We start from the raw sequence: 57,671 nt of genomic DNA on the forward strand, positions 1-57,671 counted from the left end.
CCCCTATTCAACGCCTCCCGCCTGATGGAGAGTGAATCCTGATGGGCGGACGCAGTCCGCACGGTATTGACCACCAACGCCACGTCGCCGTTCTTGATGAAGTCGACGATATGCGGTCTTCCTTCCGTGACCTTGTGAACGGTCCGAACCTCCACTCCGTGACTGTGAAGATAGGCCGCGGTACCGCTCGTGGCCAGGATGGAGAATCCCAACCGGCGAAGATGTTTGGCAACATCGAGGGCCGCCGCGCGGTCCCCCTCCTTCACACTGAGGAACGCCATACCTCCACGTGGAAGCATCGCCCCGGCTCCCGCCTGCGACTTGGCGTAGGCCCATCCGAAATCCGCGTCGATCCCCATGACCTCACCGGTCGACTTCATCTCGGGCCCCAGCAATACGTCCACTCCCGGAAACTTGTTGAATGGGAACACCGATTCTTTCACCGACAAGTGAACCGGCGAGGGGGCCTGCATGAAACCGAGTTCCTTGAGACTCTTGCCCAGCATTGTCTTCATCGCGAGCTTGGCGAGAGGAACTCCGATGGCCTTACTGACGAAGGGAACCGTGCGCGACCCTCTGGGATTGACCTCCAGAACATAAATCCGATCTTCCTTCACGGCAAACTGGGCATTCATCAAACCGACCACCCCAAGTTCCAAGGCCAGCGCGGTCATTTGACGGCGGATCTCCTCGACGATCGATTCAGTAAGCGAATACGGCGGCAGCGAGCAGGCCGAGTCGCCGGAATGAACTCCGGCTTCTTCAATGTGCTCCATGATTCCGGCCACCACCACGTTGGCGCCATCGGAGATTGCGTCCGCATCGACCTCGATCGCGTCGGACAGATACTTGTCGATGAGGACTGGATGCTTGGGCGACGCCTTGACAGCGGAGGCCATGTAGTTCAGCAAACCCGGCTCGTCATAAACGATCTGCATCGATCGGCCGCCCAGCACATAGGACGGACGGACCATGACCGGATAACTGATTTCGGAAGCCACGCGAATCGCTTCGTCGACGGATCGGGCGATGCCGCTCTCGGCCTGGCGAAGGCCGAGCGTATTGAGCAGGTCCCGGAAGCGTTCACGATCCTCGGCCCGATCGATGGCGTCCGGACTCGTCCCCAGGATGCGTACGCCGGCTTTCGACAGGGGCAACGCCAATTTCAACGGCGTCTGTCCGCCGAACTGAAGCACGACGCCGAGTGGCTCCTCGCGAGCCACGATGTTGAGCACGTCCTCCTCGGTCAACGGCTCGAAATAGAGGCGGTCCGACGTGTCATAGTCCGTGCTGACGGTTTCCGGGTTGCAGTTCACCATGATGGTTTCGACGCCTTCATCCCGGAGCGCCATGGCCGCATGCACGCAACAATAGTCGAACTCGATCCCTTGACCGATTCGATTCGGTCCGCCGCCCAAGATAATGATTTTCTTGCGACTGGTGGGACGGGCTTCGCATTCCGTTCCGTACGTCGAATAGAGATACGGCGTCTGCGCTTCAAACTCCGCCGCACAGGTATCGACCCGCTTATAGGTGACGCCGCGATTCCATCCAATGCGTTGAGTTCGCACCGAGGGGACCGGGACACCGATCAATTGGCCGATTCGCTCATCGGAAAATCCCAACTCCTTGGCCCGGCGGAGCAAGCCGTCGTCGATCCCCTCGCCCACCGACCCCGCCTGGGAAACAAGCACGGATTCGAATCGGATGAGGTCGCGCAGCTGTTCAAGAAACCACGGATCGATCCTGGTAAGGGCGAAGAGTTCCTCGTTCGTCAACCCGAGGCGGATGGCATCCGCAACCTGCCACATCCGTTCGGGCACCGGCGTTCGAAGCTGCTGCTGAATACGCTCGACCGCTCCGCGCCGGTCGAATCCCTCCGGCGTTCCGCGATCCAACCCTAAGCGGGACGCCAGCCCGTTGAGGTCCAATTCCAAGGAGCGAATGGCCTTTTGCAACGATTCCTTAAAGGTTCTGCCGATCGCCATGACCTCTCCCACCGACTTCATTTGTGTGGTCAGAGTCGGATCGGCGCCTTTGAACTTCTGGAATGCGAACCGGGGAATCTTCACCACGACGTAGTCGATGGTCGGTTCGAAGGAAGCCTTGGTCACCCCGGTGATGTCGTTGGTGATCTCGTCCAGCGTGTACCCGACCGCGAGTTTGGCGGCGATTTTGGCGATCGGAAACCCCGTGGCCTTCGAGGCCAATGCAGAACTCCGGGAGACCCGGGGATTCATCTCGATCACCACCATGGCGCCGTTGTCAGGATTGATGCCGAACTGGATGTTGGAGCCGCCCGTATCGACGCCGATCTCACGGATGATCCGCACGGCGGCATTCCTCATGCGCTGGTATTCCTTGTCCGTCAGCGTCATGGTCGGAGCCACGGTGATGCTGTCTCCCGTATGGACACCCATGGGATCAAAATTCTCGATCGGACAGACGATGACGACGTTGTCCTTGAGATCCCGCATGACTTCCAGTTCGTACTCTTTCCATCCGATGAGAGACTGCTCGATGAGCACCTGCCCCACCGGGCTCATCGCCAGCGCCCACTCGATGAGTTTTTCGAACTCCTCCCGGTTGTAGACGGACGAATGATCGCGGGAAATCCGACGGAGTCCAAGACACGGACGGCTTCATCGCGATTGTGAGCGGTTCCGCTCTCCGGAACCTTTAATCCGATCCGTTGCATCGCCTGCTTGAACGCGTCCCGGTCTTCGGCCTTGTGAATCGCCTCGGCGGAGGCGCCGATGAGCTTGACCCCGAACTTTTCCAGGGTTCCGCGCTTAACCAGGCCCATCGTGATGTTCAACGCCGTCTGTCCTCCCATGGTCGGAAGGAGGGCATCGGGCCGTTCCCGTTCGATGACCTTCTCGACGACGTCCACGGTGATCGGCTCGACGTACGTCCTGTCGGCCAGTTCGGGATCGGTCATAATAGTGGCCGGATTGCTGTTGATGAGGACGACGCGAAACCCCTCCTCCTTCAATGCCTTGCACGCCTGCGTGCCGGAGTAATCAAATTCGCATGCTTGTCCTATCACGATCGGACCTGATCCGATCAGCAACACCGTGCGGATATCGGTACGTTTCGGCATATGAATGATCAACTGGTTTTCGGCATCGGGCCGATGGAAGGTTTATAGGGCGCGGGAGCCGGCGTCGTCTTTCCGGTGGCTCCGTGGTAATACTGCATGGTCTCGGGCATCCATGCTTCGATCTGGTTCATCCGGGTCACGTCCGACGGATGCGTCGAGAGAAATTCCGGAATGGCGTGCTGCGAGCGAAAACAGAGCTTATCGATCATCTGCCTGGGGCATCCGCTCATCCGTTCCCAGAACGGAACCGCCTCATGCGGATCGTATCCCGCCTGTGCCATCAGCCTCAGGCCGATGTAGTCGGCCTCGGATTCCTGCTTGCGGTTGAACGGCAGCGACACGTTGACGCCATAGGCGCCGAGCAACCCCTGAATGGCCGCGCCACTGGAATGACCGGAGGCCGCTGCGCCCAACGCACCAAGTTGTGCGATCTGATCGATGATGCTTCGGCTCATTCGTTCGACCCCGTGGCGCTGCAGCGCATGGGCGATTTCGTGTCCCATCACGGTCGCCATGCCGGCATCGTTCTTGGTGTGTTTCAAGATGCCCGTAAACACGGCGACTTTGCCTCCGGGAAGACAAAAGGCGTTCACCATCTTGTCGTCGTCAATGAGGGCGAACTCCCATTGATACTCGGGCTTGTTCGTCACTTCGGCGATTTTCTTTCCTACTCGCTGCACGAGATCGTTCTTCTCGGGGTCGTCGCTCAATCGCGCCTGACGCAAGACCTCGCGATACGCACTCATCCCAAACTCCAGTTCCTTTTCCTCGGAAAAGAAGATCAGCTGATCACGCGCAGTGCCCGGCGCGCGATAACAACCGCTCAGGCTGCCCATCAGGCCGCTCCATGCGCCCATTCCGAGCGCGGCATAGAGTCCCATCGCTCCGCGCACGCCCAGAGCCAACATGGTGCGACGACCGACCGGCGCGGCAAGCGCGCGCTCGACCAAAGTCCCTAGCTGCTCCTCTCCCTGTGCCTGCAGCATTCCCATTGGTTCGTCACGGCATCCACAGATACATGAATTGGGGCGTCCCTCCCCGCACCATGGAGAGCAGATCGATATTGGCCAGGCTGGCAAAGCCCGACCCCGTCCCCTGCAGAGCATGGGAATAGATATTGTTCTGATATTCTCCGGGACGCCGGTAGGTGACAACCCGCGCTTCCTTCAAACCGGCTTTTTTCTTGGCCTGTTCGATGGCTTCTTCCAGATAGCCGATATCGTCGACCAAGCCCGCTGCTTTGGCCTGCTCTCCCGAGTAGATTCGTCCGTCGGCCAGTTTCTTGATCTGCTCCGCTGAAAGGTTCGGCCGACCTTCCTGCACCACCGTCAGAAACCGCTGATAGAATGAATCGATGACACTCTGAAAGATGGCTTTCTCCTCCGGGGTCATCATGCGAAACGGCGATCCCATATCTTTCCTGGGACCGGAGGTAATGGCGTTCGCTTCCACTCCGACCTTCTCCAACAAGCCCCGGGCGTTGACCGTCAGCATGATCACTCCGATGCTGCCGGTCACGGTCGAAGGGTGAACCAGCACGGAATCCCCTGCCATGGCCAGATAGTATCCGCCGGACGCCGCGACATCCATCATGGAGATGACGACCGGAACCCTCTTGGCCGCTTTGAACGTCTTGAGCTCATGGTACAGGATGTCCGAGGCCGTCACTGTTCCTCCCGGGCTGTTGACGCGCACGACCACCGCCTTCACCTTGTCGTCCTTGGCCGCCCTGGAAAGCTCCTCTTTAAACGTCGCCAGCATATTGGGCTGAGGAATGATACCGTCTCGGTCCTGAGAGGCGATGACCCCGGATAGATCGAGCAGCAGCACTTTTCCGTCGCCTGTGCCGCTGAGAACCGTCTCCTGCACCGGACCGGGAGGCTGAATGAGATTCACGGTAATGCAGCCTGACAGGGACAGCATCGCCCCCGCGATACAGAAGCGCACGGCACCTTTCACGGTACGTTGATAGAGCTTATGAGCCATATGATTTCTCCATGACGCCCACGAAATCCTCAAACAAATAGGCCGAATCATGCGGCCCGGGAGAGGCTTCCGGATGGTATTGTACCGAAAAGACCGGCTGCTCCACACAGGCAAGGCCTTCGACCGATTGATCGTTCAAACTCACATGGGTTACCGCCACCCTGCCGAATACGGTCTCGACGACCGGCGGCGGTTCTGACACCGCGGTCTGTCTTGCGGAGACCTGAACGGCAAAATTGTGGTTTTGGGACGAGATCTCGACCTTTCTCGTGCGCAGATCCATCACCGGATGATTTGCGCCATGATGGCCGAACTTCAGTTTATAGGTCTTGAGTCCCATGGCGAGGCCGAGAATCTGATGACCCAGACAGATGCCGAAAATCGGACGACGCCCGATCAAACTCCTCACCGCCTCGATGGCATAGGGCACGCCTTCGGGATCGCCCGGACCATTCGACAAAAAGATTCCGTCCGGCTTGAGCGCCTCGACGTCCTCAGCCGTCGTCGAGGCCGGAACGACCGTGACGTCGCATCCGACGTCGACCAGACGGCGCAGAATATTCTGCTTCACCCCGAAATCATAGGCGACGACTTTCCATCGCCGGCTCGACCTCGCCCGCCGGTCGTCGAGCGACGGCGCCCACTCTCCGGATCCGTGAGCCCATTGATACGCTCGCGCGCAGGTCACCGCCGCAGCCAGATCGACGCCCACAATTCCGGGAGCGTGTTTGGCTTTTTCGACCGCACCCGCTTCGCTGGCTGCACCGTGAGTAATCACGCCGGGCTGGGAACCGTGCTGCCGGAGGTGTCTCGTCAACGCGCGGGTATCCAGTCCCTCGATGGCCACGACCTTGGCCGCCTGGAGATACTCGTGGAGTTGCTGACGGCTGCGCCAATTGCTGCTGAGGACGCTCCCCTCCTTGATGACGAACCCTTCCGCCCAAATCCGGCGTGACTCGACGTCGTCGGGCGTCAGACCGTAATTCCCGATGTGCGGAGACGTCATCGTGATGATCTGCCCCTTGTACGAAGGATCGGTCAGTACCTCCTGATACCCGGTCATCGCGGTGTTGAACACCACTTCACCGGCGGTGTCCCCTTCATACCCCAGCGCCTGTCCTTCGAACACCGCTCCGTCCGCCAAAGCCAGCAGCGCCCTGCTCATACTTGTGACTCCCGTCTGGAGACCAGCCGCGTGACTTTCATAGCCAGAAGCGCGATGCCCAGCCCCATGTTTATCATGTAGAGAGAGCGGACCGGCATATGCAACCGAAAAAACGCCTCGAAGGCAGCCTTCCGAGCCTGTTCGTCCTTCACGGCAAACGCCTCCGCTTGAAGCGCCGCAGCCTGCGGGTGCAGCACCAGGACGATCACGCACAGCAGGATGCCCATCAGCGTCAGCAGCACGACCTCGAGCCGGCTCACGCTCACCGCCGGATGACCGCTCCACTGGCGGCAGACCGCGATGGCCACCAACAAGGCCATGGCCACGACCACCAATCGGTTGTACCCTTCAAATGCCCTGGTAAGCAAAAATCCTCCCGAGTCTTGGCCGCCCAGCGTATTGAAGACCGCCGGGATCACCGCGCCGATCAAGACGATCAATCCGCCGACCCACGTGGCCAGTGCAAGCAGCTCCAACGTCAGTCCGCACAGCAACCCCCGATACACCCACCGATTCACCGTATCGACCGGCTGATGAAGGCCCCGACAAGACACCGGCTCCGATTCCTGTTCATTCGATGCGTGACTCCACTATATGAGGCCGGTGCATGGTTGCCGCCGAGCGTGGCATCGCCTGTATGACGGCTCACCGCGCATCGCATCATCCACCGGCCGCTATGACTCCGTGTCGAATGCGATCTTCCCTCCGACAATCGTCGTACAGACGCGCCCCTTCACTTTCCATCCGGCAAACGGCGTATTTCGGCTTTTCGAGCGAAACTTGATCGGATCCACTTCCCACTGGGCTTGAGAATCGACAATCGTCACATCGGCATCGGCCCCGACCGCCAGCGTCCCTTTTTTGAGACCGAACGCAGCCGCCGGGGCGGTGCTCAGCTTGGCCACCGCGTCCTCGAGCGTCAGGACGCCCTCTTCGACAAGCGCCAAGGTCAGAGACAGAGCCGTCTCCAATCCCACGATGCCGAACGGCGCTTCCGTGAACCCTTGCTGCTTCTCCTGTGTGGCATGCGGAGCGTGATCGGTGGCAATAACGTCGATGGTACCGTCGCGCAATCCCTGCTTGATCGCCTGGACATCTTTCCAGGTTCGAAGGGGAGGATTCATCTTCGCACAGGTGTCATACCCGCGGACAGATTCCTCGGTGATCGTGAAGTGATGCGGACAGGCTTCCGCCGTCACGCGAATTCCACGCGCTTTGGCCTCACGGACCATGCGGACGGATCCTTCCGTGCTGATATGAGCCAGATGCAGCCGCGCGCCGGTCAACTCGGCCAACGCAACGTTCCTGGCCACCATAACGTCTTCTGCCGCCGAGGGAATGCCGGGGAGTCCCAGTTCGGTGGAAATGAGCCCCTCGTTCATGCAGCCGCCCTCGGCCAGGTGGAGATCTTCGCAATGGTCCACGACCGGTATGTCGAACGCCAAGGCATACTCCATGGCTCGCCGCATGACCAGACTGTTCATCACAGGTTTCCCGTCGTCGGAGATCGCCACACAGCCCGCGCGCCGCAGATCGCCGATTTCCGCCAACTCTTTGCCTTCCGAGCCCTTGGTAATGGCTCCGATCGGCAGCACGTTGGCTAACCCGGCCGCCCTCGCCCGCTCGAGCATAAACTCGGTAATGGCTTGATTATCATTGACTGGATTCGTATTGGGCATACAGCACACCGTGGTGAAACCACCGGCCACGGCAGCGGCCGCACCGCTCTGGATGGTTTCCTTGTACTCAAAGCCCGGCTCTCGAAAATGCACATGGAGGTCCACGAACCCTGGGACCACCAGCCGCCCCTTGGCTGAAATCTTCTTGGCATGGAGCGGAGCGTCAAGCGCCGATCCCAGCGCGGCAATACGTCCCTGGTTGATCAAGACATCGCCTACGCCGTTGTATCGTCCGGGGTCGATGATGTGTCCGCCGGTGATGAATATCGTCACGTCAATCTCCTCAGTGTTCCTATCTCGTCTCTCGTCGATTCTCACGCTTCGCCTTCCGTGAGTCAGGCGTCATTCGGTCAGTTCGCCCCCGACAGGAGGTAGAGGATGCCCATCCGAACCGCCACGCCATTGGCCACTTGATCAAGAATGACCGATGAAAGACTGTCGGCGACTTCCGGCGCAATTTCCACGCCGCGATTGATGGGACCGGGGTGCATGACGATTGCTCCCGGATCGGCCAACTTGACCCGTTCACCCGTCAAACCAAAGAGCCGTGCATATTCGCGAATCGTGGGGAACAGCGCCCGCCCCTGCCGTTCCAGCTGCAGTCTCAACATCATGATCACCTGCACACCGGCGAGTCCTTCGTCCAAATTACGGTACACCCGCGCCCCCAGCCGCTCCACTCCCCAGGGCATCATGGTCGGCGGACCGATGAGCCGCACCTCCGCCCCCAACTTCGACAGCGCGTAGATGTTGGAGCGAGCCACGCGGCTGTGGGCGACGTCGCCGACGATCGCGACCTTGAGGCCCTCGAACGACAATCCGCGCTGGCGGATGGTGTAGAGGTCGAGCAGCGCTTGAGTCGGATGTTCGTGCCATCCGTCGCCTGCGTTGATCACGGATGACTTCACCCCTCGCGCCAGCGCTTCGGCCGCGCCGGCCGACGGGTGGCGTAAGACGATGATGTCCGCCTGCATCGCCTCGATGTTACGGGCGGTATCGAGCAACGTTTCACCCTTGACCACGCTGCTCGACGAAGGAGAAAAATTGATCACGTCGGCGCTGAGGCGTTTCGCGGCCAATTCGAACGACGTCCTCGTTCTCGTGCTGGGTTCAAAAAACAGATTGACGACGGTTCGGCCCCGCAACGCAGGGACCTTTTTGATCTCCCGCCCGGTCACTTCCTTGAAGGAATCCGCGGTATCGAGGATGAGGGTGATTTCCTCGACTGACAAGGGCGCCAGACTGAGCAAGTCCTTGCGTTTAAGGCTCATACGTCCCTCCTGCACGGGAATGCGTCACGGCCCCATGTCCTCTCTTGACCAGAATCGCCCACGGCACGGATCTCACGATCGCGAGATGACCACTCGATCCTCTTCACCAGCCTCCTCCAACAGCACTTGAATCTGTTCTTCCCGTGAGGTCGGAATGTTCTTGCCGACGTAGGTCGCCTTGATCGGCAATTGACGATGGCCCCGATCGATCAGGACGGCGAGTTGGATTTCGGCCGGGCGGCCCAAGTCCATCAGTCCATCCATGGCAGCCCGAATCGTCCTTCCCGTGAACAGCACGTCGTCAATCAGCACGATGATCTTGTCCGAGATATCGAACGGAACCGAGGTCTTGCGTAAAACCGGCTGCTCCTTCCTCAAAGCTAAATCATCCCGGTAGAGGGTGATGTCCAACTCTCCCATGGGCACCGTCACTCCCTCAATGTCATGAATGCGCCGTACCAGCCGATGGCCGAGATGGACCCCGCCGGTCCTGATCCCGACCAAAGCCAACTGAGCCACGCCCTTGTTCCGTTCCAGGATCTCGTGGGCGATCCGCGTGACGGCCCGGCTGATATCGCCGGCATCCATCACCGGCTTTTCTTGCGTAGGATCATTCTTCACGTGAGACATCGTCCGCGTCCGGGCATAAAAAAACCTCCCCGCCAGAACGTGGCGAGAAGGCCTCGAAGTTTCGACCGGCACGAGCCGGGGCTTGGTTCATGTCCTGCTCCTTGCTCACCTCGCAGGATGAGCATTAAAGGTTTCGGCATCTTACCGAGCTTCGCGGAAGACTGTCAAGACAAGACCGGGGTTAAGGGACGCGCGTGAGGCTCATTCGCACACAAGTCCTTTCAACGTATTGACAAGGCCGCGGCTTCATACCTTGATGACCTGATACAAGGTTAAACCCGCTTTCAGCGTCGCTTTGGGTAACACGTTCCGATGCATACGAAACGTCGGTAAAGTGTCCACCGGTTCTTGCCAGGCAAGTCTGAATCCCCACGAGCGCCAGAATGCTCCGAGGCCTGCAGGGCCCGTCACAAATGCGCCTCCTCCGCTGCGTAATGCACCGCCGAGTTCGCCGACGGCCGATGCGAGAAGGACCGGATCCGCACCGACGGCATACGGAATCCAGAAATAGGCCAGATCATGAAGATCTGGGGATGGACGATCCGTCCCGCCTTTCCCATCCAGCCGCAATTTGATCCCGGCGAGCCAATCCCACCGCTTGAGACCGGCGCAGATCGTCCACAATTGCTGTGCCTGTTTCTGCGCCAGCGCCGGAACGCTGACCCACGCCGTGTAATTCCGCGGACGATCGAACGGCACACACGTGGCGATGACTGCATCGCCGTTGGCGATGAGGACGCGCCGGGCTTCGGTGAGCATCTTCCCGATTTCGCGATCTTGCTGGGCGGAATCCTGGATATAATCCGCGACAAACGGCTGCGCCGCAGTCTCTCCGATCTCTGCACCGTCCTCAGGGTAGAACAGCACGGCGCCATAGGCGTCAGGGGGATCGATCGGCGGCAGCGCCGGAACGAACAGCGATCGCCAATCGACCGGACTCACCGTCGTCTCGGCTACAGGTTGATCCCGATGACCTTCCGGTAACGCAACGCGCAACCGCGACTCACGATGCCTGTCCCGCAAGATCACACTTCCTTCGGCGACAAAGGCCACGCGATCGCACGGATTCACCTTATTGATCACGGGGGTCACATAAGGCAAGCCCGCTGAATCGTCGGCCAGCGTGGCCTTTTGAAGCGAATCCCCTTTGTAGGTCAGACAACAACCGTGCGCCGCATCAAAGTACCGCAGCGGCGGCGACGGGGCCGGGAGCCAACGCACTTCATGAGCGCGCACCTGGTCCATGAACACGGTGTGGACATCGCGATGTCCCTCCACGTGTGGAGTGAAATAGGAACAGAACAGCCGAAAGGCCGCTTCCGATGGATAGGTGGGTAAGCCTCGATACCGAAGCGGAGTGGGAGCCGAACGAGTCTGACACTGATCATCATACAGCCCGCGGATCAACTCGAACGCGGCCGATCCGGTGCCGGGCAGCAGCGACTTAAAGAGTTCGACCACCGGCAGAAAGTCGATGTTCGCCCAATTCATGGCACCCATGCAGGACATGAATCGACTGTCGGAGAAATCTCCGTTCTTGAGGAGGTACAATGCGTCCTTCCGATGGCGGATCCTGGCGATTCCGACTTTGTCTATGGACACATCCTCGTCTCGATAGAACCAGCGGACTTCCTCTATCGGCACCTGCATGGCCTGTGCGGCCATGCCCCGCAGATCATCGGAGGTGAGACGCTGCCACCCCGGTCTCGTCGCAAGGTTCAGCATCGTCTCATTCACCAGTCCGGCCGGCTTGATGCCGACCCATGCGCCCCAATCCAGCCGGATCCTGGCTCGCAAGAGGATAGGCTTTCCTTGGATATCCTCGCCCCATTCGCATTCGTGGAGGGGATGCCCGGCGGGGTCCGTCGCAAGAATGCGCCGGCCGTCAGAACGATAAAACACGAGGTGACCGGTGAGTTGGCGGACTACCCGCCCGCCTGCCTGTTCAACACCTTCAAGGAACGCCAGATTACCGGGGAACCGAATATGACCGGGAGTCTTAACCGCAACAAGGGCAGGATCAGCCATCTCACTAACTTATGAAAGGAATCACTGTGGCCGCCGTATTCAGCATTCGGTCATTCGCGGATTTGGCCGCTGCCCAGGACGACAAACTTCGAACAGGTGAGTTCCTGCAGTCCCATAGGCCCGCGCGCGTGGATCCGCGAGGTACTGATTCCGATCTCCGCCCCAAGACCGAACTGATATCCGTCGTTCAATCTCGTTGATGCATTGACCAATACGGCGCTCGCGTCGACTTCCCGAAGAAATCGCATGGCCTTTTGATAATTGCCGGTCACAATGGCCTCGGTATGGTGAGATCCGTAGCGGGCGATGTGCTCCAACGCTTCGTCGATATTCTTCACGACTTTGACGGCCAGGGTCAGATCCAGAAATTCCTTTCCGTAGTCGTCATCGGCCGCCGGCTTGGCCAACGAGGAGAGTTGACAGGTCTTCGGACATCCTCGTACTTCCACCTTCGCCGCGGACAGCTTCTCGACAAATCCGGCCAACCATGTACGGGCGATTCCGTGATGGACCAGCAGCGTCTCCATCGCATTGCAGGTGGACGGCCGTTGCACTTTGGCGTTGAGCGCGATCCGGTCTGCCATCGCGGCATCCGCATCGTCATCCACGTAGATGTGACACACTCCTGCGTCATGTTTGAGCACCGGAATGGTGGAATGCTCCGCCACCGTTCGCATGAGAGACTCGCCCCCGCGCGGAATGATGAGATCGACATACCGGTCCTGCTTTAGGAAGATAGGAACCGCCTCACGATCCGCTCGCGTGATGAAACCGATCGCGCCAGAGGGGATACCGGATTTTTCAGCCGCTTCAGACAGCGCGGCCGCGATCGCTCTGTTGGAGTGAATCGCTTCACTGCCTCCGCGAAGAACGCAGGCATTGCCCGATTTCAAACACAGCGCTGCGGAATCTGCGGTGACGTTCGGACGGGATTCGTAAATGATGCCGATGACGCCGATGGGAACCCGCACTCGTCCGACCTGCATCCCGTTGGGTCGAATCCACATCTTGGGGGTTTCACCCAGCGGGTCGGCCAACTTCGCCACCTCCCTGATACCGTCGGCCATTTCGGAAATCCGTGAAGGCGACAACCGAAGCCGATCCGCCATGGCCTTTCGCTCGGGTGCTGCGCCGAACGCGTCGAGGTCCTGCTCATTCGCGGCCAATATCGGTTCTGACCGCTCTTCCAACGCGTCGGCCATGGCCGACAATGCCCGATTCTTTACAGACGTCGACAGCGTGGCGAGTTGCCCTGAAGCTTGCCGTGCCCGTTTGACCAGAGTCTCTATGTATTCTTCAGCGGATTGTTCCGGAACCTCGGAATACTCGACGGGTTCCTTCGGTTCGGCGGGCAGCGTACTGTCTCGGGTCTTGTCAGCCATTACCATCCTGCTTTCTTCAACATATTACCTTTGTACGCCGAACAGAATACCGTGGGGCTTTCCAAGGGGTCAAGGCGCTTGATCAACGTTCCCCAGTGGGGTTCCCGCCACCTCGCAACATCCACGGCTCCTCTTCTAGAAGGAAGAGGCGGGCGGCACCATGATGTTGCCAGATGGACCCGATGAATCCGAAGGCTGCGAGTTCGCTTGATTGGATTGATTCGATCCGGTCGGAAACTGGTTCATCGCGTTTGGAGGAGGCACGTTGACGGGCACAGTAGATGGAAACGCACCGGCCATGGAGGGATTGGGGAACTGAAAAATCCAGTCACGATAGCTCTTCTTGCCGTCGAAGTGGCGAACGGGCAATGGGAACTCATGCTTCCGAATCGGCTCCGCAACGCTTCTGCTCCGAACCCCCATAATGCCGCCGTAAGGGCCCTTGAGATATTCCCACTCTCCATGGGTCATGGGATCTCGATAGGCCTTGCGGAGAAACGGCTTGGGTAATCGCGTTAACTCGACCAAGGACTGGGGATACACTTCCCCCTGGGTGACGCGGCCGGCCTTCATCGTAGCGGAATACAGCGCCAGAGCATTTTGGATTTCAATGCCCTTGGTCAGCAAATCCGCTTCCTGTTCACGTTGAATCATGCCTTTCCATTGCTTGGCCGCAGTGGTGGTCGCAATGCCGATCAGGACGATCGCAAACATGAGAAACAGATAGGTGATGCCGCGCTCATCGCCGAACAACCTTCCCACGCGATGGCTCCTAGGGCTCAGAGGCGGATTCTTCGGACAGCGGAACCGCATATTCGAGATGAGAATTTCGATCCTGCAACATGACGCTATCCGGCGTGATCAATTTCACGATCACGTGATTTTCAAGGATCTCTCCTTTGCCGGCGACATACACATCGTCATTCTTCGTCAACACGGCCAGGTCACGGGCCTTCTCACGATCTCCTCCTTCCTTCCGCACAAAGCCCAAATAATGAAATTGTGCCAACTCCGTCAGAATCACTTGTTGCTGTTGGGCGGTGTCCGGGACGGCGTCAGATGAAGGCCCTGCCGCCTCAGCCATGCCCGGCAAGGAGAAAATATTCCGGGGCATGACAAACGAGAGATTTCGCTGATCCCGCGAGGATGTCAACAGATCAAGTTGGACATGCAAGCCGCTGCCGTGATCGTTCCGTCCTTGCTGAGCAGAATGTCGGCCCGAGACGTTGGTGAGGGGCATACGAGGCGGCTCTTCCGTCGTTGACCATAACCACATGCCGATTCCTCCCCATACCGCCAGAAGAACCGCCAATAGACCCGCTTTCTTATGCCCGCCACTCATCGACATGCCAGGTTTCTTACTGTGATGATCCGATCAATGCTTCACTTACCTTAAGATACGTGGCGATCTTAATGTTAAACGTCAACATTTGATCCTGGTGTTCTGGTGCCTGCATCAAATCGACGTCCTCGATATAAACCAATTCCTCGGCGGTCTCGAGATCGTACAGAAACCGCCGAAGATCCTCATACTTGCCGGTCATTGTCCCTTGCAGAATGCCGCGGGTGATGTGGGAGACAGGCGTGGGCTCTGTCTTGTAGGAAAGAGCCGGAAGAGCCACGTGATTTCGCTTGGCCTCATCCGTGATGCCCAGCGCCAGCGGAGCGAAATCCCGTTCATCGGGAAGAGCCGTCCATACCTCCGCCAAGTCCTTTCTCGCCTGCCGTGCCTCCAGGTGGAACTGATGCGCTTTGCGGCCCTGCAACCATTCCCGTTCGAATCGAGCTAATTGCATGTCGGCCGATTCGACTCCAAAAGACATGCTCAGCCAGAGGAGTCCAAACAGTAATATGGTAAGCCCCACCCACGGCGCCAACGGCCCATACGGACTCTTGAGAACCTCGATCAGTCGATTCATGCGCCGGAGGCCTTCTCGCGGTTGTACTTTAATGAAAGATCGAACTCGACCAGCCCGTCCCCACCCACATGGTGCTGCCCAAGGACGGGATCCCGAAAGACAGGGTGGTCCTGGAGTTTCATCGTCAAGGCCGTAATGTCTTCAACCGTGATGGCCGCGCCTGTCAGATGGACCACCCTTCCCACAGAATCGAGCCGAACGCTCTTGATCGAGACGCGTTGAGGAATCGCCTCCTCGAGGCCGGATAGAAATTGGGTCCATGAAAAGTTTCGCTTGGCGAGCAATTCGTTGGCCAAACTCACCTCGGCCGGCAAAATGTTCAGACTGTGAGCCGACAGATCGATCCCTTCCTTCCGAGCGCCAGCCACAAGTTGGCGGTCCTGATCCCGGATTTGATCAAGACGCGTCTGCATCTCGCGCAGTTCTGCAAGTCGATTCATCGTGAGCGCGAGAGTCCATGCGATCCACAGACAGGCCAGAATACAGAGTGTGGCAAGTCCTGCCCGCACCGGTTTGACGTACCATCGGTAGCGGCTGGCAAGGTCGAGATGAAAATATTGCGTGCTGCTCGACCCAGGCAGAAATATCCTGCCTAATGCCACGACAGATGAATGCTTCAGCATACTCATCGTTTAGATCATCCCGGCCACTACTGGAAGGGCTTCCAGGGATGCCGTGCCGCCGCCGGTCTTCCATCCTAGCGAGTCGATATGATTCCAGGTCACACTTTCCACGGTCACGCCGAGTTCCCGGTTCAGTGCCGCCCCCCAATGCTGGCAGGAATCGGTTGCCATGAGGATGATTTCCTTTGCTTGCACCTGGGGGTGCTGCTCCTGACAAGCGAGAAACGACGCCGAGATTTCCCTCAATACTCTGTCCTCGACGTTGCCACCCGCCTGGGCCGAATGCACCGGATCTTCGGGAAGAAGCTTTGTCCGGACGAACACCGGCCGCCGGTCATGAAAGATGAAACACGTCAGCGCGCCATCGAGCACCGTAACCCATGCCAGATCATGGTGCAGCCTACGACGACCGCCCGCGGCTCGCAGCCAGAGGTTAAAGGAGCTGAAACTCGTCACACCCACTTCCCGCGGGACCAGGCCGGCCGCCTCGCATACCGCTTCGTATTGATGGAGGATGCTGTCTTGAATGACGACAACCAGGACGACGTGAGAATTGTCATCCGCCCCGGATGCTGGAAATACCTGCCAGACCAACTTGGTGCCGACAAGCGGAAGGCGCTGCTCCTGTCCGAGTCTCCACCGGATGAGGGCTTCGAGTTCCTCGCTCCTCGACGGCAAGTGATCCAGAGAGAGAACAATCGTTCGCACAGCCAAATCCGGCAACACCAGAGTGATTGCTTTGGGCAGCTCCGACATTCCGATTTTCTCCGTCAACCGGCTCCGGCTGCCGGAGCTCACCAGGGAACGAAGCCGTTCCTCCAGCACGGCATGATTGATCACATTGGGATCAATCGGCGACAGCTTGATCGAATCTGCCGGCAGGGGCGACGAATGGCATCGATAGCGATGCCTACCACGCCACGTGCGAATGTGCTCCCCCCACACCAATCCACGGCTCCCGACCTTCAGACAAAACCTCGGTTTACCGCCGAATCCGAGCACCTAGCTTTCCTCGTTGAACGTGACGCGATTGATCTCGCGTAAGGTGGAGGAGCCGTCTATTACCTTTCGCACGGCGGATTGCCGCAAGGTGATCATGCCCGACGTCACCGCTCGATAACGAATTTCGGACAGCGGCCGCTCAGCCAAAATCATTTCCTTGATCTCATCGGTCAAGTCCAAGAATTCGGTGATGCATTTTCTCCCACGGTAACCGGTCCCCAGGCATTCTTGACATCCCTTTCCCTGATAGAAGGGAAGGTCTTTGTATTCTTCATAGTCCAGTCCTGATTCCTGAGCGAGGGCTTGATCGAGCTTGACCGCCATCCGACAGGCCGAACACACGATTCGAATGAGCCGCTGCGCCAACACGCAGTTGAGCGCGGCCAAGAAGTTGTACGAATCGATCCCCATGGACGCAAAACGTCCGATCACGTCGAAGACGTTATTGGCATGGACGGTGGTCAGGACAAGATGCCCGGTTAACGCCGATTGGATGGCAATTTGAGCGGTTTCAGCATCGCGAATTTCGCCGACCATGATCTTGTCAGGATCATGACGCAGGATCGAGCGTAATCCCCTGGCAAAAGTGAGGCCTTTTTTCTCATTGACCGGGATTTGCACAACCCCCGGCAGCTGGTACTCGACGGGATCTTCGATCGTGATGAGCTTGTCCTCTTTCACGTTCATTTCAGTGATGGCCGCATACAAGGTGGTCGTCTTTCCGCTACCGGTCGGACCGGTCACCAGCACCATGCCGTACGGCCTCGTAATAGCGCGCCGGAATCGTTTGAGGTCTTCTTCGTTGAACCCCAATCGGTCCAGCCGCAGCGCAGACACGCCGGTCGTAATCGCCTCCCGATCCAGAATCCGGATAACCACCGATTCTCCGAAGACGCTGGGAAGGATCGAGACCCGAAAATCCACCGTCTTGCGCTCCAGCCTCATCCGAAAGCTGCCGTCCTGCGGCACGCGGCGCTCCGCGATATCGAGATCCGACATGACTTTGAGCCGCGAAACCAACGGCGCGTGCAATCGAATGTCGAGAGGTTCCATGGCCGGCACGAGAATCCCGTCGACACGAAATTTGACCTTCGTCGCGCGATCCGCGGCTTCGATATGGATGTCGCTCGCGCGCCGTTGCATCGCACTCAACATGATGGAGTCGAGAAGTTTGACGGCCGGGCTTTGGTCTTCCCCGCCCTGGTCGATCGTGAGGATTTCATCTCCCCGTTCGTCCTCCTTTACGAGAACGGACCGGTACTCCGCCTCCAGCTCGCGGAGCGCTTGGCTTGAACCTTCGCTGCGGTCCAACGCCAGGAGAATGGCATTGCGCGGGCTGACCACGAGATCCAATTCGCGGCCGAGCAGCAATTCCAGTTCATCGAGTGCAAGCAGGTTGTAGGGATCAGGGATGGCGACGACGAGCCGGCTCCCCTGTTCGGCGATGGGAACGAACGGATGGCGCTGCATCAGCTTGACCGACAGGGAACCATAGAACGACTGGTCCACACGGAAGTCCGTCAAGGGATCGAACGGAAGCCCGAACTGGAGCGCCAGCGCCCGTGCAAGCTGCTCCTCGGACAAGAGCCCCTCGCTCACCAGAGTTTGTCCGAGACCGGCCGACACCCCATGCAGCCGGTCGAGCGTCTGCTCGACTGTCTGCCTGGGCAGCAGCCCTTCGTTCACAAGCACGTCTGCCAACGTCGGTCTCCCGCCGCTCTTGGTCACCAATCCCTGTACACGACTCATTCGAATCCCCTCACGGTGAAGGAGGCTCCCCTTACACCGTTCCCGCCATCTGGAAGACCGGCAGATACATGACGATCACAATTCCGCCGACCAGCACTCCCATGACCAGTAGGAGGACCGGTTCGATCCAGGTGGTCAACTGGGTCAACCGAAGATCGAGATCTCCCTCATAGAATTCCGCGACATCATGAAGCATCGCCTCAAGCGCGCCAGTTTCTTCTCCGACCGAAAGCATCTCGATCGCCAGTTTCGGAAAGACACCGGGTCGGCCCAACGCGGCAGCCAAGGTGGTGCCTTCGCGAATGTCATCGACAGCTTCACCGATTCCCCCGGCAATGTATCGGTTGGAGACCGCCCCTTTGGTAATCTGTAACGCATCGACCAGGGGAGTCCCCCCGGCGAGGATCGTTCCCAACGTCCGCGCCAATTGGATCGTATGATGTTTCACGAAAATCTGCCCTAGAAGAGGCGCCCGCAGCAGCATTCGATCCGCCGCTAGGTGACCAGGCGGCGTCGCATAATAGGCCCGTCCGGCCAATAGCACGGCCGCGAGCGATACCGCCGTCGGGATCAGATACGCGTGTGCCGCCGTGACGAGATCGATCAATGCCTGCGTCGCGACCGGCAAGGTCTTGGCCGATTCACTATAGACGGAGATGAATGTGGGCATGACATACGCCAATAAGAATCCGACGACCCCGACGCCGACGAGAATCAGAAACCCAGGATAGGCAAGAGCTTTTGCCACCTTCTGGCGAAGTCCGAGCATCAACTTCAAATAGGTGATGAAACGCTGCAATACGTCCCCCACGTTTCCCGATTGCTCGCCAGCCTTGAAGGTGGCGATATAGAGCTCGGAGAAATATGCGGGATGTTTGGCAAGCGCCTCGGAAACGGAAGCGCCGCCGCGAATATCCTGCCTCACCATCCGGAGTACCTGTTGAAACCCCGAATGGCGCGCCCGTTCGATCAAGAGATCCCACACGCGGAGCACAGGCAATCCGGCCTTCACTAATGCCAGCAACTCCTGATTGAAGATGAGGAACTCTCCGAGAGGCAGTCCACGGAACGGCGAAAGACTGAGAGTGGAACCGCCGACCGCTCCGCCACGGCGTTGAAGTTTGAAAACGAGATACCCCTGTCCTTCAAGTTTGGCGCGGACGAGTTGCTCCTCCTCGCCTTCGACTTGACCGTCCAAGGTCGATCCATCCGGGCGAGCGATTCTGTACGAAAAGACCGGCATGGCTCGATTCACAGACCAGGTTGAGGTCTATCCGTCTTAGGGAATCGACTCCGGAACTCCTGGGACAGATGCTCGTCCCCTCCGACCTTCCGGAAGCCGGAGCGCCTGACCGATTTCGATGGCGTTGCCCGAAAGCTGATTGATCTCGCGCAGCTGGTGCAATGAGACATGATGCCTCTTGGCCAGACTCCACAATGTGTCTCCGTATTTCACGAAGACGGTGCGAGGTGCAGGCTCGCCATAAGAAAAATCCCTATCGCTTGCCATGTCGTCATAGTCCACCGACGTACCCATCAATGCCGCAGGCGTGGCGACCATGGCTGTCTTTTGCGCCTTACGACCGGATCCTTCTCGAAAGGCCGGCAGGACATCCTGAATCCCGTCTTTGGACATGCCGGACTTGGACAGATGTTTTTGCAGCCGCTTTAACTGGCTGTGCAATTGAAGGCTGCTGCGAGAGAGTCGCTCCCGTTCTGCCCGGGCTGTCATCAGTTCTTCGCGCTGGAGTTCGATCACTTGTTTGGCTTCGGCGACGCGACGTTCCGCCTCCCGGACCCGGCCTTCGAGCTGAGCACGAGCCACCTGCGCATCCGCCAGTTCCTGCCGCCGCACGTCCAACTCGGCCCTTAACTCCGTGATCGTGCGTTGCGTATCTCTGACCTGGGTCTTGAGCGTGTCGATGCTCAACTGGAGGTCGACTACCTCTGGTTCTGCCATCGGTTCCAGTTCTCCGCAGGCAGCGTTCGACAAAGCCACAAGAAACAGAACGACACCCGCGCCGAGCCGAACCAGGCGCTCGCATGCACAGATCTTACGGCCGATGAGCTTCATCCCCGTTACCATCGATTGTACGGAACTCCGTTCGTCCCGACGAAGTCGGACCCTGAAAAGACGTCGATGACGCCTTCTTCGACACCCCCGGTGATCTCCTGCCACGTGGTTTCGGAATTGGTGAACGGATCCTTGGGAACGGTCCGCAGGTAACCGGTACCGACCAATATCTGCAGGGAAGCTGGAAATTTTCCCTGATCCGCACGATGTTGATCGAGGACGTCACGCAATGTGAAAAGATCCTGTCGCAGCGCGGCTTCTCGGGCCTTGATTAAAGAGGCTTGGTATGTTGGTATCGCCATCGTCGCCAATATCCCGACGATTGAAACGACGATCAACAACTCGATCAACGTAAAACCGTTCGGCATCCGCACCGTACGGTTACCAATCGCGATATTTGGTTCCATCAAGCGCGACGTCATCGCTTTTCGTCATTACATCGTAGATGTCTTCACCGCACCAACTCGACGCGTCAGGCGCATCCTTGTAGCAACGGAATCGCCAGTCCGCCTTTCCGGTCAACGGATCGATGGGAAGACTCCTCAAGTAACGCCGGATCGTCGAGCCTCGGACCGTCGCTTCCTCACCGGTGAGAGTCACTCCGAGCAACACGTTCAGGGATTTTGGATAGCCATAGAGGCTGCTGACCTCCTTACAGGTCAGCTTGTTCTTAAGACACACGGGGCCGACCAGCACATCGCCATCCCGATTCCATTCCAGCTTGAACGTATCGATGGCCGCCCGGACGATCCGCAGGTGCTGTCGCAACTCTACTTCGTGCGCTCGTTTGGTCGACAGGCGGCTCAACGGAAGCGCCACGGACGCGAGGATCATCACGATCGTCAGCGTCACCATCAATTCCAGAAGCGTGACGCCGGACTGTTTCACCGCACCCTCACGATCCCCCTTCCGTCGAAGGACGGTGGAGAGGATCCTCCCGGCGTATCCTTGAGCGATACGCTCACGGGGGATACGCCCGGGGCCTTCGCCACAAACGTCGCGGTCACGGTTCGTCCGCCGCCGGACGCCCGCGGCGCGTTCGAGGCAATCGTAAATTCGACCGGGGCGTCCTCCTCCAAACCGGTTCCCGATTCAGACGGGGTCCGGTCGGCCGGCACCACATCGCCGTAGGCCAGCGACTTGAGCTGCAAGACTTTCGAATCGAACCGGAGTTGGAACAGTCCGTCGGCGGAAGTGCGTAGCCGCTCATCGTTGAATGACAGCTTGAATTCCTTGCCCACCGATACGACGGAACTCTCGGGTTTGATCGAGACGATTTGCCCGACCGTGGCCATGCGGGCCAGGGAAGCAACCGCGGTCTTGCCTTGCCCATTTGTTTTCGCAATACCGCCGGCCGGCACGCCCATCACCCCTGAATTCAAGAGCTTGGCACCGGAAATGGTCTTCCCCTGCGGCGTGAACAACGGGTTCGTCGCATAGGTGGAGTCGGTTCCCGACCAAAAGGTTTGTTTACTCGGAACGGGCGGCGTCATTGACTGCACGATATGCGGCGTCAGCGTCAGAATCACTTCCGTGGTCACCCGCTGCGTCTTGAATGAACTGATGAGGTTGCCGATAAACGGGAGATCTCCCAGCCAGGGAACCGTGACCTTCGTGCGGCGATCCTCCTCCTGAAGCAAGCCGCCCAGGACAATGGTTTCCCCATCCTTGACGCTCAGCATCGTTTCGGCCGACCGATTGCCGAATTTAAACTGCGTGATCGGAGGATTAGCCTGCAATACCACCTGCTCTCCCAATCGAACCACTTCGATCTTCATCTTCAAGGAGAGTTCATTGGCGAGATGGATCATCGGTTCGACCGTCAGCTTGACGCCGGTATCCCGGAACTCGATGGAGGTCACCGTAGAGGTCGTTGGAACTGCTCCGGTCGATGCCTGACCTGGCAATACATTGGTGGTAGAAAGAAGGATCGGCTGCTTGTCGCCAATGTTGATTTCCGCTTTCTTATTATTGACGACGCGAACTTTCGGCGAGGCCAACGTTTTTGCGTCCGTCACCTGTTTGAAAAAATCCAATTGTACATTGGTAGGCAGCTTGAAAAGATAGTTTCCCTTCCCGAGGCTCGTCAATTGCTGCAGCGTAAATTGTTGCGCCAAATCGCCGGCGATGACCCCGGCAAATCCCGGCGGGACAATGGCCGCCGCAGCATTTTTAGGATACGTCAGGCCATACGTCTGATCGGTAGTCCGATCGACCTCCAGTACTTCGACTTCGAATAGCACCTCGGAATCCAGGCGGTCATTGGCCACGATGATCTTTTCGGCCATTTCGATCTTTTCCGGCTGATCCCGTATGACGATGGTGTTCAACTGCTCGTTGGCATGCATGCGCTTGGAATCCAGCATGCTCTTCAACAAGACCACCATATCCTTGGCCTTCGCGGTCGACAGATAAAACGTTCGCACCATGAGGTCTTGATACTGTTCTTGCTTCTGCTTGGTATTCGGGCTAATGATCATGACTCCGGGCGATACCACGCGAGAGAACAGACTATTGCTGTTCAGAATCAGGTTCATTGCATCGTCAAACGGCGTGTCCTGAATCGCAATGGTCACGGGATCGTTGCGGACGTCTTTGTCGAAAATCAGATTCATTCCACCTGCCTTACCGATCCCTTCCAATACTTCCTTTAGCCCGGCGTTACGAAACCGAAGCGTAATTGGTTGCTTGCGGCGATCCTCCCGGGTCATCGCCTGCTGCTCCTCCGTGAGTTTGGCGATGCTCTCCAGCGGATCGGGATACGAAGGGTCCAGCTCGGCAGCCTTGGAGTAGCTTTCCATCGCCTCGTCCATTCGCCCGAGCTGCGCGAGACGATCGGCCTCTTTGTATTGCTGCCGTGACTCCTTGAGTCGATTGGCTTCTGAGAACCCCGACTGATGTTCGACATTCGTCGGTTCGATCGTCAGCGCCCGTTTGAACTGTTCAGCCGCCAAGTCGAACCGATGCTCCTTGAGGTACGCACGTCCTTTATCTCCATATTGCGCGGCCGAGCGATTCCTGGCCATCGCATACTTTTCCAGAAGACTCTGATTGAACGGATCATCCTTGAGGGCTTGACGATATGCCAGACTGGCTTCTTCCCACTGTCCCGCGGCAAGCTGCTGGTCGCCACGCTTGAGATCCGATGACGTGAAATAGGCGCAGCCAGCCAATGATATGATTGCCCCAGAGGCGACAACCCTCATGGATGGACATGCACGGAAAATGGTCATGACAATGGAATCTTTCATAGCGTGAGAGAGAACGACCGTCGCGTGGACAATCTTCGTGAATAATTGGAAAGGGGCGATGCCAATCGAAGTCTAGCTCACCTCCACGCTATTGTGGAGGAAAAGAGACTTTCCGACAGCCTCGACTGCGGCTGGCAATGATTTGTCAGGGAATGCGGAGGCAGGCGGCAATACGATGCGGCGAGAACTTTTTCACAAACGCCAATACTTGATGGATGCAGGAAGTTTCGCACGATCAAGCACGCACTTCACATCGATCACCACTCCATCACGCTGACTTCCGAGCGGCGACAGCAGCTTCTGCGTATCCATATCTGCATAGGCTCGATGGGCGACGGCGAGAACGATGCCGTCCACGTCCTTGAGTTGTTCCCACTTGCTCAAATGAATACCGTACTCCTCCACTGCTTCTTCAGATTCAGCGATAGGATCATGGACCAGAACCTGCACACCATACTCTTTAAGCTCATGAATGATATCGGGAACCTTGCTGTTCCTGAGGTCGGGCACGTTTTCCTTGAACGTCAGACCCAAAACAGCCACTTTCAGATCGTTGACGGGGCGATTAAGCTGACTCAACCGCTTCATTGTTTGCTCGGCGACAAACTTGCCCATTCCATTGTTGATACGTCGCCCGGATAGGATTACCTGAGGATGATAGCCGACGGATTCGGCTTTGCTGGTTAGGTAGTACGGATCCACACCAATACAATGGCCGCCTACCAACCCGGGTGAAAACTTGAGAAAGTTCCATTTTGTTCCAGCCGCTTCCAAGACCGATTTCGTGTCGATACCGAGCCGATGAAAAATGAGAGCCAATTCGTTCATGAGAGCAATGTTCAGATCCCGCTGCGTATTCTCAATCACTTTGGCTGCCTCGGCCACCTTGATGCTCGATGCCCGATGGATTCCGGCTTTCACGACCAAGCCATACGTATTGGCGACTATCTCCAACGATTCCGCATCCTGGGCCGAAACTACTTTGACGATCTTCTCCAGCGTATGTTCCTTATCGCCGGGATTGATCCGTTCGGGCGAATAACCGAGCTTGAAATCCACACCGCATTTCATTCCGGAAGTCTTTTCCAAGATAGGCTGGCAGACTTCCTCTGTGGCTCCGGGGTAGACGGTTGATTCGAAGACCACGATCGAGCCCGCCGAGAGATTCGCACCGATCAACTCCGATGACTTGCATAGCGCTGTGAGATCGGGCTGCAATGCCTCATTAATGGGTGTTGGGACCGCGACAATAATGAAATCGGCCGCCTTCAAATCCGCAGGTTCTGACGTAAACTGGATGCGTGCACTTTTGAGGTCCGTCTCAGAGACCTCGCCGGTGCGATCGAACCCTTTGCGCAGCTCATTGATCTTTACTTTATTGATGTCAAAACCGACAACGTCGCCGCGCTTGCCAAACGCCACGGCGATTGGAAGTCCGACGTAGCCGAGCCCGACAACGGCCACTTTCCTCGCATGCACTGTCTGACTACCCATGTGTTCCTCCTTACAGGATTTTCACAGAATGGCAGAACCTCAGGTTTACGTCAATGAACTCAAGGGAATCCCACCTCGTCGGTGCGCAAGTTTGACTGGCAAGACATACAGCGGTGTTCAATTTCTACGCTTTTGTACACGAGCAACCTCGAACTCTTTGTGCAGCTTGATAGCATTTGTGCCCAAGGCTTGAATCACTGCCTGTCGAGCAAAAAATTCACAAGTGATTGATTCCCGTTACAGCCACCCAAACAAGCCTCAAACCGTCACCGCAAGAACTGGAAAGGCACTGCTCTTGCTTTGACCTTCGTCCCCTGGTTGCCCGACAGGTGGAGGACTCCAAGGACGTACGTGTCGGCACAACCTCACTGCGGATCGCCCTCACTCCAGTGAGACACAGATTTATACGGAGGCCTCACCATGTCCCATCCGCTGGCATCCTCCTCGGCAGCTCCAGCCAAGACGAGTCCATTCACGGTAACCTTGGCGACGCTCATGAAGATTTCCCTATGGGGAATTTCTCTAACCCTGACTGTGCCGACCGCTGCCCTTGCTCAGAGCCCACTACTGACCGCAACCCAGGTTCAAGAGTCTAAAAATACGGCTAGCAAGGCGACAGGACGAACCCATCGATTGATCAGAAAACCGATTGCGACTGTCTCACCGACCAAGAAGCCGGCTGCTCTCATACCTGCTCAGCAAACATCTCAAAGTTCGGCTTCCGGCCCCCAATCGGTTTCCATTTCATCCCAAGCCGATACCACTTCCGGACTCTCTACAAAAGTTCTCACGTTAACTCCCAAAATTAACTCTTCTGCACCGGCCATTTCTTCATCTATCATCACATCCGGTCCTTTGCCGATTGCCGCAGCAACATCCCAATCGAACAAGACGACAGTCGCTCCAAAGAATAATTCCACTCCATTGGCTGCCCCGATTACAGGGCTATCCAGCTCAGAGAACAAACGCGGCCGCAGTCTTCAACAGATCGTGGCAAACTCACCCAACCTTGCTCAGCTTGTCTCACCCCCTGTTATAACAGCTGCCGCACCTCCGTCCTCTCCCCCAGTTACCCCACCGTCAACCCCGGCGCCGGTGCCCCCGGCCATCGGTGTGAGCCCCCTGAGCCTGGCGTTTACCGCGCAACAGGGCAGCAGCAATCCCGCGAGCCAAACCGTCACGATCAGCAATACCGGCGGTGGGACGCTCACCTGGTCGGCTAGTGACAGCACCGCCTGGTTGGCGCTCAGCCCCGCCTCGGGCAGCGGCAATGGCGCCCTGACCCTGACCGCCAGCACCGGCAGCCTCACCACGGGGAGCTACAGCGGCAGCGTCACCGTCAGTGCCACCGGCGCTACCCCCGTCACCATTCCCGTGAGCTTCACCGTCACCCCGGCGCCGGTGCCCCCAGCCATCGGTGTGAGCCCCCTGAGTCTGGCGTTTACCGCGCAACAGGGCAGCAGCAATCCCGCGAGCCAAACCGTCACGATCAGCAATACCGGCGGTGGGACGCTCACCTGGTCGGCCAGTGACAGCGCCGCCTGGTTGGCGCTCAGCCCCGCCTCGGGCAGCGGCAATGGCGCCCTGACCCTGACCGCCAGCACCGGCAGCCTCACCACGGGGAGCTACAGCGGCAGCGTCACCGTCAGTGCCACCGGCGCTACCCCCGTCACCATTCCCGTGAGCTTCACCGTCACCCCGGCGCCGGTGCCCCCAGCCATCGGTGTGAGCCCCCTGAGTCTGGCGTTTACCGCGCAACAGGGCAGCAGCAATCCCGCGAGCCAAACCGTCACGATCAGCAACAAGGGTGGAGGTTCACTAAGCTGGAGCGTCAGTCATGACGCCACGTGGTTATCGCACACTCCGAACACAGGCACTGAAACTGGCACGGTGACCATAGGCGTAAATACCGGAACCCTGACAGCTGGCACCTATAGTGGCCAGGTTACACTCTGGCCCACAGGCGGTTCGTCTGTCACTGTCCCCATATCGTTCACCGTCACAGCCCCGCCTTCCCAACCTACGATCAGTTTCAGTCCTTCAAATTTAGGATTTAGTGGAACGGTCGGAAGTTCAAATCCAGCGTCCAAGACTATCGTAGTAACGAACAGCGGAACCGGCACGCTGACATGGACTGCTACAGATAATGCCAACTGGCTAACAGTGTCACAATCTGGGAGTTCGTTAATAGCCGCTGTGAATACATCAGGCCTTGCAGCCGGAGACTACAGCGGGATGATCACGATCACTGCATCCGGCGCGACCAATACACCACGCACTGTGCCGGTCACACTTACGCTCACAGCCCCACCATCAACGACCGGGTCGGCCACCCTGAGTTGGCAGCCCAATACTGAATCGGATCTGGCCGGATACAAGATCTATCGGGCGACTTCCTCGGGTGGATATGGCTCACCGATCGCGACACTTCAAGGAAATACTACGCAATACGTATCAAGTGGCCTGCAACAAGGAACGACCTATTTCTTTGTTGTGACCGCGTACGACAGAGATGGCAACGAAAGTGCTTTTTCAGCCGAAGTTAGCAAAAGCATCTATTAGTTTACATGTACTTAACATGTGATAGCGGCAACCGAACGTATCGCAGAATAACTCGCACGGCCTGTCAACCGTAAGAATTCAGTTGATTGGTCCACTGCGCTATGAGAAAAGAAGCGCCGCATGAATGTTTCTGGATATCGGTACATATAACTCAAAACTCGAACAGATAAAAATTATGTGGAATCATGTACAGAGATACAGATTACACAGATCCCATCAACACCCAATAAATCGCACACTATTTCTGCAACTATTTGTTTTGTAGTATTAATCTCCACTGCCAGCTGGCATAATTCGACGGGAAATACTGGGCATCACTCTTGCTGAAGTCCGGCTCCTGGTCAGCGGAATCAAATTTTGTGGTGTCCGGAATACGTTGCGCGCATGAACTCGAGAGTTCAGATGAAATGCACTAGAGATCTGGCGCTGTGACTGTAAATAAGGGGTAGGCTATGCGTATGGGGGGCAGGAGACTCGGGTTTGTATTCAATGTGGGTTTCTTGGCGGGATGGTTGCTGTTCTGTGCTGGTCAGGCCCAAGCAGCGGTCTTTTTTGACGACAGTTTTGAGGGAGCAACTCCAGAAGCCTCAGGCTGGGGTTATGCTCAAGGCTGGTGCTACTACAATGCCCCAAGAGCCAATCCCTGTCCGGAGATCGACCTTTCCACCGATGTCGCCTATGCCGGATCGAAATCGCTCAAAGGAACATACAAAGCCGAATGGAGCGATCCAAATCCACAAACGCACGACCAGGCGATTTCCCGGAAATTCACGCCTACAACCGACCTCTATGTCCGCTATTACTATCGAACCAGTAAGTTCACCTATACGGCTGCGTCTGGAACCAAACATCTTTATTATAAGAACTCACCCAATACGTCACCCACCTTTGTATCCATAAATTGGTTCGGTTCACGAGAATTAGGGTTTGCAGCACAAGTCATCGCCGAGATATGTCCGACTAGTGGAAGCGGACCCTATAGTTCCTGCAATTATTATCCTAACGTCGCGAGCGTTCCATTAAATGACAATGTATGGTACTGCATTGAAGAACATATCAAGATGAACACACCAGGCGTGGATGACGGTGCCCTCGAGATATGGGTGAATGGGGTGAGGACCCTGGGATATTACAGCGAGCGTTTTCGCGGATCCCAAGTGAGCGGCCCAAGCGGTAATTCTTCCAACACCTATATTGATATTCTCCAGATCTACAAACAAAATGGGGACGGGCTGATGTATTACGATCAATTTGCCGTGGGAAATACGCGAATTGGGTGCACCGCCGGATCCAGTCCCCAAGACAGCACACCACCTGCTAGCCCTACAGGTCTTATCCTGAGATAATCGACAGCCTTTCAAGCCACATCTGTTATCCCCATGCTAAAGCTACAGGCCTAACGTTCTTCATGCTGACGTTGGATCCATTTCGAGACAACTCTTAACCAGGGCAGACCGCTTTGACGGTCTGAATGACCTAACGTTGGGTGACGAACTCATTCAGGGCAGGTGCCCGAGTTAGCTATGTGGACGGTTGTAATTATGATCCAGCCGCCACGCTTCGATGATGGCCTGCTGTAAGCTCCCCGTCACCTGAGACACGCCGAGAGGAGAACTTTCTGGCAGAATAGCCACCTTAGCCAGGAGGTTCCCATGCGGCAGTCGAAGTTCACCGACACCCAAATCGTCTCCATTCTGAAAGAGGCCGATGCCGGTCGCCCGGTCAATGAGATCTGGCGGCAGTACGGCATCAGTTCCGCCACCTACTACAAGTGGAAAGCCAAGTACGGCGGGCTCGAGGCCTCCGACGTGAAGCGGTTGAAGGAATTGGAGCACGAGAACAACCGGCTGAAGCGGATGTATGCCGATCTCTCCCTTGAGCATGCGGCACTGAAGGATGTCATCGCAAAAAAGCTCTAAGGCCTGCTGAACGACGGGAGCTGGTCACCCATCTCGTGACGGTGACGGGCTTACCAATTCAGCGGGCCTGTCGCGCGATGGGCTTGGGCCGGGCCACGTACTATCGGCCGGTTGTGGACTGGGCCCGGCGGGATGCGCCCGTCATCGCGGCCCTCACGACCCTCGTCGCGGCCAAGAGTCGCTGGGGCTTCTGGAAGTGTTATGCCCGGCTGCGACTCGATGGGCAACCCTGGAATCACAAACGGCTCTGGCGCGTGTATTGCCAGCTCCGGCTGAACCTGCCGCGGCGGACCAAGAAGCGGCTCCCGATGCGGCTGCGCCAACCGCTCGTCGTCCTCCCACAGCCCAATGCCGTGTGGGCGGTGGATTTCATGAGCGACACGCTCTACGGCGGCCGCCGGTTTCGCACCGTGAACGTGTTGGATGAAGGGGTGCGGGAAGCCTTGGCGATCGAGATTGATACGTCGCTCCCGGCCGAACGTGTGATCCGGGTGTTGGAGCAAGTCGTCGCCTGGCGCGGACGGCCGCAGGCCCTGCGGCTCGACAATGGCCCCGAACTGATTGCCGACCGCTTTCTGACGTGGTGCGCGGAGCGAGGGATCGAGTTGCGCTATATCCCGCCCGGGAAACCGGATCAGAATGCGTTCATCGAACGGTTCAATCGCACCTAGCGGACGGAAGTCCTGAATGCCTATGTGTTCGAATCGCTGGAGCAGGTGCGCGAGATCAGTGCCAAGTGGTTACAGAGTTACAACGAGGAGCGGCCCCACGACGCGTTGGCGGGCCTGCCGCCGGCCATCTATCGGGCTCAACTTGAACGCGGAAGTTCTCCCTTGACCGTGTCTCGTTGACCGGGGAGCTTACAGTCTCATCCTGGGCTTCGCTCTTCCGATACCATGCCGCCCGACTGAATTCTGCTAACAGACAGGCCCGCAGGCCACTGACCTGAAACGTGTCGTGAATCCATGCGGCCAGCTCTCGACGGCGTGCACGCCTGAGACTTTTTTTGCAGGGCCGCCGACACCATATGCTTGTCCAGCGAGAGAGCCACCACGAGCCGTTTTAACCGGCTGTTCTCTTCTTCTACTGGCGAAGTCGGCGCAACTCACTCACCCCCCAGGTGAGCATGCTTCTTCTTCCACGCATAGAAGGTTTGTTCCGTGACGCCCAACTGCCGGCAGACATCCCCAATGGGGGGTGCCGGATTCGGCTTGCCGGATGGTATAGACGATATGCTCCTCGGAGAATCTCGACCGCTTCATCGATCCACTCCTTTCGTAGAGGACCGCCGAAGTCGTCATTCTACTCTCGTTTCAAGCTGCCATCGTTTTCGCCGGGGGGAGTCGTCACTCCTTTGACGACCAGAGGAGTTTACAGGGCGAGATAGTAGAATGGTGCTCGGTTATTGAGTGAGAGCGACAGTTCAGCTATGGTCTATCGGCACAGCATGCAATTGGACTATATTCGACAGTGTGATCTAGTGGAGAATGCCCTCATCGTCATAGCGTGCCGAGTGGACTACCCGTCACGCCCCATAGCTGACTCTGGGACTTAGTCCCGAGTGAATTTAGCAGCCTACATCAGGGCAACCAGACAGCTGAGGAAGCACTTGCTCAGGTTTTGCGTTGCTCGGAGTAGAACCATCGTCAGGCAATCAACATTCTTCAACCGCGCGAATGAGAATCTAATGAGTCGCGTGAGACGTTCAAATGACTAAGGGAGGAAGAAACATGGGTTCTGGATCAAGTGGATTGTTTACAGAAAATAACTTAAGGGAAACAATTCTGGCCGGCATTCGTCCTAAGGGCAAGAACGACTCCTTTTGGGATTCCCAGGCTCTGAGAGTCCACTTCAGTGATAAAGATTTATGGCGGATGTCTCTTTCAGCGCAATTGATTCCAAAGGCCCGTTCCGCAAGCGATCACTTAGTCGATATTGGAGGAACCGTATTCTGGATCCCTTTGTACTTGGACTTGGGCTATCGACATATCACAATACTAGGACGTGAGGGTCACGGTTTCTTCCCTGAATATGATTTGATTAGAAAGGAAAAATTCAAATTAGAAATGGCTGTAGCAGATGCAGATCTTGATCCATACCCTATCAAGTCGGGAAGTGTGCAATGTGTCATCTGCTTTGAATTATTGGAGCATTTCGCTGGTGATCCGATGCATTTCTTTGAAGAAGCCAACAGAATCCTTGAAACCAATGGGATCTTTTGCCTATCTACTCCCAATGTTCTCTGGCATCAGAACCTTGTGAACCTCTTTCTTGGAGGCCATCCTTTTGGGTGGTCATTGTTTACGAACTCTTACGCCGACCGCCACAATCGAGAATACACTGCGTTGGAGCTTCCCGTGTTGCTCGAAGCAGGTGGCTTCGCTACAGAATCTTTAAGGACTGTGACTTACGAGCCGAGAAATTGGCGCCGTGAAGTCTTGGGTTATCTCCTCAGCTTTCCGGGAGCATTGGCGCGGCGAGTAAGCTTTGCTCTTCGTGGAGAAACAAGCATAGCACGTGCACACAAAATTGGAGGAGTCAAAGACCGCTATCCTGAGTGGTTATACATCCTATACGGACAACCTGGAGTCACCTTCAAGATAAAGAAATAGTGAGGTGGGCTGCATCATTTTCTAGCGCATGTCGCAGATGGTTGAGTTACTGATTTTTCTCCCTAATTTTCAAGAACGGACGTTCTATCAGCCAATACGAGGCGGATGCCAATCCCATGCCCACCAGCAAGGCGACAACCAATTGAAGCACCGGTTGAAACTGAGTCATCCTATTGGCTACTCCAAAACCAATAAGATGCCAGAGATAGAGTGAATAGGAGACTTTTCCCACATATCGTGATACCGGGTGATCAAGCCAGGTCCACATCCAATGGCCATGCTGAAGCACTATCTGCATGACAAACAGCGTGAGCAGGAATGTATCCACAGTGAACCCGATAGAATAATGATAGCTGTCTGAGCCGTAGAGGCGGGACATCAGAAGTATTGCCAACGTTCCCACCGGCATCAATGGCCATTTGGAAAGCGCTTGTACCCGAACGGCCGCTTCCGGAAACTCTGTCAAGGCGGCAAGTACACAGCCCAAGGCGAGACTGTCGAATCTTGTATCCAATGCATTATAGAGATACGCTGGGACGATGCCGATCGTTCCGATCAGAGCACATCGCCAAAGCACGACAACGAAGATACCGGCGGTGAGTCCTGCAATCACCCATCTGCCACCTCGCCTCACCAACACAATCAGTGCCAGCGGCCATAGGATGTAAAACTGTTCCTGAAGAGAGAGCGCCCAGGCGTGAGCAATAACCGTATTTGGATGGCCGTTGAATGCATTATAGTAATTAACGACGTGTCCTATGCCTGAAGCAAGCAAACCCGGTGTCCAGCAATATCCCCTGGCGCATTCTTCAATGAATGCGAAAGCAAGGTACACATAATAGGCAGGGAATATCCTCAAGAGCCGTCTATGGTGAAACCTGCCAAGATCGACCGCACCGGACTGGCGAAATTCCCTCAATAACTGCCGGGTAATGAGAAATCCGCTCAAGACAAAGAACAGCTCCACGCCAAGGTCCCCCGGAACCTGACCGAAGCCGAAGTGATAGACGATCACCGTGAGGATGGCGACGGCCCGTAGGCCATCCAACCCGGGAAGGTAAGAGGAATTAAAGATACTGGAAGAATCGTCGGCTTGCTTTTGCGAGGTGGAATGAATAGTCACCGGCAGTCAAGTCGGAAGAACTAGGCAGGCACTGTGTTAGACTGCCTCCCATGCATGTACAGACGATGCCACAGGACAAATGTCAGGAGAGTCCACAATTGCGTTTCGTGATTGCGAAGCCCTCGATCATGCTCATTCAACATTACTTCGATCGTTGATGAGTTGAAAAGACCTAGCTCCCTGAGTTCCGAACCCGTCAAATGTGATCTGAGCAGATCGCGCAGGGGGCCCCGCAACCAGTGGTCGAGTGGAATTGAAAACCCTTGCTTTCTCCGATTCAAAATCGATCTCGGCAGCACCTGCTCCAGGGACCGAATAAGAATGTGCTTCTTTTCCCACCCTTTGAGTTTGAGATTTGAGGGGATGGTAGCGACAAACTCGACGAGTTTATGATCGAGAAACGGCACGCGCACCTCGAGCGAATGCCACATGCTAAGACGGTCAGCCTTCCGAAGTTCATCGTCGGGAAGATAGGTCTCCATATCCGTCAAGAGAAGCCATTCCAGCGGATCGTGGTAACCGTCAGCGCTCCGAAGATGCAGGTCCAACGGAGGGCGATTGGTCGCCCGGAGTGCATTCAGGAAATCCTCGGAGAACAAGCTATTTTTCCCTGTTGCCGTGAACGCAGAAAGATACTGCTGGTATCGAAGCGGCAGAGGTAGTTGCGCTCCCTCCACAAATGTCTTCATCCGGTCTATCCAGATTCCCCATGAATCCAACCGAGGTGCCGATCGAACCAGAGATCGAATCCCGGCCGTCACGAAGGAAGGCAGTCGTCCGTAGGATTCTGCCGCAACGGCTCCTCGATACCGCTCATATCCGGCAAACAGCTCATCTCCCCCGATGCCCGAGAGCGCCACGGTGACCCACTGACGCGCAGCCTGACAAATCAGGTAGTTTGGGATCATCGATGAGTCCGCGAAGGGCTCGTCGAAGGCTTCGATCATAGACGGAAGAATGGTTTCGACCTGCTGTTGAGGATTCTCATACACACACTCGGAGTGATCGGTCCCGAACATCGTGGCAATCGTTCTTGCATAAGGACGCTCATCGGTACCAGGCTGTCCGTCTCCGAACCCCACCGTAAATGTTTTGACGTTTCCCGGACAGATCTTGGACATCAGCGCGACGACCGCGCTGGAATCAACGCCTCCGCTCAAAAACGACCCTAATGGGACTTCACTCACCAAATGGAGGCGTACGGCCTCCTCGAGATGATGCAACAGACCCTCTCGATAATAGTCAACGGACTTGGCCTGATCGTGAGAAAATTTGAAATGCCAGTACCGCTTCGTCGTGAACTCGCCATCCCTCCAGACACCGACATGGCCTGGAGGTAATTCGACGATGTCCTGATAGATGGTGTGTGCCCCTGGCACGTACTTGAACGTGAAGAAATCCGACGCGGATCGAACGTCCATGCGTCTTTCATATCGATCGACCGCCAATAGGCATTTTAGCTCGGAGCCGAAGTACAGACTCTCTCGATCCTGCCAATAATAGAGCGGCTTGATGCCGAACCGGTCACGTGCCAACACGAGTTTTCTCTGCCGCATGTCCCATATTGCAATTGCAAACATTCCTCGCAAATGCACGACATAATCTTCACCGAAATCTTCGTAGAGATGGACGATGCACTCCGTGTCAGACTGCGTCCTGAGCGTATGACCTCGTTTCAACAACTCAGCACGAAGTTCTTTGTAATTGTAAATTTCTCCGTTGAATACGACGGCAACGGTCTGGTCCTCGTTAAAGACCGGCTGCTTGCCGTGATTCACGTCAATGATGGCCAGCCGTCGCATACCGAGACCAACCTGCCGATCAAAGAAGAAACCGTCGTCGTCGGGCCCTCGCCGACGAATCAATGAACACATCCGCCTGACCAGTTGCTGATCAACTTGTCCCAATTCAGTGGAAACGGCCCCCACAATTCCACACATGGATCTTCTCTTTCTGAATGAGGTACTAAGAGGAGACTTTACCTCTCGACATCCGCCCCCAGTGGCGCCGGCCATATCCCATCATGCCAAGCAACTCAATGGTCATCCGCCATGGCAGAAAGATTGGTACCAATGCCAATCCGGCCAGTGCTTTCCCAGGAGCTTCTGTCGACAGCACTCCCAGCACGAAGTATCCTGCGATTGTGATAAATGCGCCTATTGACCAGTACCATACAAATGTCCACAAAGGATCCGACGCGACCAACCAGCTGCCAACAAGACACAAGAGTGCGAGAGATGCTTGACTTGAATAATTTGGGGCAAGAAGCGTAACGGCTTCGTCTACGAGCGAGTATGATCTGTTTCTCACCCCTGTCGAAATGAGAGCCCACAACTTTTCTCCCATGATAGCATACCGTCCACTCGCCCACCTCAACCGTTGACGCGAAGCCTGTTTGAGCCCTTGAGATTCCCGCGCAAACGCTCTTGCCGCAGGATTAAAGTAAATCGAATCTCCAGCCAGCAAGAGTTGAACTGAAAATTCCCAATCTTCCCCGACTGAAAAAGCAGTCCAACCATGCCTGTTTAGGACTTCCGCGCTGATACACATCCCCGTTCCGGTCAGCATGCCTGGAATCCCCAACACGGTCTTTCCTGTGTAGTAGCGCCCGTTTCTCAAAGTGCTGGTCACAGCGATGATCCTGGTGAATGGGGTGGACCAAGGGTTGGACAGGTAGTTGTAGCCTTGCTGAACCTCATGCCCAGACTCCAGTTTTTCGTCAAATGCGGAGAGAAGGTTCCGATCCACCACTGTGTCCGCATCCACAATCACCACCGCGTCAAATGGTATGTTTGCATTTCTGGCTTGTTGGATCCCCCAAGCCAGGGCTGCCCCCTTCCCCGACTGGCCGTCGGACCTTTCAAAACACTGCGCTCCCATTTTTCTAGCGATGGTGGCGGTATCATCAGTACAGCGATCCGCGACGACTACAACGTGATAGTGAGTCGATGAGTAGTTGAGTCGCCCTATGCTCTCCAACGAACTTCCAATCCCCACCTCCTCATCGTGAGCCGGGATGAGAATCACAAAGTGACTCTTCGCAGTTCGAGCGGAAGCGGCTGGGGAACGGAAAAAGAAAGAGGCCACAGCAAGAAACCATTGATACAAGAGAAGGGCGCTAAGAGGAATAAGGATGAGGATCAGTAAGATAGCCAGTACGGTATTCATAGAGGGCACAAGACTATGAGCCTTCGTGGGCATCCTTCTGGCCAGTAGCACCATTTACTTGCTTCGCTAAAAGAGCAACCGTCGCAGTGTCGTATTGCAATACGCTAAAGACCTTGGCCAGATTGATCGCCGGCTTCCCCGGACGAAGAAGCTTCTGCGCCAGGGTGGCGCACCACGAAAGCGGAAGTAGCACGATCCTCGGAAGCCAGAGCACCGTGAGGTCTGGGTTCATCCTTCGAAGCTGTTCGAGGAGCTCCCGTTTTGTGGGGAGAACCGGATCGAGAAGATTCAAGTGGCTGGGCGAATCTTGCCAATGATCAGTCATCCATGCCAGAAATCGACCGGCAAATTCTACATCGACCACGCCAAGCCTATCGCTCGATGACCCCACGGCCACAAAGACATTTCCCAATCGTTTGCCAAGTCGGCCTGGTGGGTCAAACTGACTATAGTCAACCAGCGCACCTGGTCTGACAATCTTGACCGACACTCCTAATTCCTGCCCCAGAGCCATTGCAAGCCGCTCCGATTCCAACTTTCCCCACACGTATGGACCAGAGCCTCTGCTGTTCGGTTCCAAGGGATGCGAGTCGCCTATGGGGTCCCCTTTGCCCTGCGCTAGGACAGCCAGACTGCTCACCTGGATAAATTGCTTAACACCGGCTCCCGCTGAGCCTTTGAGCATGTTCGCCGTCGCATCAAGGGAGTTCCGTTGGTGCTCCTCCCACCCTCCGGCGGTTTCGGCAGCCGCATGGATGACGGTGTCGATTCCTTTGAAGAGCTGCGCATCGGCCCCGTGTGAAACGTCCGAGACGACATACTCGACTCCACCAATACGTTCCCACGGCGACGGTTCACGGCGCGCGACGATGCGGATGGGTCGCCCACGCACCAACAGCGCCTGCGCCACGGACCTGCCCAAAAATCCTGTCCCGCCTGTCAACAGCACACCGTGACTCTCGACGGATCTCGGCGCTGCGGCCGCCAGTGCACGCATTTCAGCTCGTTTGAGGTCCTCCGCAACTCTTTCACAAATGCGGACCGTTTCCAGCAAGATCTCCGGAGATAGCGGGGACGGCGCGTTTGAGCGGACAGCCTGATAGAACGCCGAAAAGAGTTCGGCAAGTCCTGGGTAGCTCCGTTGCTGCTTGAAGAAGCGGCGTGCCATCGAGGCAGTCGTTCCTGCCAAGAGTTGCCATGCCTGCCGGTAGGGAGCCAGCAGCTTATCGATGCCCGAAGAACCTGGACCGATCGCCCGCTGAGTCGTACTTCTGACATAATCGGAAAAAATCGATCCGTTCTTTCCTACAACTCGCAAGTAGCTTTCGACAGGACGGCCCTCAAGCGTCACAACCAACGTTCCGGTCACACTCCCTCGTCGTATGAGCGCGTGAACGGTTCCAGCCTGATTTACCTCCAGTGAGACGAGTGCCGTCTGTCCCCTCACGGCACGTTCCAATACGTGCAGCATCATGTAGACGGGATGCGGCAGGATATCGAGCAGTTGATGGTCGGCCCGCAGCACTTTTCGCCCTCCGGGAGCATGTCGGACGGTTCGAAACGAGAAATAACTCTCTATGTGAGCCACCTCGCCGATCGAAGGTAGATATTGTTCGAGGACCGTAGTAGGACCCTCATAGAGAAGCTGGTGACCGGCACAGACGAGCAGTTTCTTGGCCTGTGCCTCTTCGAGTATCCGTTGTGCATCCTCCGTCCGTTCTGTAAATGGCTTCTCGACGTAAATATGGGATCCAGCAGTCAACGCCATTCGCGCCAAGGATGCGTGAGATGCCGGAGGCGTACAAATGTGAACCACATCGAACCGCTCAGCCGCCAGCATTCCTTCAGGTGTTCCATAACCTTTCACATCGGATACAATTCCCCTCATAGCCGACTGAGCAGAGTCCGAAGGATCCGCAACCGCAACCAGCTTGGCGCCGGGACACCTCAGGATCGCTCGAGCATGGTGCTGAGCATGCCGACCTGCACCGATGAGCGCCACTCGCAATTCATTTCCCTGTCGACCTGATGGATTATGCTCAATCACAGATCGCCTCATGCCTTGATCAATTCATCGTAGAGTGACGTAACCTGCCGCGCCATCCCTTGCGCTGAAAAGTTCTGTTCGACACGCCTCCTCGCCGACAAACTCAGACGACTGGCTAAATCGGAGGATTCGATCAGCTGCAGACACCTGTCGGCAAACCCCTGTACATCTTTTGGCTCGACCAAATACCCCTCAACTCCGTCTCGAATGACTTCCGGGATCCCCCCCACCCGACTCGCCACAATGGCCCGCCCTGCTGCCATGGCCTCGAGCAAAGCCATGGGAATGCCTTCACTCAGTGACGGAAGAGCGAAAATATCCAGCGCAAACATCAATTCCTGAGTATCTTCTCGATGCCCAAGAAAAACAATGTTTTCAACTATTCCCAAGTCCCGCGCCTGCTGTTCGAGTGCCTCTCTCAAGCTTCCGTCCCCTACAATAGCAATTTGCACCCGACATTGCCGACTCACGAGAATCCTTGCAGCGCGTAAAAGATACTCGAGTCCCTTGACCGGAGTCAGCCTGCCGACTGCACCAATAAGACATGTATTTGTGTCAATCCCCAATTCTGCCCGCTTGCGGTCTCGATGGATCGGCGATGGGAACGTCTCAAGATCAAGACCGTTTTTCACGCACACAACCCTTTCGACACCGCACTCGCACTTCAGTCTATCCTCAATCTGAGGGGATACCGCGATTATGGCATCGACACAATGCTGATGGACCCTGCGTTCGATGCATTCATAGATATTCATCTTTAGGGACTGAAGTCCATGAAAGGGCTCACGAAGCCCGTGTACCGTCCGAACCACATACGGAATTCCTGCCATCCTCGATGCAGGAGCTGCGAGAATCGTATCCTTATACTTGTGAGTATGAACGATCTTGTATTGTCCGGCCTTGAACTCTTTCATCAGCTCTCGAAATAGTTTGCTGCCACTCCATCGCTGCTCCGGAAATACCTTCACATCGACACCAAGCCTCCGAATTTCCTGTTCAAGCCTTCCCTCATTGAACAGAATGACGGTATGTTCAAATCCCTGCATTCTTGCAAGCTGAGACAACAATACTTTAAGTTGAACTTCCGCCCCCGCCCATAAATCTGCTACTGCCACATGGCAGATACGAGCGCACCCCTTCATGGCGCACGCTTCCTTGGCTGTTTTTCAGAAGCCTTCTCGATCATGGTTCAAGAGATAACGGGTGGGAAGGAATAGGCCTGGGGAACATACCGTAGAGCATCTTGGCAGGCGAAGCGGAAGATGACAGCGATATGACATCCTCAGCCCCTGGCCGTGGTTAGGAATGGCAATCTCCGGGAAACAGGAACTGGGTCTGGAGGCGCAACCTGAGCTCCCTGGTCATTGTCGGCAATATTGCGCAAGGCTACCACGAAGGACATCATAATCCACAAACTTGGATACCATAGGATTGAAATAAAAACTCCACTGACGATGAACCCAATCAGGCTTCCTTCCATAGCACGAGCAAAATAGACTCGAACATCCTCGCCAGGATGCACCGTAACCCCATGCTTGAGTCGAGAATTCGGAGGAGCAAATCTTGTACGAACCAGCTTGAGATCTCGATAGCATTGCAACAACATCATCCCAATGATGACAATTCCGGCAATGCCCAATTCCGCAATCAACGTGACCCAGGCAGAATGAGCCTGCCGTCCCGCAATAGACCTGCCTTGAAAGGTGCGGCCTTCCTGATATGAATCAAACGTCCAAGGAAAATTGCTTTGACCTATCCCGATGATAGGATTATGAAGAAACATTTCCATCCCAATACCCCAGGTGTAGAGACGCTCCGCCCCTGTGCCCTTGTCAATCGTCTCATCGCTGGTCGATGAAGCGATCTCATCCCAATAAGTTTCTGGGGCTAGCAGCACCATGAAAACTATCGCAACTAGCAGGACGACCAGAGCATTCATCTTTTTGGGTGATCGATACCAGCAATAGGAACCGACGGAAGCGAGTCCAATAAATCCTCCTCGTGATAAACTCGCCATCGCCGCGAGAAGGAACGCGCCAAGGCATCCCAGATACTTCAGCTTTTGAGCCATGTTGTTTGCAGAAAACATCAAGAAGTACCCAAATGGCGCAGCCATATTCATGACCATACAGAAATCGTTCTCATCAGCCATCCACGCTCCGATTCCAATTCCTCCTTTGGCGATTCCCATTGCCGCCAACAAGACGTGGATCGCCATCCAGAACTTCATCAAGGTCATCATTTTTCCCACTGTGTCAACAAAAGTGATAACACCAAGGTAGACACAGAAAAGCAAAAACATGTCCTTAAACGTCATGAGCGCCCAAAAATTATTTACGGCGAGTGGAACGTGAATCGCCATTACTACAAACAATGGAATCCACAATCTAGTTTGAAGTCGAGAGAAGTTGAGTTTCCCAGACTGAAGCACTTTGAGCAGTATGAGTGCTGATATGCCCGTTCCAAATGGAATCCCCTTGATACCGGGAAGAATGTCTTGAGGACGCCCGAATTCGAAAAGCATGTAGAGGACCACCAGATAGAATCCGACTTTGCTGTCAGGAGCTTTGGCGACGCTCCCCCTAGGAAAGGCGGCCGGAGGTCGCCAAGCGGTAGCCGAGGCCGACTCCCTGAACCCATCAGGCCCATATGCCAATAAAGTTCCAGACATTTGGAAGGTATTCAGTAACTGTTCAACACTCGCATATAGAGACGCTGGTAATTCTTCGCCATCAGCCCGGCACTGAATCGTTGTTCCACTCTTGCCACTGCACTCCGGCCGAATCGTTCACGCGTTTCCCTGTTATCCAGTAAGCTGCACAGAGCCTTTGAAAGAGCAGCGGCGTCTTGCGACGGTACCAGAACCCCCGTTTCCCCCTCCACAACGAGTTCCGCATTGCCGCCCACCTTGGTCGCAACGGCAGGAATACCGGCAGCCATGGCTTCGAGAAGCGCCAGCGAAAGCCCTTCCGATAAGGACGGCAAGACAAATACGTCCAGAGTACCCAACAGCTTTGGAATATCGTTCCGCATTCCCAAAAATCGAACTGATCCCTCCAGGCCCAATCGTTTGGCCTGCTCCTTCAATGTATCCTCCAATTCGCCCCGTCCCATTACCAAGAGCACTGTATGGGGATAGCGAACCAGGACGGCCGGCATGGCCTCCAAGAGAAACTGATGTCCTTTTACCGGATAGAGACTTCCTATGGCTCCGATCACGACATTGTCGGGGGCGAGGCCGAGTTCCGCCCTGGCCTGACGCGCTTCATCATTAGAAACGCGCGCACCGGATTCCACGCCGTTGTAGATGAGGTCAATCCTTTCGCTTGAGAGGCCGACTTTCTCCATGACGAACTGCCTGAGATCCTGAGACACGGCGACAAGTCGACCGGATCCGCTAATGACGCGATATGCCAGTCGTCTCCGGGCTCGTTCCCAAAAGTAGTTCTTTCCATGCACGGTCCCCACGAAAGGAATACCCGCTAGCCGAGCGATGACCCACCCACACACAATCGCGCTGAACTCATGGGCATGGATGAGATCGATCCGCTGTGTTCGAACGAGTTTGAGACACGCCACAAACCATCTCCAGCCGGCGATTCCACTCAGTGGCAGAACATGGACAGAGATCTTTCTATGCTGACACTGTTCCTGCAGCCAACCAGGTCTGAACAGGCCAACCATGACACGGAACCCCGATGAGATCAGCAATGCGGCTAGGCCGCTGATCATTCGTTCTGCGCCTCCTGGTCCGCTGCTCGTGGAAAGAAGGAGAATGGATCTCTGTCCAGGCGGGTTGGTCATTCGCTCGACTGGGGTTGTGAGGGGCGTGTCTGAGCGCAATACGAGGGCATATGCACTTCCGGCTATTTACTTGCGACAAAACAAAAAGAGTGGCAGAGCCGCCCTTTCCCTTCGAACGACGTAAGGAATTTCAGCAGCGAGAGGTAGATTCGTTGTCTGAACGATGGCTTCACCCCGCCGTTGAGGATGGCCGATAACTGTTCAGCCACCGGTTCTCGCCCAAGAGTAACGATAGCGGTGGGGTTGCGATAGTCCGGCCAGGGAAAGTAGGACTTCACTTTGGAGAATCCCGCTTCCCGAATAAGCCGATGATATTCGCTCAATGAATGCGTGTACGTGAAGTACGGTCCGCCCGTTCTCAAGCGACAATAGACGTTGGCAATGACTCGTGGCATCAAACTGGTAAATCGCAGGAAACTATGGTCATCTTGATCACCCAACATATAACGAAGACTAAACCGGTTCTCGATCCCGATATAAACATGTCCGCCTGCCTTGAGCACCCTCCTGGCTTCCCGCAACGCGAGTTGTTGAAGTTCAACTGGATTTCTCGAGGTATCGATGCCGCCCAACCATTCCAAGACTCCATTGAAAGCCACGACGTCTACGCTGTTATCAGGGAGCGGCAGTTTGATGGCCGAACCCAGAACCGGTGTTACGTTGAATTTCTTATCCTGCCGGCAACGAATCTGGACGAACTTGACCCGTTCAAAGGTCGCATCCAAGGCGACGACTGCGCCGACTTCCTGAGAAATCGGAGCCGCATTCGTTCCCCACCCGCAGCCGACGTCCAGAAACGTCGATTCCTGACCGTGAGGAATGATGCTGATCCACAACGAACGGCTTTCGTCATCCACGTACTTGTAAATGAATGGATCTTGGATATGTTGCTGAAACGCCTTCTTGTACCCCAACCGTTCGGAGTCTTTGAGGATGGTAGCCATCAACGGCTTCGGCACTTCACCGTGATACGTGGCCAGGTCGGAAAAACACCCAATGCCATCTTGGATTGGATAGTTCCGATTGCACGCCTCACAATGGTATGCATTCGGACGCTTGGAGAGAGTCCCCTTGCATTCAGGACAACAAAAAGCAATGTAGTCCGCTACGGCAGACCGGCTGTCGCACTTCTGACTCGTATGCATGTCGTTCCTTTCCATTACGGAGGCTGCAACCGCGTGCTATTCCCTTGCTTGCGTCAGTTTCTCAATCAAACGATCGCATGAATCCTTGATTCGTTCAAAACAGATCCGAAAATCCTCTCGACTTCCGCGGTGAGGGTCCGCAATATCGAGCGGGCCTGTGCTGCAGAACCGGCCAAGCACAAAGATCTTCTGCCGCTCGCGAGGGTAAAGTCTTGCGAGACGCTCCCTTTGGGACATTTCCATAACTAAGATCAAGTCCGACTGGTCGAGCAACTTTTGGTATAGCTGCTTGGCGGCATGACTCTCCAGAGAAACTCCGAATTGACCAGCCACTTCTCTTGCCAGACTGTGTGCGGGCCTCCCTGGAAGGGTCTCGATTCCGGCAGAACTGACGGAAATCAGCACGCTTTCTTTCCTGGCCTTATCGCGGAAATACGCTTCAGCCAAAGGGCTGCGGCATAGATTCCTCGCACAGACGAACAACACGTTCCGAACAGGGTGGGGCAAGGCCCTCGGAGTCATGATGCGTTCGGAGAAGACGCGAAGAATCCTGAGGTTCCGGTATGTGTGCCGTCCCGCTTCACGCAAACCATGGAAATAACTCTGAATACCCCGTTTGAACCAGGCTACCCCTGTCGCGCTCATGAATGTCCCTTTACCAGATGCCTGATGTACTTCTGCAGTTCATACCTGGCTGGGCCAAGATCATCCCACCGCTCGATCTCGTAGTAGAGGTCCTTCTGCCAAAAATGAACGAATTCTGTCGTACTGCGGAGCCTTGAGGGATATCCAGAAGGAAGTCTGAGTGCCTCATCGGATTTGAAAGTTCTCATTAGCAGGTGATCGAGATCACCCAGAAGCCATCGCGACCTTACACCCGTCCTATAGGTGGATGCGGGCATCGCAACAGGATGCTGGACAGCCAGTCGATACAGAAGGTTGGGGAGATTCAGACCCGCATCCAGCGCCAATTGTAGAGACCCCCAAAATCGTCCATTGATTTCCATTAGGTTTGGAATACCGGTTCCATGTTCGACCTTAAACTCTACCATCGCGACGCCATGCCATCCAACTTTCTTCAGCAATCGAACCGCATGATCCGTCATCTCTTTGGGAAGCGCTATGCTTTCACGAAGGACACTCACTCCTCCGGACGGAGGCTTTTCTCGAAGCCGCCGATGGGCAAAAAGCGCGACCGGGTCACCGGCATTGCAGAGCGCGAATACGCCCTGGCCTTCCCCTTCGATACATTTCTGAATCAGAGAAGGCTCACGAAGATAGGGAACGGTTCGATACAGCTGATTGAGTTCCTCCCGACTTCCAACCCGATGCACGCTGGTTCTGGCCCAGTGCCCGTTCACCGACATCAGCGACCGCCTCGGCTTAACGATGAGCGGATAATCGCCAAGAACTTCTGTGTCCGCAGGCGGAACCCCCTGCTCGACAAAAATGGTGGACGGAATGGGCACTCCCAATTCCACAGCCAAGTGACACAGCCCATACTTGTCAGACACCGAATTGTAACTTTCCCAAGACGGAAGTCCGTGGGTTTTCGACAGTCCTAAGCGTTCCCGGTATTCGGTAACTGCCTGCATTGACGCATCGGTAACCGGCATGACGGCCGAGATATTCAACTGCCTGATGGCCTCGGCCAGACTTGAGATGAACTGCATGGGATTGGTAAGCGGAGAAGGATATCGCCACCGACTCACGCAATATCGCGATGCACCAGCCAGTGATGAGTCGGTCTCGGCTCCGACCACGACCGGAATCCCCGCTTGTCCAAGACCTCTCGTCACGGCCAACGCAGACCTCTCATCACCATCCGTAACGAGGACGCAGCCCTTGGAGCCTATCGAACTTGCGATACTGGTCTCCATGGCTAATCCGTCACCTCTCACCGCAGTCCGGACAATGTCAGCGCAAACAGTGGATCTGATGCGGCGGTATCCTCGTGCACGCTGATTCGCTTAAGCGCAAAGACATCCTGTGGCCTTCTGTCCTCCAGTCCGATTTCGCAGCCAACAGCTCCAAGATAACCGGTAGCTCTTGTGAGTCGCTGAATCTCACGGTCAAAATTTCCATTGGGATAACAAAACACGGGAACTGGCGTAAGGTCGTGTCCCAGCAGTGCCTCATGGGATTTGATCAATTCATCCTCGACTTCGGCAAGCGGAATGTTGGTCAGAATCCTGTGGGAACAGGAATGCGCGCCGAACGCAATATTGTGTCCCGCCATTTCCTTCACTTCATTCCAATCCAACAATACACGAAGATTCGGCACTCTCACTCCCAGAATCTGACTCAACCGATGGACAAACCCGGCAATGGTGCCAGAAGGAAGATGCTTGCATTGTTCGATTAGCCAGTCGGAATCAATCTCTCCCCTGGATTCAATCGACAGAGAAGGGACCGGCATCGTAGTCCCAGCAGCAGGCGACGTTTCCACCAACGCGCTGGACAGCGCCTCCGCGAATTCCTTCTCCGCCATCCGCTTTCGCGCATCTCCAACTATATACGCGAGTTCGTCAGGCCAGAACCATCGCGACGTGCCGATATAATCCGTGGCAAGAAAAATCGTGGCTGGAAGGTTGTATTTCTTCAGGATCGGAAAAGCATATCGATAATTGTCGTACCAGCCGTCATCGAACGTAATCGCGCAGTACCGCTTGCTGGAATCCAATTCACCTGTGCGCCATTGTTCAAGCAGTTCCGCAAACGGCAATACAACGAACCGCTCGTGAAGATACGCCGCATGCGCCTCGAAGGTTTCGGATTGAACATACATCCCCGGCTGAATATGCTCGGCACGAACCATGTCGCTGGACACCACACGATGATAGGTGAGGATAGCCACCCGACCTCGATTCCGAACCTGCGCCAGTCCTGAGTAGTAATAGACATCTGCCAGCAGTTTCCATGTGGCTGTCTTCACCCCTGCTAACACGTCGACTCCTTGCTGCGGTATGTCTGAAAAAGCGGCGGGAAGCAGGACCGAACGGGACAATACCCTTCAAACAAAGGGACAGACCCGCGTAGCAGCGGTGTCTATCCCTTGGCGGATTGCTCCTGACTAGAACAGCGTATAGATGAATGGCGCAACGGCCGATCCTTGCGTGAGGACGATGAGACTCCCCAATAACACGAGGACCAAGATAATCGGGAGAAGCCAGAACTTCTTCCGCTCTCGCATGAATGCCCATAATTCCTGAAGAAACTCTCCCATGAATCATCCTCCTACTAATATCAGCGTGTTGCCATCGTAAAGTTAGAACATGTTCTTCATATGCGTAGCCGGCCTGGGCGGACGTGTCACGCGATATGTCGTCGCGCCCGGGTCAAAACCTCTCCTCATCGGGTCCCGACCTGTAAGCTTCATGATCACGCCCATCGGAGTGATGATGCCATAAAACAACACACCCAGGATAATTCGAGTATTGATCCATCCCAGAACATGTCCAATTAGCATCCACCCACGATACGGCTCCCGCAGGAGGCCGGGCGCCACCAATCCTGTCGCGGCCAAGAGCGTTCCCAATCCCACTGCCCACACACGTACCGGATCCTGCCTCCACACAAACGGGAATAACCCGATCAGAAGAAACACTCCACCCACTAGCAGCCCGAATTGTCGCAATACCGCCTTGCTAATCTCTTCGCGCTCCATAAATATCCTTATCTTTTCGTCTGTCTGAAGAGCCTGACTCTCCAGACGCATCCACACCGTTCATATTATGATCCAAGCTCTTTGGACTTGTCTTTACCTCTTCGAGGGACTCCAGGACACGATGCGCTCACCTCGAAGATAGCGTATCCACGCGTCAAGAATCGAAATATTGACCATGACGAAAAATGAGGGGATACGTAAAACTCCGATATTGGGCAATTGCTGCGTAAGCAGATAGAGACAGGCCAGAACATAAAACAGCACCTGGACCAGCAACGTGGCCTGATAGAAGGGTGATGATGCGGCCAGGACGAGGTTCGAAACCAGCGCACCGATCATGGCAAAGGGAACCAACCACCGACACAACTTATGGCTCAATAACTGCCAGGCAAATAAGTGATACCGCATCGGATTGAGCAACGGTAAGCTTCGCATGAATACCGAAATTCCTCGTACGACGGTCCGGACCTTCCGCTCGTATTCCTTCTTTTGATCGGCAAGGTTCTTATAATACCCGATGCTATCCGGATCGGCGACACCCCGTAGACCTAGTCGAATGCTGTTCAGCAATGTATTGAAGTCACTTTGTAAATCGGGTGCCCAGCTTCGACACACCTCACGCCGTGCGGAAAAAAACGAGCCGCTGAGGCCGACCAGAGTATTGACCCTGGACTCCAGGCTCCGCAAGGCCATTTCGTATCGGACATAGGCCCCTTCCCCGCTGACGACCCCGTCGGTATCGATAAATCGATCGACGCTGCTCACGCATCCGACGGTCCCATCCGAAAAATTGTTGACGATCTCGCTAATGGCCGTAGGCTCAAGTATGGTGGCTGTATCGGAAAATACCAAGACATCTCCGATCGTAGATTCGACCGCGAGCTTTTGCGCCGCTTCTTTCCCGCCTTTGACATTGGAGCGAACCAGTCTAATTCCGGAAGAAGCGAACGACCGAACGATATCGTCGGTCGCGTCGGTAGAACAATCGGACGCGACGATCAATTCGAGCTTCTCTCTCGGATACTCCAACTTGAGAGTATTCTCCAATTTCTCGCGAATCCGTTTCTCTTCATTATAGGCGGTAATGATGACTGCCACGGTCGGCCTAAACTCCGACTTCCTTACTGGTCTGCTTCGAAACAAGCCGACAGTATAGAGGCATAGCGGGTATCCGGCATAGGCGTACCCGATAAACCAGACTGACAACCAGAACAACGCTTCCATATCGTATCGCTCTACACCGTCAGCCGGAACTGCATTGGTCAACTGGGGCTGAACGTGCCCCGGTGTTCCTGGAGCGAGGCTCTGAAACTCCCAAGACCCGCCAGATCTTTACACGATCAGATTCCGTCACAAATTCATGGGTCGGCAAGGTCACCAATCGTTCGACGACCTCTTGAGCCCCTGGACATGTCCGGTCGGTAATCCGACCAGCCAGTTCGGGAATGTCCTGAATCGTCGTTGGGTAGCTTGAACTTACTCCGGCACCGTATTTTTGACTGCGCGCACAGGCCTCATGCTTGGCCACTCTATCCCGCAAGAGAACCGGCAAGCGGAGATAGACGCCATCGGGGTGCGTAATTGGTTGCAGACCATTGAAGCCCTGGTTCAGTCCCATAATCAATTTTCCTGCACAAGCCGCGCGATCCGTGTTTGCTTTGGCCAGCCGCCGGTCCCAGCCCACCAATTGACAGGCTCGCACCTCATCCATACGGCACACCGGGAAATCGGTATAGAATTTGGTTTCTCCTAGACCAAGAAATGGAAGTCCGGACGGTAACCAATACCAGGTCGGGCGAATAAACGCCCTCATGAGAACCAGTTCGGCCCAATTTCGACATGTTTCGCCGAAGGAGGCAGCCGGCAACTTCGAATATTCGGCATGAATCGCGTCGGCTAAGGTGGGCGACTTCGTAACGATGATTCCTCCCGTTCCGCTCGTGAGGTTCTTTCCACGACCAAGGCTGAAAAATGCCACGTCTCCTTCAGTACCGACGAGTCCTTTTTCAGACCCTCCGCCCAGCGCCTGGGCCGCATCTTCGACCACAGCGATATCGCGTGTGCGGCATAGTTGGACGACACGTCGTACGTCAGCCGGAAGGCCAAAGAGGTGAGTCGGCAGAACACAGAGGATATCCTCACTCAGGAGCCGCTCCAGCTCTTCGAAGTCAAAATCCAGCGTGCGCGGGTTCACATCGCATAAAACAACCTCCAGGCCTGCTCTCACAATTGCTGACGGCACGGAAAAACACGTGTAGGCTGGAATGATCACCCGCCGTCGCCTTGAACTCGCCGCCAAGGCCTTCAGAACCACCACCAGAGCGGCTTTCCCGGACGAAACAAGAAACACTCCCCTGGCCTGAAACTTGGCTTCCAATTCTCGGATCAATCGTTCACGGTACTTCCGACCACCAATGAGTCCCGGAAGAGAGCCAATGAGGTTGGAGAGAGAAAGAGGCGCCGAGGTGGGAGCAAGAGTCCGCTGCAGCTTCATGGCAGATATTTGACGATGTGCGGACCAAGCAAGTTGGCGGCAAAGAGTGGGAGACGCTGCCACAGGCTGATCGCGACCTTGAACTTCGGATTGTCAGGACTCAATCGAGGCATCTCCCGGCCCTGGCTCAACCAATAGTACCAGTATAATGGGCGCGGTTGAGCCCCCCACTGCTGTTTGAAACGGTACGTCCCGCTGTCCACGGACGATCGCCCGAAATCGAACTCCGTGAATCCCTCCCGACAGGCATATTCGAGAACGGCATGATACAGCAACATGTTAGGCGCCAGCCGACCGTATCGTTTGTCCGATGCCGCCCATGGAATTTCAAGTACCCGGCGGAATCCATAGACCAGTCCCGCCGCAAGCGGCTGCTGTTGCAATGATACGACGAACAAGCGAGTCTCTTTGGGGAAAGCGTCGACAATCGCTCGGAAGAAACCCTTTGCATATACAGGAGTACCAAGATCCCTCATGCATCGAGAGAAGACGCTGTAATAGTCATTCAAGAGTTCTTCAGCCCCGATACGAACCTCCATCCCCTCCTTCTGCCCTCGCCGGATCTGGCTTCGCAGCTTCGACGGGTAGGCTTTGAACAAGGCTTCCGGATCAGAAGGCAAGGCCAGGCGCATGGACACTTTGTGCTGACCTACCGGCCAATCGGTCTCCAATGGCGCCGTCTGTCTCAATTCAATGTGGCCGGCTCCAAGTTCACGGGCAAGGTCGCCGGCCCGAGCCAATAACTTCTCGGTAGCCATCCGATCTTCTGCGAGAATCCCCCCATAATTGAAAAAAGCCAGAGAAGTCAGAAAGCTCCCAAACAGGGGGCTTTTTGTGAGGACCAGAGGGAGCACGCCGCGAACCATATCCTGGCCGTCCTTGGCCATCAAATAGAAGGTGGGGTGCCCAAACACGCGCGTCACAACCTCCCGCCATGCCAGGGTGTGATAGCCGGAGGCTTCCGGGCGGCTCAGTACAAATGCATCCCATAGGGCGGCGTCGGTGGCAGTATTCAGAGTAATAACGTTCATGGATTTTCGTCCCAACAGAACCGGCGGAGAAAACTCCCGTTCAATTCAACGGATGAGAACGTCCGTTGCGAGAAACAATCACCGAATCGATCGCCATTTCTAGCGACCGAGCCATGACGGCCCACGAATGATGCTCCCGAACCCGAGCTAATCCGTTTGCGCCCAGACGCTGGGCCTCGGTCGGATTTTCGAGTAAATGCACAACCTTGTCGGCAAAGACTTGCGCACTGTCTGCGAGAGCCACTTCACGATTATCGACCAGATCCAAACCTTCGATGCTGAGCGGTGTTGCGACAGTGGCCTTTTTCATTGCCATGGCGATCAAGATCTTGTTCTTGACGCCGGTCCCCAGTCTCAGGGGACAAACCACGAGCGCCGACGATCTTACGAACGGCCGTACGTCCTCGACCTCTCCAGTGACGTGAATGCCTGGTCTCTGTGCCAATCTTCTGACATTTTCCGGCGGACCGTTGCCGACGATCCAAAACTGCGCATGGGGACGCTTCGCCCTGATTAGGGGAAAGATCTCATCCGAAAAATAGAGCGCTGCATCTTGATTAGGCGGATAGCCCATCACTCCGGTGAATACCAACTTGTCCGTTTCTCCCTGACCTATGCCGGGCAGGAAGTAGTCCATGTCAACTCCGTTCGTCACGGTGAGCGTGTTAGAGGAGCCTGACAGCCCCTTGATAACGCCCTCGTCGACGACGGAATTCGTAACCACCAGATCGAAGACATTTCCAACGGTACGCTCAAGTTGCCTGGCCCGCACAAGATGGGCCCACGCAGACAATTTTTTCGAGAGTCCATGCTCCGACCGCAATACACGAAGCCCCATGAGCGTAATGGAATCCGTGAGATCCACGATCGCAGGGATGGCTCGATGCTCTCCGACATACTCCGTCATGAAAATCAGATCGGCATAAATGAGATCGACTTTCGCCTCGATACACAGCGCGTCGATCTTTTCCCGCATCATGCGATAGTAGGATGGCTGTCGATACCGTGTCTCGAAAAAAGCGGCCAGATTCATGCGATGCCATTGCTGCCCCCACCACGTCGGTCGAGGAGGATCGGGAAGGACCTCGACACGCGCGAAGACACGGGCGGCAGTAGGGTCATTGAGAAACATCCTGTATCGATCCCGAGATGAGCAGCGGCAGACCAGCAATAACTCATGATGCTTGGACAGTTCGCGGCAGAGGCTAAACAGCCGGGGAGATCCCGGCATGCTCGAAGTGGCGGGAACATCGGAAGTCAGCACCAATATTTTCATGATTTATGTCTTACTGAACCATTGTACCCGCCGCATCCATCTCGGGCTGCATGACAACACCAACCGTGCGGCTGTCAGTCCGATACGACCTGACTGAAATATTCGATAGTCTTTCGGAGACCATCCTCAAGTTCCACTTCCGGCTCCCATCCCAGCAACTGCTTCGCAAGACGAATGTCCGGGCGTCGCACTTTCGGATCGTCAGCCGGTAACGGTCTATACTCGATCTGGCTTTTAGAACCGGTGAGCTTGAGCACAAGCTCGGCAATGCCCTTGACGGTCAATTCTCGCGGATTGCCAATATTCACGGGGTCGTGGATGGTTTCAGGCAGGGGTTGAGTAGACTTCGTCAGAAATCTTGCCCGATTCGTACGTTCCGCTACCGGCTTGTCTGAGTCGATCAAGAGCAGCGTCGTAATACCCCGGACCAAGTCATCGACGTAACAGAAACTTCTGGTCTGGCTTCCATCACCAAATATGGTCAATGGCTTCCCTTGAAGGGCTTGCACCACGAAGTTCGACACGACTCGCCCATCGTGAGGACGCATCCTCGGTCCATACGTGTTGAAAATTCTGACAATGCGGGTGTCGACTCCGTGATACCGGTGATAGGCCATCGTCATGGCCTCGGCAAACCGCTTCGCCTCGTCATAGACGCCGCGGGGGCTGATGGGATTGACATTCCCCCAATAGGTTTCCGGTTGGGGGTTCACCAACGGATCGCCATAGACTTCCGAGGTGCTGGCCAACAGTAGTCGAGCGTGTTTCGCCTTGGCCAACCCCAATACCTTATGCGTACCCAGCGCACCAACCTTCATCGTCGCGATGGGCATCTCCAGATAATCCTGGGGACTTGCCGGGGACGCAAAGTGCAGGATCGCATCAAGCGCCCCGTCTACATGAATGTAGTCGCACACGTTGTACTTGACGAAGCTGAACCGAGGATGTCCCATCAAATGCGCGATATTCTCGGCTCGTCCAGTGATCAGATTGTCCATCACAATTACGTCATGCCCCTTACCAATCAGCAAGTCACTCAGGTGACTGCCAAGAAATCCAGCGCCTCCGGTGATGAGAATCCGCATACACGTGCCTCCCATTTCTCTAGTCCAGCTCAAACTCTTTTTTCCAATCCGTATCTTCCGCAAGCGGCGTTTGGTCCTGTTTGTACAGGACGCAGTTCTCGAGCACGAGGACATCCATCTCCGTACGCATAAAGCACCGGTATGCATCTTCCGGCGTGCATACGATCGGCTCACCTCGTACATTGAATGAGGTATTGACCAGCACCGCGTACCCCGTGAGGGCTTCAAACGATTTCAACAGATTGTAGTATTGCGGGTTGGTCTCCTGATGAATCGTTTGTACCCTTGCCGAGTAGTCGAGGTGGGTAACCGCGGGAATGTCCGATCTCGGCACATTGAGCAAATCAATGCCCCAGAGATCTTTCTGTGAAGCCGTCATCGGCCGACGCCGCTTTTCCTGAACCGGCGCCACGATCAGCATATACGGACTATCGGAGTGCAGGTCAAAATAATCTGAGACGCGTTCACGCAATACCGACGGCGCAAATGGTCTGAACGATTCACGATACTTGATTTTCAGGTTCATGATCGACTGCATCTTCGTGCTTCTTGCATCACCGAGAATGCTGCGTCCCCCCAACGCCCGGGGGCCGAATTCCATGCGACCCTGCAGCCATCCCACAACCTTCTCCTGGGCAAGATCCTGTGCAACGCGCTCAAAGAGTTCCGAGTTGGATAGCCTGCTATACGGCGCGCCTTTGCTTTTCAGAAATACCTCGATCTCTTCATTCGTATGAGCCGGCCCCAAGTAGGACCCGCGCATGCGGTCCTGCTTTCCGTTCGAGATTCTTGGCTGATTCTCATACTGATGCCAAACGCTCAATGCTGCGCCCAAGGCCCCTCCCGCGTCGCCAGCCGCGGGCTGAATCCACAGGTCCTTGAACGGCCCCTCTCTCAGGATACGGCCGTTTCCCACACAATTAAGCGCCACACCGCCGGCTAGGCACAAGTAGTCGAGACCCGTTTCTCGATGGAGCGAGCGCGAAATCCGCAGCATCACTTCCTCCGTCACCTCCTGAACTGAACGGGCAAGATCCATCTCTCGTTGCGTCAACTTTGACTCCGGCTTTCGTGGCGGCCCTCCAAAAAGGGAGTCGAACTTGTTTCCCGTCATGGTCAAGCCGGTACAATAGTTGAAATATTCCATGTTCATCCGAAAAGTACCGTCCGGCTTAATGTCGATAAGGTGATCATAAATGGCTTTCGCATACTTCGGTTCCCCATATGGCGCGAGCCCCATCACCTTGTACTCCCCGGAGTTCACCTTGAAGCCTGTGTAGTAGGTAAAAGCGGAGTACAACAGCCCGAGCGAGTGAGGAAATGGTATTTCCCACAGCGGCGTCAATTGGTTACCATGCCCCTTCCACGCAGACGTCGTGGCCCACTCCCCGACTCCATCCATGCAGAGTACCACCGCAGAATCATACGGGGAGGCAAAAAATGCTGAAGCTGCATGAGATTCATGGTGTTCGGAGAAGAGCAACTGCGGAAGGTCGCGCTTCTTGAGTCTTTGGTCATGCTTCAGAAATTCCTCGCACAATAGAGTCTTAAGGAGCAATTTCTCTTTCATCCAGACCGGCATCGCGGCCAGGAACGATTGCAAACCGGTAGGCGCAAAGGCCAGATAGGTCTCAAGAAGCCGCTCAAATTTCACCAACGGCTTGTCGTAGAACACCAGGCGGCTCACTTCACCCAAGCGGATTCCACCGGCCTGCAGACAGTAATCGATAGCTCGATGCGGAAAACCGGGGTCGTGTTTCTTCCTCGTGAATCGCTCTTCTTGTGCCGCAGCCACGATATCTCCGTCTCGCACAAGACAAGCGGCGCTATCATGATAGTAAGCCGATATTCCTAGAATAGTGCTCATCTAATTATTCCCTCATTCTTCAAAAGTCAGTCGGTGCTAATCACCCCGTAACTGCTTCAATCTGCGAATTGCACCGCCTCCTAAAAAAGTCATAAATAGTCCCTTCCAGGACAGCCAATAATTAGCTTCTTTCAAGCTCAGCAAATAATGTTGCCGGGCCGCCTTCATTTCTTCCGCCATCTGGTGACAGTATCCGAGCGCAAAAAACTGCATCGCCAGTTTCTTACGGACATTCCTGCGCGTTGACGATGGAAGCGGACGATCCAATTGTTTCTGCATAACTTGTATGGAATGGGGGACCAATTTTGCATCGCCGAGCCCCGTTATCCCATCCGGCCTGACCCGATAACGATGACCGATCATATCGATAAATCCGATGTCATAGGCATAGGCAATTCTCAGCCACAGATCATAATCCTCGGGACCTCTCAACCGTAGGTCAAATGGACCGACATCAGCTAAGACCGCCTTCGGTGCCACGACTCCGGACGTGCCGATATAATTCTCGACAATCAGGGCATCATAGGCCGCCGCAGCTTGAATGACGTATTGTGACTCTCCGACGAGCCGCTTGGGCGCGCTCTTGAAGTATTCGTAGGTGTCCAAAAACGCGCCGGCATGCTGGCCAGTGCTTTCGTCAAACTTTACAAAATTGGCAAAGACGAGGCCGAGATGAGGTTCACGATCCAGAAGATCCACGGCACGCTGAATCTTGCCTGGGAGCATAATGTCGTCCGAATCAAGAAATGCGACATACTTGCCTCGAGCCTGCTGAACCCCCGTATTCCTGGGACCAGAAGGACCACCGCTGTTCTGTTGATACACGTACCGCACGCGATCGGACTTGACGCTTGCTACCACCTCTTTTGTGTGATCGGTCGATCCATCGTCGACAACGAGAACTTCGAGCTTCGGATAATCCTGCTGGATGACCGACTCCAAAGTCTCCGCGATGTAGTTCCCGCAGTTGTACGCGGGAATTACCACAGAGACCAGAGCAGGTTCGCACGATTTCAAGTATGGCGCCGAATCTTGCGGCTTGTGGGCTGATATTGTGACTGTTGACGGTTCCATGGTTCCCTTGGCTTCACCTTATTGACATACGAGGATCTTCGGAAATCTTCTCGGTCGTGTTTTTAACAGCTTCGCCAATCGTTGCTACCTAAGCTCTGCCAGCATTTCGTAAGGCTCGTATGGTCTCAATCACACGGCATGGCAGAAATGAACAGCACCAGTAGAGCCATACCTTTGGGACAAACGGCTTCGATTGCATCGCAATATAGAAATGCCGACGGGCATCCTGAAGCTGGTTACGCCCAAAATAGTTCCAGCCTGCCTCCCAGGCGCGTTCACCTAAAATGTCCGTCAAAAGTCCCGCATGCTGGGGAGGTACCCATCGCATTCGTTGGTGTTTCTTACGGACCGCCATATGCGCTTCAAGCCAGCGTAGCGTCCGCACATCGTCTCCGCCTGATAGTCCCTCGGCGTGAACACGATACTTCGTGAGCACGCGATCTATAAAGATCATTGGATACTGTCTCGCAATTCGCAACCATAGATCGTAATCTTCTCCAACTTTGAAATTCTCATCAAATCCTCCCTGTAAATCCAGCACTGACCGCCGAACCACCACGGCGGAGGTATTCATGCAGTCTCGCACTAGGAGTTGAGGGTATAGTGGGCCATAGTAACATCCGGCGAGATCTGGCCCATGGGATTGGCACCAGTCTTTGAGCATATGTTGATTCATCGATGGCTGAATGACCGTGGTGTCTCTGAACATCATCGTGTCCGTGAATACGAGCGAAGCCTCGGGATATTTCTCGAGCGCTTGAAGTTGAAGGCGGAGTTTTCCAGGCAGCCACTCATCATCCGCATCTTGAAAGGCAATAAATTCACCGCGCGCCTGCTGAATGCCAAGATTTCTCGCCGCTGAGACTCCACGAGGCTCTTGTGAATATCGCCGAACTCGTGCGTCCGCCATGGCGGGAACATCCCCGCGTGACGTTTTTGTCGAACTGTCAATCACGATGACTTCTATAGGAGGGCCGTCCTGATCGAGCACGCTCCTGAGCGCCTGATCAAGATAGTCGACACAATTGTGAACAGGCACGATGACACTGACCAACGGTCTCGGCATCGTCGCATCGCCTCCAACACTACTCATTTCAGCTTTTCAGAACTCCAAGCCGGACCTTGGTGGATCCCCCGTTTCATACGCTTACCGATAGCAATGAATGAATTGGGAAGAAGGCTGAACCCGATATACAGCCACGTCAGGATATCGAAGGGGCGATATCGGAGGCCCATGCTGAAGAGAGTTCTGGCCAATGGTCGGTCGCCGCGGTCCAGACACGCAATCCCCAACTCCCAGCAATCCTTCCCCTGCAATCGTTCTACACGAGAACGCAAGTCTTGAGGAACCAAGTCCGCTCGAAGATGTTTCTCTCGAACTCGCGCCCGATCAAGTGCCCAGGTCATGTCTCTGGTATCTTGCGCCCCCGATAGTCCAGAG

At 55.6% G+C, this 57,671-nt stretch carries 48 protein-coding genes and 2 pseudogenes (2 of these 50 only partly in view); 4 read left to right on the top strand and 46 right to left on the bottom strand.

All coding sequences use genetic code 11. The features are described 5' to 3' along the window. From carB to NSJP_RS19415, 23 genes and pseudogenes are all read right to left on the bottom strand, one after another. Nucleotides 1-3,103 (bottom strand): annotated as a pseudogene (carB, locus tag NSJP_RS18230) (carbamoyl-phosphate synthase large subunit) (it extends 127 nt beyond the left edge of the window). An 8-nt stretch (nucleotides 3,104-3,111) separates the two neighbouring features. Next, nucleotides 3,112-4,095: a M48 family metallopeptidase gene (locus NSJP_RS18235; RefSeq protein ID WP_080888292.1), complete on the bottom strand. Its 984-nt coding sequence runs from the start codon at nucleotides 4,093-4,095 to the stop codon at nucleotides 3,112-3,114. Nucleotides 4,096-4,102: 7 nt separating this feature from the next. Next, entirely contained in the window at nucleotides 4,103-5,089 is a 987-nt protein-coding gene (gene sppA / locus NSJP_RS18240; RefSeq protein ID WP_231989432.1) for a signal peptide peptidase SppA, read from the bottom strand. After that, complete coding sequence (carA, locus tag NSJP_RS18245; RefSeq protein WP_080888294.1) at nucleotides 5,079-6,254, bottom strand: glutamine-hydrolyzing carbamoyl-phosphate synthase small subunit; 1,176 nt, start codon at nucleotides 6,252-6,254, stop codon at nucleotides 5,079-5,081. Before carA ends, sppA begins: the two co-directional genes overlap by 11 nt. Beyond that, nucleotides 6,251-6,808 carry a DUF4149 domain-containing protein gene (locus NSJP_RS18250; RefSeq protein WP_080888295.1) on the bottom strand — a complete coding sequence of 186 codons (558 nt, stop codon included), beginning with the start codon at nucleotides 6,806-6,808 and terminating at the stop codon, nucleotides 6,251-6,253. Before NSJP_RS18250 ends, carA begins: the two co-directional genes overlap by 4 nt. Before the next feature lie 120 nt (nucleotides 6,809-6,928). Next, complete coding sequence (locus NSJP_RS18255) at nucleotides 6,929-8,206, bottom strand: dihydroorotase (protein WP_080888296.1); 1,278 nt, start codon at nucleotides 8,204-8,206, stop codon at nucleotides 6,929-6,931. 77 nt (nucleotides 8,207-8,283) lie between these two features. Beyond that, a complete protein-coding gene (locus NSJP_RS18260) occupies nucleotides 8,284-9,204 on the bottom strand; it encodes an aspartate carbamoyltransferase catalytic subunit (protein WP_080888297.1) in 921 nt (306 codons plus the stop codon). Between the two features lie 72 nt (nucleotides 9,205-9,276). Continuing rightward, entirely contained in the window at nucleotides 9,277-9,834 is a 558-nt protein-coding gene (pyrR, locus tag NSJP_RS18265) for a bifunctional pyr operon transcriptional regulator/uracil phosphoribosyltransferase PyrR (protein ID WP_080888298.1), read from the bottom strand. Between the two features lie 246 nt (nucleotides 9,835-10,080). Continuing rightward, nucleotides 10,081-11,862, bottom strand: coding sequence for a hypothetical protein (locus NSJP_RS18270; RefSeq protein WP_155970456.1), 1,782 nt, complete (start codon nucleotides 11,860-11,862; stop codon nucleotides 10,081-10,083). A 50-nt stretch (nucleotides 11,863-11,912) separates the two neighbouring features. Continuing rightward, nucleotides 11,913-13,244, bottom strand: a complete 1,332-nt coding sequence (locus NSJP_RS18280) for a glutamate-5-semialdehyde dehydrogenase (RefSeq protein WP_080888301.1) — start codon at nucleotides 13,242-13,244, stop codon at nucleotides 11,913-11,915. Between the two features lie 135 nt (nucleotides 13,245-13,379). Beyond that, nucleotides 13,380-14,006 carry a type II secretion system protein gene (locus tag NSJP_RS18285; RefSeq protein WP_080888302.1) on the bottom strand — a complete coding sequence of 209 codons (627 nt, stop codon included), beginning with the start codon at nucleotides 14,004-14,006 and terminating at the stop codon, nucleotides 13,380-13,382. Nucleotides 14,007-14,016: 10 nt separating this feature from the next. Further along, nucleotides 14,017-14,592, bottom strand: a complete 576-nt coding sequence (locus NSJP_RS18290) for a hypothetical protein (RefSeq protein WP_155970458.1) — start codon at nucleotides 14,590-14,592, stop codon at nucleotides 14,017-14,019. A 10-nt stretch (nucleotides 14,593-14,602) separates the two neighbouring features. After that, on the bottom strand, nucleotides 14,603-15,163 hold the full coding sequence (gene pilO, locus NSJP_RS18295; protein ID WP_080888304.1) for a type 4a pilus biogenesis protein PilO: 561 nt from the start codon (nucleotides 15,161-15,163) through the stop codon (nucleotides 14,603-14,605). Continuing rightward, complete coding sequence (locus NSJP_RS18300; protein WP_080888305.1) at nucleotides 15,160-15,792, bottom strand: PilN domain-containing protein; 633 nt, start codon at nucleotides 15,790-15,792, stop codon at nucleotides 15,160-15,162. The genes pilO and NSJP_RS18300 overlap by 4 nt, the downstream gene beginning before the upstream one ends. 3 nt (nucleotides 15,793-15,795) lie before the next feature. Beyond that, nucleotides 15,796-16,788 carry a type IV pilus biogenesis protein PilM gene (locus tag NSJP_RS18305; protein ID WP_080888306.1) on the bottom strand — a complete coding sequence of 331 codons (993 nt, stop codon included), beginning with the start codon at nucleotides 16,786-16,788 and terminating at the stop codon, nucleotides 15,796-15,798. Beyond that, a complete protein-coding gene (locus NSJP_RS18310; RefSeq protein WP_080888307.1) occupies nucleotides 16,789-18,537 on the bottom strand; it encodes a GspE/PulE family protein in 1,749 nt (582 codons plus the stop codon). A 31-nt stretch (nucleotides 18,538-18,568) separates the two neighbouring features. After that, nucleotides 18,569-19,780 (bottom strand): type II secretion system F family protein, encoded by a 1,212-nt coding sequence (locus NSJP_RS18315; RefSeq protein ID WP_080888308.1) that lies wholly within the window; start codon nucleotides 19,778-19,780, stop codon nucleotides 18,569-18,571. Nucleotides 19,781-19,816: 36 nt separating this feature from the next. Beyond that, complete coding sequence (locus tag NSJP_RS18320; protein ID WP_172834456.1) at nucleotides 19,817-20,497, bottom strand: LysM peptidoglycan-binding domain-containing protein; 681 nt, start codon at nucleotides 20,495-20,497, stop codon at nucleotides 19,817-19,819. A 119-nt stretch (nucleotides 20,498-20,616) separates the two neighbouring features. Beyond that, nucleotides 20,617-21,018, bottom strand: coding sequence for a prepilin-type N-terminal cleavage/methylation domain-containing protein (locus tag NSJP_RS19900; RefSeq protein WP_080888310.1), 402 nt, complete (start codon nucleotides 21,016-21,018; stop codon nucleotides 20,617-20,619). Then, nucleotides 20,993-21,499, bottom strand: coding sequence for a type II secretion system protein (locus NSJP_RS18330; RefSeq protein ID WP_080888311.1), 507 nt, complete (start codon nucleotides 21,497-21,499; stop codon nucleotides 20,993-20,995). Before NSJP_RS18330 ends, NSJP_RS19900 begins: the two co-directional genes overlap by 26 nt. After that, the gene (locus tag NSJP_RS18335; protein ID WP_172834457.1) at nucleotides 21,496-23,817 is read right to left on the bottom strand and encodes a tetratricopeptide repeat protein; all 2,322 of its coding nucleotides are present in this window, start codon (nucleotides 23,815-23,817) and stop codon (nucleotides 21,496-21,498) included. Before NSJP_RS18335 ends, NSJP_RS18330 begins: the two co-directional genes overlap by 4 nt. 237 nt (nucleotides 23,818-24,054) lie before the next feature. Further along, nucleotides 24,055-25,356, bottom strand: coding sequence for a nucleotide sugar dehydrogenase (locus NSJP_RS18340; protein ID WP_080888313.1), 1,302 nt, complete (start codon nucleotides 25,354-25,356; stop codon nucleotides 24,055-24,057). A 707-nt stretch (nucleotides 25,357-26,063) separates the two neighbouring features. Further along, nucleotides 26,064-26,276: a hypothetical protein gene (locus NSJP_RS19415; protein ID WP_155970467.1), complete on the bottom strand. Its 213-nt coding sequence runs from the start codon at nucleotides 26,274-26,276 to the stop codon at nucleotides 26,064-26,066. Nucleotides 26,277-26,469: 193 nt separating this feature from the next. Between NSJP_RS19415 and NSJP_RS18345 the strand changes: the two genes are divergently transcribed. The 3 genes and pseudogenes from NSJP_RS18345 (at nucleotide 26,470) to NSJP_RS18350 (ending at nucleotide 30,688) form a co-directional block, all read left to right on the top strand. Then, nucleotides 26,470-27,918 carry a BACON domain-containing protein gene (locus NSJP_RS18345; RefSeq protein WP_155970469.1) on the top strand — a complete coding sequence of 483 codons (1,449 nt, stop codon included), beginning with the start codon at nucleotides 26,470-26,472 and terminating at the stop codon, nucleotides 27,916-27,918. Nucleotides 27,919-28,418: 500 nt separating this feature from the next. Next, complete coding sequence (locus NSJP_RS19420) at nucleotides 28,419-29,264, top strand: hypothetical protein (protein WP_231989433.1); 846 nt, start codon at nucleotides 28,419-28,421, stop codon at nucleotides 29,262-29,264. A 306-nt stretch (nucleotides 29,265-29,570) separates the two neighbouring features. Next, nucleotides 29,571-30,688: pseudogene (locus NSJP_RS18350) on the top strand (IS3 family transposase). A gap of 254 nt (nucleotides 30,689-30,942) precedes the next feature. Here the strand turns inward: NSJP_RS18350 and NSJP_RS20230 are convergent. Then, on the bottom strand, nucleotides 30,943-31,071 hold the full coding sequence (locus tag NSJP_RS20230) for a transposase (protein WP_080888666.1): 129 nt from the start codon (nucleotides 31,069-31,071) through the stop codon (nucleotides 30,943-30,945). A gap of 496 nt (nucleotides 31,072-31,567) precedes the next feature. On the opposite strand from NSJP_RS20230, the gene NSJP_RS18360 reads away from it, so the two are divergent. Continuing rightward, on the top strand, nucleotides 31,568-32,449 hold the full coding sequence (locus tag NSJP_RS18360; RefSeq protein ID WP_172834458.1) for a methyltransferase domain-containing protein: 882 nt from the start codon (nucleotides 31,568-31,570) through the stop codon (nucleotides 32,447-32,449). A gap of 46 nt (nucleotides 32,450-32,495) precedes the next feature. Here the strand turns inward: NSJP_RS18360 and NSJP_RS18365 are convergent, their stop codons facing one another. The 22 genes from NSJP_RS18365 to NSJP_RS18465 form a co-directional block, all read right to left on the bottom strand. Further along, nucleotides 32,496-33,572: an acyltransferase family protein gene (locus tag NSJP_RS18365; protein WP_172834459.1), complete on the bottom strand. Its 1,077-nt coding sequence runs from the start codon at nucleotides 33,570-33,572 to the stop codon at nucleotides 32,496-32,498. 20 nt (nucleotides 33,573-33,592) lie between these two features. Next, nucleotides 33,593-35,512 (bottom strand): asparagine synthase (glutamine-hydrolyzing), encoded by a 1,920-nt coding sequence (gene asnB / locus NSJP_RS18370; RefSeq protein WP_172834460.1) that lies wholly within the window; start codon nucleotides 35,510-35,512, stop codon nucleotides 33,593-33,595. Between the two features lie 25 nt (nucleotides 35,513-35,537). Further along, a complete protein-coding gene (locus NSJP_RS18375; protein ID WP_172834461.1) occupies nucleotides 35,538-36,740 on the bottom strand; it encodes a glycosyltransferase family 2 protein in 1,203 nt (400 codons plus the stop codon). Nucleotides 36,741-36,753: 13 nt separating this feature from the next. Continuing rightward, nucleotides 36,754-38,799 (bottom strand): Gfo/Idh/MocA family oxidoreductase, encoded by a 2,046-nt coding sequence (locus tag NSJP_RS18380; RefSeq protein WP_080888319.1) that lies wholly within the window; start codon nucleotides 38,797-38,799, stop codon nucleotides 36,754-36,756. After that, nucleotides 38,796-39,929, bottom strand: a complete 1,134-nt coding sequence (locus NSJP_RS18385; RefSeq protein WP_080888320.1) for a glycosyltransferase family 4 protein — start codon at nucleotides 39,927-39,929, stop codon at nucleotides 38,796-38,798. Before NSJP_RS18385 ends, NSJP_RS18380 begins: the two co-directional genes overlap by 4 nt. A 140-nt stretch (nucleotides 39,930-40,069) precedes the next feature. After that, nucleotides 40,070-41,311, bottom strand: a complete 1,242-nt coding sequence (locus NSJP_RS18390; RefSeq protein ID WP_172834463.1) for an O-antigen ligase family protein — start codon at nucleotides 41,309-41,311, stop codon at nucleotides 40,070-40,072. Between the two features lie 158 nt (nucleotides 41,312-41,469). Further along, on the bottom strand, nucleotides 41,470-42,591 hold the full coding sequence (locus tag NSJP_RS18395; protein ID WP_080888322.1) for a glycosyltransferase: 1,122 nt from the start codon (nucleotides 42,589-42,591) through the stop codon (nucleotides 41,470-41,472). 62 nt (nucleotides 42,592-42,653) lie between these two features. Continuing rightward, a complete protein-coding gene (locus NSJP_RS18400; RefSeq protein ID WP_172834465.1) occupies nucleotides 42,654-43,535 on the bottom strand; it encodes a class I SAM-dependent methyltransferase in 882 nt (293 codons plus the stop codon). 237 nt (nucleotides 43,536-43,772) lie between these two features. Further along, nucleotides 43,773-44,381 carry a low molecular weight protein-tyrosine-phosphatase gene (locus NSJP_RS20235; protein WP_080888324.1) on the bottom strand — a complete coding sequence of 203 codons (609 nt, stop codon included), beginning with the start codon at nucleotides 44,379-44,381 and terminating at the stop codon, nucleotides 43,773-43,775. Next, nucleotides 44,378-45,535 (bottom strand): carboxylate--amine ligase, encoded by a 1,158-nt coding sequence (locus NSJP_RS18410; protein WP_172834467.1) that lies wholly within the window; start codon nucleotides 45,533-45,535, stop codon nucleotides 44,378-44,380. Before NSJP_RS18410 ends, NSJP_RS20235 begins: the two co-directional genes overlap by 4 nt. 98 nt (nucleotides 45,536-45,633) lie before the next feature. Further along, on the bottom strand, nucleotides 45,634-46,671 hold the full coding sequence (locus tag NSJP_RS18415) for a polysaccharide deacetylase family protein (RefSeq protein ID WP_080888326.1): 1,038 nt from the start codon (nucleotides 46,669-46,671) through the stop codon (nucleotides 45,634-45,636). Nucleotides 46,672-46,809: 138 nt separating this feature from the next. Next, nucleotides 46,810-46,962 carry a DUF5989 family protein gene (locus tag NSJP_RS19565; RefSeq protein WP_172834468.1) on the bottom strand — a complete coding sequence of 51 codons (153 nt, stop codon included), beginning with the start codon at nucleotides 46,960-46,962 and terminating at the stop codon, nucleotides 46,810-46,812. A 42-nt stretch (nucleotides 46,963-47,004) separates the two neighbouring features. After that, nucleotides 47,005-47,403, bottom strand: a complete 399-nt coding sequence (locus tag NSJP_RS18420; protein WP_155970478.1) for an SxtJ family membrane protein — start codon at nucleotides 47,401-47,403, stop codon at nucleotides 47,005-47,007. A gap of 93 nt (nucleotides 47,404-47,496) precedes the next feature. After that, nucleotides 47,497-48,501 carry a glycosyltransferase gene (locus tag NSJP_RS18425; protein ID WP_231989434.1) on the bottom strand — a complete coding sequence of 335 codons (1,005 nt, stop codon included), beginning with the start codon at nucleotides 48,499-48,501 and terminating at the stop codon, nucleotides 47,497-47,499. 145 nt (nucleotides 48,502-48,646) lie between these two features. Continuing rightward, nucleotides 48,647-49,897 carry a DegT/DnrJ/EryC1/StrS family aminotransferase gene (locus NSJP_RS18430; protein ID WP_080888329.1) on the bottom strand — a complete coding sequence of 417 codons (1,251 nt, stop codon included), beginning with the start codon at nucleotides 49,895-49,897 and terminating at the stop codon, nucleotides 48,647-48,649. Beyond that, complete coding sequence (locus NSJP_RS18435; RefSeq protein WP_080888330.1) at nucleotides 49,894-50,928, bottom strand: FemAB family XrtA/PEP-CTERM system-associated protein; 1,035 nt, start codon at nucleotides 50,926-50,928, stop codon at nucleotides 49,894-49,896. Before NSJP_RS18435 ends, NSJP_RS18430 begins: the two co-directional genes overlap by 4 nt. Before the next feature lie 40 nt (nucleotides 50,929-50,968). Further along, nucleotides 50,969-52,204 (bottom strand): glycosyltransferase, encoded by a 1,236-nt coding sequence (locus tag NSJP_RS18440; protein WP_080888331.1) that lies wholly within the window; start codon nucleotides 52,202-52,204, stop codon nucleotides 50,969-50,971. 74 nt (nucleotides 52,205-52,278) lie between these two features. Beyond that, nucleotides 52,279-53,289 carry a UDP-glucuronic acid decarboxylase family protein gene (locus tag NSJP_RS18445; protein WP_080888332.1) on the bottom strand — a complete coding sequence of 337 codons (1,011 nt, stop codon included), beginning with the start codon at nucleotides 53,287-53,289 and terminating at the stop codon, nucleotides 52,279-52,281. Between the two features lie 19 nt (nucleotides 53,290-53,308). Then, the gene (locus NSJP_RS18450) at nucleotides 53,309-55,156 is read right to left on the bottom strand and encodes a carbamoyltransferase family protein (protein WP_080888333.1); all 1,848 of its coding nucleotides are present in this window, start codon (nucleotides 55,154-55,156) and stop codon (nucleotides 53,309-53,311) included. Between the two features lie 36 nt (nucleotides 55,157-55,192). Further along, a complete protein-coding gene (locus NSJP_RS18455; protein ID WP_231989435.1) occupies nucleotides 55,193-56,098 on the bottom strand; it encodes a glycosyltransferase family 2 protein in 906 nt (301 codons plus the stop codon). 220 nt (nucleotides 56,099-56,318) lie between these two features. After that, nucleotides 56,319-57,296, bottom strand: coding sequence for a glycosyltransferase (locus NSJP_RS18460; RefSeq protein ID WP_172834469.1), 978 nt, complete (start codon nucleotides 57,294-57,296; stop codon nucleotides 56,319-56,321). A gap of 23 nt (nucleotides 57,297-57,319) precedes the next feature. Further along, nucleotides 57,320-57,671, bottom strand: the 3' portion of a protein-coding gene (locus NSJP_RS18465; RefSeq protein ID WP_080888336.1) for a glycosyltransferase. Its footprint extends 653 nt past the window's final position; 352 of the gene's 1,005 nt are visible here — the last part of the coding sequence; the start codon falls outside the window, past its right edge — the gene reads right to left on this strand; the stop codon is at nucleotides 57,320-57,322.

The sequence above is a fragment of the Nitrospira japonica genome (genome assembly GCF_900169565.1).
Lineage (GTDB): Bacteria > Nitrospirota > Nitrospiria > Nitrospirales > Nitrospiraceae > Nitrospira_C > Nitrospira_C japonica_A.

Excerpts from the sequence above, each read along its gene's own strand:
- NSJP_RS18235 (WP_080888292.1), bottom strand. The coding sequence starts at position 4,095 with ATGGGAATGCTGCAGGCACAGGGAGAGGAGCAGCTAGGGACTTTGGTC.
- sppA (WP_231989432.1), bottom strand. The coding sequence starts at position 5,089 with ATGGCTCATAAGCTCTATCAACGTACCGTGAAAGGTGCCGTGCGCTTC.
- carA (WP_080888294.1), bottom strand. The coding sequence starts at position 6,254 with ATGAGCAGGGCGCTGCTGGCTTTGGCGGACGGAGCGGTGTTCGAAGGA.
- NSJP_RS18260 (WP_080888297.1), bottom strand. The coding sequence starts at position 9,204 with ATGAGCCTTAAACGCAAGGACTTGCTCAGTCTGGCGCCCTTGTCAGTC.
- pyrR (WP_080888298.1), bottom strand. The coding sequence starts at position 9,834 with ATGTCTCACGTGAAGAATGATCCTACGCAAGAAAAGCCGGTGATGGAT.
- NSJP_RS18270 (WP_155970456.1), bottom strand. The coding sequence starts at position 11,862 with ATGGCTGATCCTGCCCTTGTTGCGGTTAAGACTCCCGGTCATATTCGG.
- NSJP_RS18280 (WP_080888301.1), bottom strand. The coding sequence starts at position 13,244 with ATGGCTGACAAGACCCGAGACAGTACGCTGCCCGCCGAACCGAAGGAA.
- NSJP_RS18290 (WP_155970458.1), bottom strand. The coding sequence starts at position 14,592 with ATGTCGATGAGTGGCGGGCATAAGAAAGCGGGTCTATTGGCGGTTCTT.
- pilO (WP_080888304.1), bottom strand. The coding sequence starts at position 15,163 with ATGAATCGACTGATCGAGGTTCTCAAGAGTCCGTATGGGCCGTTGGCG.
- NSJP_RS18300 (WP_080888305.1), bottom strand. The coding sequence starts at position 15,792 with ATGAGTATGCTGAAGCATTCATCTGTCGTGGCATTAGGCAGGATATTT.
- NSJP_RS18310 (WP_080888307.1), bottom strand. The coding sequence starts at position 18,537 with ATGAGTCGTGTACAGGGATTGGTGACCAAGAGCGGCGGGAGACCGACG.
- NSJP_RS18315 (WP_080888308.1), bottom strand. The coding sequence starts at position 19,780 with ATGCCGGTCTTTTCGTACAGAATCGCTCGCCCGGATGGATCGACCTTG.
- NSJP_RS18320 (WP_172834456.1), bottom strand. The coding sequence starts at position 20,497 with ATGGCAGAACCAGAGGTAGTCGACCTCCAGTTGAGCATCGACACGCTC.
- NSJP_RS19900 (WP_080888310.1), bottom strand. The coding sequence starts at position 21,018 with ATGGAACCAAATATCGCGATTGGTAACCGTACGGTGCGGATGCCGAAC.
- NSJP_RS18335 (WP_172834457.1), bottom strand. The coding sequence starts at position 23,817 with ATGAGGGTTGTCGCCTCTGGGGCAATCATATCATTGGCTGGCTGCGCC.
- NSJP_RS18340 (WP_080888313.1), bottom strand. The coding sequence starts at position 25,356 with ATGGGTAGTCAGACAGTGCATGCGAGGAAAGTGGCCGTTGTCGGGCTC.
- NSJP_RS18360 (WP_172834458.1), top strand. The coding sequence starts at position 31,568 with ATGGGTTCTGGATCAAGTGGATTGTTTACAGAAAATAACTTAAGGGAA.
- asnB (WP_172834460.1), bottom strand. The coding sequence starts at position 35,512 with ATGTGTGGAATTGTGGGGGCCGTTTCCACTGAATTGGGACAAGTTGAT.
- NSJP_RS18375 (WP_172834461.1), bottom strand. The coding sequence starts at position 36,740 with ATGAATACCGTACTGGCTATCTTACTGATCCTCATCCTTATTCCTCTT.
- NSJP_RS18380 (WP_080888319.1), bottom strand. The coding sequence starts at position 38,799 with ATGAGGCGATCTGTGATTGAGCATAATCCATCAGGTCGACAGGGAAAT.
- NSJP_RS18385 (WP_080888320.1), bottom strand. The coding sequence starts at position 39,929 with ATGAAGGGGTGCGCTCGTATCTGCCATGTGGCAGTAGCAGATTTATGG.
- NSJP_RS18390 (WP_172834463.1), bottom strand. The coding sequence starts at position 41,311 with ATGCTTTTCGAATTCGGGCGTCCTCAAGACATTCTTCCCGGTATCAAG.
- NSJP_RS18395 (WP_080888322.1), bottom strand. The coding sequence starts at position 42,591 with ATGACCAACCCGCCTGGACAGAGATCCATTCTCCTTCTTTCCACGAGC.
- NSJP_RS18400 (WP_172834465.1), bottom strand. The coding sequence starts at position 43,535 with ATGGCTACCATCCTCAAAGACTCCGAACGGTTGGGGTACAAGAAGGCG.
- NSJP_RS20235 (WP_080888324.1), bottom strand. The coding sequence starts at position 44,381 with ATGAGCGCGACAGGGGTAGCCTGGTTCAAACGGGGTATTCAGAGTTAT.
- NSJP_RS19565 (WP_172834468.1), bottom strand. The coding sequence starts at position 46,962 with ATGGGAGAGTTTCTTCAGGAATTATGGGCATTCATGCGAGAGCGGAAG.
- NSJP_RS18420 (WP_155970478.1), bottom strand. The coding sequence starts at position 47,403 with ATGGAGCGCGAAGAGATTAGCAAGGCGGTATTGCGACAATTCGGGCTG.
- NSJP_RS18430 (WP_080888329.1), bottom strand. The coding sequence starts at position 49,897 with ATGAAGCTGCAGCGGACTCTTGCTCCCACCTCGGCGCCTCTTTCTCTC.
- NSJP_RS18435 (WP_080888330.1), bottom strand. The coding sequence starts at position 50,928 with ATGAACGTTATTACTCTGAATACTGCCACCGACGCCGCCCTATGGGAT.
- NSJP_RS18440 (WP_080888331.1), bottom strand. The coding sequence starts at position 52,204 with ATGAAAATATTGGTGCTGACTTCCGATGTTCCCGCCACTTCGAGCATG.
- NSJP_RS18445 (WP_080888332.1), bottom strand. The coding sequence starts at position 53,289 with ATGCGGATTCTCATCACCGGAGGCGCTGGATTTCTTGGCAGTCACCTG.
- NSJP_RS18450 (WP_080888333.1), bottom strand. The coding sequence starts at position 55,156 with ATGAGCACTATTCTAGGAATATCGGCTTACTATCATGATAGCGCCGCT.
- NSJP_RS18460 (WP_172834469.1), bottom strand. The coding sequence starts at position 57,296 with ATGCCGAGACCGTTGGTCAGTGTCATCGTGCCTGTTCACAATTGTGTC.